The organism is Pseudomonas sp. GW821-FHT09E12 (genome assembly GCF_059416085.1).
Genome location: NZ_JBWKOM010000002.1, coordinates 179,703 through 235,951, shown reverse-complemented (window position 1 = coordinate 235,951; position 56,249 = coordinate 179,703). Strand labels below are relative to the sequence as shown.

The following is a 56,249-nucleotide window of genomic DNA, read 5'->3' as shown; positions in this document are numbered from 1 at the left end:
GATGGCCTCTTCCTCTGAAGAGAAGCGATACAAGGCGGCAACCGGCCCGAAGATTTCCTCACGGGCCATGCGCATTGAGGCATCCACTTCTGCCAGGACCGTCGGTTCAAAGAACGTGCCGCCCAGCGAGTGCCGGCTGCCGCCCAGCAACAGGCGCGCATTCCCGGCCACGGCATCGCCGATCAAGGCGTCGAGCTTATGCACGGCACGTCCGTCGATCAGAGGGCCGACCTGCGTGCCTGGGTCCAGGCCATCGCCCACCTTCAGCGCTTTCACCGCGTCAATCAAACGCTCGAGGAATTCATCGTAAATGCCCGCATGCACCAGAACGCGGTTGGCACTGGTACACATCTGCCCGGCGTTGCGAAACTTGACCGCGACCAGGGATTTCACGGCGGCGTCCAGGTCCGCGTCCTCGAAGACGATAAAAGGTGCGTTGCCTCCCAGTTCCAGCGACAGCTTCTTGATGGACGGGGCACATTGCGCGATCAGCATGCGCCCCACCTGGGTAGACCCGGTGAAGCTGATCTTTCTTACCGTGTCGCTCGCGCACAGCACGTCGCCAATCTCCTGCGGATCCCCGGTAATCACCGAGAAGACCCCTGCCGGCAAGCCAGCCTCTTCTGCCAGGGCAGCCAAGGCCAATGCCGACAACGGTGTCTGCTCCGCGGGCTTGAGAATCAGGGTGCAGCCCGCCGCCAGCGCGGGGGCGACTTTGCGAGCGATCATCGATGAAGGGAAATTCCACGGGGTGATCGCCGCACACACGCCCACCGGTTCGCGAAAAACCAGGTAGTGCTGGTCCTCCGAAGGCGACGGCAGCACCTGCCCCTCGATACGACGCGCCTCCTCGGCGAACCAGCGCAGATAGGCCACCGTGGAGCCCACTTCACCACGCGCCTCGGCCAGCGGCTTGCCCTGCTCCGCCGTCAGGATGCGGGCCAGCTCTTCAGTGTGCGACTCAACCAGCTCGGCCCATTGGAACAACAGCCTGGCCCGCTCCTTGGCGGGCTGCATCTTCCAGCTCTGCTGGGCCAGCCTGGCTCGCTCAATGGCATCCAGGGTCTGCGCAGCGCCCACACGGGGCACCGAGCCAATCGCCTGGCCGGTAGCCGGATTGGTCACGCTGAACGTTCGCTTGTCTGGCGCCTCGATCCAGTGACCCGCAACGAAACACTGATCCTTGATGAGCTCACAGGGTAGAGATTGCATTTTTGGCTACCTGGATAATTGGATACATTAATACATGAATCCATATAAGCACCTTTATTTAAATCCGGCAATTCCAAAAAACGACAGGACATACCCCTGGGCGACACGTTTTGATGAACGTGGCGAGGCGTTGCAATTGATCTGAATGGGGAAAGGCCGTGGCGCCCGCTGCCTGGAGCGTTGAACCACTGCGACGGGCTAAAGCGGATGTTCGGCTCGGCCGCTCAAGGAGCGCCCTCGATGAACTCGATAAGGATGGGACTTGGCGTTGCGTCGCGCGCAATCACAGGCACAGCGATGCAACGGCTGTAGCGCCTGCGCCATCGGTAAGAATTGCCCATCACACGAGGCACGCCCTCTCCCAGGCGGGAGAGGACGTGCGCACCTCAAGCGTGGTGAATGTCCCGATCCTTGGTTTCCGGCAGGAACAAGGTGCCCAGGATCGCCGTCATCACCGCGATGACGATCGGGTACCAGAGCCCGTAGTAGATGTCCCCGGTGGCCGCCACCATGGCAAACGCCACCGTCGGCAGGAAGCCGCCGAACCAGCCGTTGCCGATGTGATACGGCAGCGACATCGAGGTGTAGCGGATGCGCGCCGGGAACAGCTCCACCAGCCAGGCGGCGATCGGGCCGTAGACCATGGTCACGTAGATCACCAGCAGGGTCAGCAATGCCAGCACCGCCGGATAGTTGGTCTTGGCCGGATCGGCCTTCTCGGGGTAGCCGGCGTCCTTGAGGGCGCTGCCCAGGGTGGCGACGAAGGCATCGTTCTGCGCCTTGAAGTCAGCGGCCGGCATGCCGGTGCCTTCGAAGCTCGCCAGCACCTTGTCGCCGATCCGGATCTGCGCCACGGCGCCCGGCTCGGCCTTCTCGTTCGCATAAGGGATGGCTTTCTTCGCCAGCACGCTCTTGGCCAGGTCGCAGGAACTGGTGAATTTGGCCTTGCCCACTGGGTCGAACTGGAACGAGCACTGGGCGGGATCGGCGATCACCGTGACCGGGTTGCGCGCCTGGGCGCTGAAGACGTCGGGGTTACCGTATTGGGTCAGCGCATGGAAGATCGGAAAGTAGGTCAGCGCCGCGAGGACGCAGCCGGCCATGATGATGCCCTTGCGCCCGATGCGGTCCGACAGGCTGCCGAACAGGATGAAGAACGGCGTGCCGATCAGCAGCGAGCCGGCGATCAGCAGGTTGGCGGTCTGCGGGTCGATCTTGAGCGTCTGCAGCAGGAAGAACAGCGCGTAGAACTGCCCGGTGTACCAGACCACCGCCTGGCCGGCGGTGCCACCGAGCAGTGCCATGATCACGATCTTGAGGTTGTCCCAGCGGGCGAAGGACTCGGTCAGCGGCGCCTTGGATGACTTGCCTTCGGCCTTCATCTTCTGGAACACCGGCGACTCGCTCAGTTGCAGGCGGATGTACACCGAGACGATCAGCAGCAGGATCGACAGCAGGAAAGGAATCCGCCAGCCCCAGGCCTCGAAGGCTTCGGTGCCGAGGATCGTGCGGCAGGCGAGGATCACCAGCAGCGACAGGAACAGGCCCAGGGTCGCCGTGGTCTGGATCCACGACGTGAAGTAGCCGCGCTTGCCCTTGGGGGCATGCTCGGCCACATAGGTCGCCGCGCCGCCATACTCGCCGCCCAGCGCCAGGCCTTGCAGCAGGCGCAGGCTGATCAGGATGATCGGCGCTGCCACACCGATGGTCGTATAGCTGGGCAGCAGGCCGACCACGGCGGTGGAGACCCCCATGATCACGATGGTGATGAGGAAGGTGTGCTTGCGCCCGATCATGTCGCCCAGGCGGCCGAACACGATCGCGCCGAACGGCCGCACGGCAAAGCCCGCGGCGAATGCCAGGAGGGCGAAGATGAAGGAGGTGGTTTCGTTGACGCCAGCAAAGAAGTGCTTGGCGATGATTGCGGCTAACGAGCCGTAGAGGTAGAAGTCGTACCACTCGAATACGGTGCCCAGGGAGGAGGCGAAAATGACCTTGCGCTCCTCCCGGGTGATCCCGCGGTTGGGCGTGCTGCCCGTGGTTGTACTGTCGATTGCCGGCATGAGGGTTCTCCGTCTTGTTCTTGTTATAGGCCGGAGTGCCTTACTACCCTTGCCGCACCCAGGCCCTGGGCTGATGTCATCGAACTGAAGCTCATCGAACTACGGATTGCACAAAGCATGGAAACAGGCTGACGGCCTCGCATCGCTGCCAGGTTTCCCTGAAGCATAATCAGCTTCGTGCAGATATCCACTCGCCCGCCGTCTGGCGGCCCTCATGCCACGCCGCCGTCAACCATCACTGCCGTCGATCATTCAAATCATGAAAGCGGATTTTTCATTTTCCACCGATGCCTTCAGAATGGCGCCACCTTCAATACCGTCGGACAAGTACGTCATGAATATCAATTTTGCGGTCGCCTGCATGATCGTGGTTTCCTTTGCCATCGCCCTGTTCCACACCTGATCGGCAGCCCCGCTCGACATAGCCCCCGGCCATCGGCACGGGTGCCAGCCACTGACTTGCCGCGTTCCCCACGCGGCATTTGTGTTTAAAATGCCCGCCCTTTTCCGCTGCTGGCCCCTGCGATGAACTCCGACGCCCTTTCCACCCTGCACCATCACCTGCTGACAGCCCTGGCGTCCGCTCCCGCGGAAACCCGGCGCCTGTTCCATGGCCGCGGGCGTTGCTGGCCGGGGCTGGAGCAAGTGACCGTGGACTGGCTGCAGGGCGTGGTGCTGGTGGCGCTGTTCAAGGAGCCGGAGCCGCAGCAGCTGGAGGCGCTCAAGCAGTTGCTGCTGGCACTCAGCACCTCGCCGCAGTGGCAGGCCTGTGGCGCCCATACCCTGCTGCTGCAACACCGTTATCAGCTGCAAAGCCCGGTGGACTGGCTGGTGGGCGAACCTATCGATGAATGGACCCTGGTCGAGGAAGGCCTGCGCTATCGAGTGGACCTGGGCCAGAAGCAGAACAACGGCCTGTTTCTCGACATGCGCTACGGCCGCAACTGGGTGCGCGCCAATGCCCGGGGCAAGCGCGTGCTGAACCTGTTCGCCTACACCTGCGGCTTCTCGGTGGCGGCCATCGAAGGCGGCGCGACCCATGTGGTCAACCTCGACATGTCGCGCGCGGCCCTGAGCCGTGGCCGCGACAACCACCGGCTCAACGGCCACGACCTGAGCCGGGTGAGCTTTCTCGGCCACGACCTGTTCAAGTCCTGGAGCAAGGTAAAAAGTGGCGGGCCCTACGACCTGGTGATCATCGACCCGCCGTCCTTCCAGAAAGGCAGCTTCCTGCTGACCAAGGACTACGCCCGGGTGCTGCGGCGCCTGCCGGAATTGCTCACGGCCGACGGCTGCGTGCTGGCCTGCATGAACGACCCGGCCGTCGGCTCGGACTTCCTGATCGACGGCGTCACCCGCGAAGCCCCGGGCCTGCGCTTCGAGCAACGCCTGGACAACCCGCCGGAGTTTCCCGATAGCGATATCAAGAGCGGCTTGAAGGCGCTGGTATTCCGCCGGGGCGAATAAGCCCGGCATCCCTCGCCCGGCCCCTCAGCAACAGACTCCACCGCCCTCGGCCTGAGCCCCGATAGCCTAGAGGTCACTCCAGCCCCAGGCCGCGCCGGCCGATGGCGTTCAGCTCCTCGGGGCCGAACCGGCCCTGCCAGGTGCTTTCATAGTCTTCCCGGGGAAAGTCCGGCGGCGATACGCCCCGCTCGAAGGCGCCATACACCGCCTTGGCGTAAGCCTGGTTTTTCGCACACATGGGCGCCGCCGGCACGTACATCACATTGCCCCAGCCCTGCTGGTTTTCCACAGCGGCCACGCTGTGGATCAGGTCGCAATGCCACCACACCGAATCGCCGGCGCGCACCTCGGGGATCGGCCGCAAGGCCTGCATCAACAGCGGGTGCCATTGCCGGGAAACCGGTAACACCTGGCCCGGCGCCACGCCGCACAATTCATCTTCCGGCACGTCGTCGAGCAACGGGCGCAACAGCAGGTAGGCCATGGCCTTGGGAATCGGCACGCAGTGCAGCACGCCCTGGTCGGCGCGCATGTCCGACAGCGCGGTCCAGCCCTGGAAGGTCCTGAACACCGAGCACGTCACCGTGTCGCGGTAAGCGTACTCGTCGACCTCGGTGCGATGCGCCGCGTCCCAGGGGTCGTAGGCCGCGAAGTCATTGCGGTAGAGGCTGTCGAAGACCTTCAGGTAGGCCGGGTGCAGCCAGCGCTCCAGGGCGCCGGAATCGGTGTGCGGGCCCAGGCCTCTGGAACAGGTGCCCGGCGGCCGGCGCCGGACCCGGTCGGGGTACAGCGCATTCACCTGCGGGTCGAACCATTGCCGGCCCTGGGACTCGCTCTTCCACAGCCGATTGAGAAAGACCTGCACCCGGGCCATGCGCTCGTGCTGGCGCAACTGCATCTGCGCCCGCGACCAGTAGATCGGCAAGATCTGCGGCCGCGAGGCCTCCAGGTTGCCGAAGAAACGGTCGACCGGGCCGCGGTAGATCCGCTTGAAATCATTGCGCGCCAGATAGCCCAGCAGATCCTGGTCCCAGGCGCTGACGGTGTCCCGGGCGAAATGCCCGCGCACCACCACGCAGCCGCGCCGGTGGATCGCCGCCCGCTGTTCGGCGCTGACCCGGCCGGCGGCGATCTGCGCATAGTCCAGCTGCGGCCAGGCCTGGCCGCCCTGGGCATCGATCGAGGCGATCTCCTGCTCGATAAAGGCGCTGACCTCGGCGAACAGCGACTGCACGTCGCCGATCCGCGCACGCAGGGCGCGCTTCATCCGCACTATGTGCTCACGGTAGTTGTCGGGCAGGGTCTGGCAGTGGAAGGCAGCGTAAGGATTCATGGTCATGGCCTGTGTCGTTCGGGTCGGGAGAAGCGCGAGCATGGCGCCGCGCTGTTGCCATGAAACCCCAGGGCCCTGGCCGCAGGCAGTGGGGTTTGGCGCGTCGACCGATATGATTATGGCGTTTCCAGCGCCGCTGGCAGCAGGATGCTGTCACTGGAAATGCGCGCGGTGGCGCTGGCGGAAAGCCGAAGGGGTCATGCCCTGCCGGGCCTTGAACTGGCGATTGAACAGGGCCAGCGAGCCATAGCCCACGGCCTCGGCAACCTGGGTCACCGGGGTCTGCGGCCCTTGCACCAGCAGCGCGCAGGCACGGCCGATGCGCAGGCGGGCGATGTACTCCAGGGGCGTCGCCCGGGTATGGCGGCGGAACATCCGGTGAAACGCCGAGACGCTGACACAGGCCATCCGCGCCAGATCAGCAATGCTCAACGCTTGGCAGTAATGCGCATGAATATGCTCCAGCACCCGCTGCAGACGCCCGTCCTCAAGCACCGCCGGGCCGGCGGCGGCCGGCAGGATCATCTCGGCGCCACGGTCGCGACTCAGGCGCGTCAACAAGGCCAGCAACGACACCAGGCGCGTCGGCTCGTCCTGGGCGACCATGGCCTCGATCAGCGGGCGCGACTCCCGCGCCGCCTCGCCGCTGAACTGCACGGCCCCCCGGGCCGCGGCCAGCAGGGGGCGCAGGCCGGCCATTTCCGCAAACAGCTCGACCAGGGCAGTCGCCCAGGCTTCGGAAAACCAGATCACCAGGGCGATATGGGGCTGGCGCGGGTCGATCCGCTGCTGCGAACTCCAGCTGTGGGGCACGTTCGGCCCCACCAGCACCAGGTCGCAATCGTCATAGGCACGCACATCGCCGCTGATATAGCGCTGCCCGCGACTGTTGAGAGTCAGGGTCAGTTCGTATTCGGGGTGGTGGTGCCATTCGAAGGGAATTTCCTCGGCCAGGCGCCGATCGAGCATCGACCAGGAGGCGGTGGCCGTGGTGGGGATCTGCTCGAAGCTCGGTTTCATAGCGACACGCTGTCCTGTTGGCGAAGCTCATGGCCAGGGAAAATACGCTGAAGCGGCGCCGCCGTCACACCAGCGCCTGCACCACTTCGATGCCCAGGCGCCGGTAATCCTCGATGCTGCCCGAGGCCAGGTGCTGCTCGGTGATCAGCGTATGCAGGCGATTGCACGGCGCCACGACGAAGGGCTCCACCGCGCCGAGCTTGTCGGCGGTGGTCACTGCGATGACCTGAGAGGCGCTGTCGAGCAAGGCCTGTTTCACCGGCACCTCGTCGAAGTGCTGCGAGGTGATGCCGACCTCCGGGTGAATCGCGCACACCCCGGTGAACAGCAGGTCGGCGCGGATGCCCTGGATCAGGCGTACCGCTTCATGGCCGCCGGAAGACAGGGTCGCCGGGTTGAGCCAGCCGCCGGCGAGAATCACCTGGCTGCGCGGGTATTCGGCCAGGGCGACGGCGATCAGCGGCGAAGCGGTGACCGCGGTGATGCCGATATCGGCAGGTAGCGACTGGGCGATCAGCAGCGTGGTCGAGCCCGAGTCGAACATCACGATCTGCCCTTCCTGCACCCGCTGCGCGCCGAGCCTGGCCAGGTGGCGCTTGACCTCGCTGCTTTCGCCCAGGCGGGTGAACACATCCTTGCCGGTGTCCTTGGGCCGTGGCAGCGCGCCGCCGTGCACCCGTTGCAGCAACCCGGCATCGGCCAGCTCCGCCAGGTCGCGGCGGATGGTGTCCTCGGAAACCGCGAAATGCTGGCCCAGCTCGGACGCCATGACCTTGCCGTCGCGTTCGAGCAGCAACAGGATCTTCTGCCGGCGCACATGGGGCAGTTCGGCGATGGAATGCTGGTTTTGCATGGTTATGCCTGTTTTTGCGTGTTTATGCGAGATTAGCCAAGGCTTTGCCCAAACACAACGCCGGCCCTGCGCATTGGCCGCCCGGGCCCAGGCTTGCTTTACTGAGGCAACCGGGGCGAATTCGCCCCGCCCACAAGTCATGGGGCACCCGGACGCCCATGAGTGAGGAGATAACGCGCGATGCAACGTCTCAGTGCCAAAGACTTCGCCCCCGAGCTGCTCGAGCTCTACGACTACTACGCCCACGGCAAGATCAGCCGCCGCGAGTTTCTCGACCGGGCGGCGGCCTTCACCCTGGTCGGGCTCACCGCCAGCGCCACCCTCGCCGCCCTGACGCCGAACTACGCCCTGGCCGAACAGGTGTCGTTCTCCGACCCGGCGATCGTCGCCGAATACATCACCTACCCCTCGCCCAAGGGCCACGAACAGGTCCGGGGTTACCTGGTGCGCCCGGCGAAAACCGAAGGCAAGTTGCCGGCGGTGGTGGTGGCCCATGAAAACCGCGGGCTCAACCCGTACATCGAAGACGTTGCACGGCGCCTGGCCAAGGCCGGCTTCATCGCCCTGGCCCCCGACGGCCTGACCTCCCTCGGCGGCTACCCCGGCAACGACGACAAGGGCCGCGAGCTGCAACTGAAGATCAATCCGGAAAAGCTGATGAACGACTTTTTCGCCGCCGTCCAATGGCTGCTCGAGCACGACGCCAGCACCGGCAAGGTCGGCATCACCGGCTTCTGTTATGGCGGTGGCGTGGCCAATGCCGCGGCCGTGGCCTACCCGGAACTGGCGGCGGCGGTGCCCTTCTACGGGCGCCAGCCGGACAGCGCGGAAGTCGAGCGGATCCAGGCGCCACTGCTGCTGCACTACGCCGAACTGGACACCCGCATCAACGAAGGCTGGCCGGCCTACGAGCAGGCACTGAAAGCCGCGGGCAAGACCTATGAGGCCTACATCTACCCCGGGGTGAACCACGGTTTTCACAACGACTCGACCCCGCGCTACGACGAGGCGGCGGCCACCCTGGCCTGGGACCGGACGCTGGCGTGGTTCCACAAGTACCTGGTCCAGGCCAGCGGCTGACAGCGGTTTGCAGGTGACGGCGCGAGCGCGCCGTCGCTTGTGCTCGGCGGCTCAGCCCTTGTTCAGCAGCGCCGTGGCGATCACCGTGCCCATGGGCGTCGGTTGCGGGTCGTTCTGGTGCGCGACCGCGTTCACCGCCCAATCCTCCAACTGCACCCGGCCCTTCTGGAAGATCATCATGTGGGTCGAACCGCCGAACTCGAAATGCCCGATCTCGGTGCCACGGGTGATGTTCACCGGTGCCGCGCCTTGGTCGACGATGAACGGCGGCTCGATCACGCAGGTCGAGACCTCGACCATGCCGATGCAGATCAGCGCGACATAACCGCAGGTCGGGTGCTCGAAGACAAAGATCGCCCGGGCGGCGACATGCCCCAGGTACGGCTGCGACTCGGTGCCCTCCCAGGTGCCCTCGTCTTCGCCCTGGGCCGGACGCTGGGCGAAATAGGTGCCCGGCTGCACCCAGGAGCGCACCAGCTTGCCATCGAGCGGGGCGTTCCAGCGGTGATAGTGGGTCGCCGACAGGAAGCCCTGGTAAGCCTGCCCACCCTGGAACGGCGCGGCCCACTGCTCCTGGCCGCCGAACAGATCGAGCAGCGAGTAATTGACGTCCTTGATCCAGAACTCGGTCTCGAACGCCACATCGTTTTCGTACTGCCAGGGCGTGGTCTCGCAGCCGATATCGACCTGGGTCAGCGGATTGCCCTGGAACGGCCGCGCGCCGGGCACGAACCGGCGGATGAAAAACGCGTTCCAGGAATCGAAGCCGTAGCCGGGCAGGTTCGGGTCATGCTCCATCTGCGTCCAGACCCCGGCCTCATGGGCCGCCGCGGAGATCCACGAGCCCTCTTTTTCCGGGTCGTTGATGTCCAGCTTGTCGAGGGAAGCGCTGCTCTTGAGGAAGGCGTTCCAGGCATTGAGCACCTTCTTGAACTGCTGGTTGAAGGTCGTGTCATGGAACAGCGCGACACCCGCCTCGGTGCCCATCGACACCGCCAGGAAAGCGTTCATCGGCGTGCCGACCTGGGCCGTGGTGTTAAACGACGAGGAGGTGCTGATGATCTCGTTGAGAATCTCGAAGAAGCTGTCGTAGCCAGCGATCCACAGCGCATCGCCGTCCGTGTCCTTGATCTGCTCCTTGGTCGCCTCGTCCAGGGTCGCCACGTAGGCGTTCGACTGTTCGATCATCGAGTTGACCCACATGCGGTACACGCTGTTGTGGGTGACCCAGGTCTTGAACTCGATGATTTGCGTGCGCATCGGGATCAGGGTGCCGGCCTTTTTCTTCTCGGCGATCAGGTTGCGCAGCGGCACCAGGAACTTGGCCGTGGCCCATACCCGGTTGGGCACCCAGAAGCCCATCTGGATCGGCCCAGCGTTGGCCAGCGTCAGGCGTTCGGCGCCGGTGCTTTCCAGGCGTGCCTGGCGCGACGGCTGTTTGGGGTTGTTGAGCTGTTTGTCGTACTGAGTCATGTCTTTACTCCTTTAAAGAGGCGGCGCCCGGGCTGCGATGGCACGGGCGCGACCAGACCGCGATGAGGTACTGGCCAGCAAACGACTGCTCCAACAGGCGTTCATGTCAGGGGGCGACAAGGGTCTGGTACGGGGTTGAACGACACTCCGTGTCCTTCTCGCAATGCCGGTCCCGGGCAGAATGCAGCGGCCGAACGGCCATCTACAGGCGCGACTTGCCTGGACAAGTAAAGCTGCTCTGGCGGGTTTCTGGGGGGCGCCGGGAAAATTCAGGGCGCAGGCGACAAAGGGTTTTCCAGGATCATTCCTTACAACATTGATATCAAATGGACATCATTCGATAATCCCGCCCCACCAATCCCCTCACGCAAGGAAATGCCGTGAAAAAATCCCTGCTGTTCGTTCCTCTGCTCGCGCTGTTGCTGCAAGGCTGTGGCATGACCATGACGCGCTATGAACCGAGTTACGACAACGTCCAACGACTCAAGCAGAGCCCGCCTCTGCACACGATCAGCGATACACAGGTAACGGCGGCGGCCGGCCAGGGTTCGCTGTCGGTCCGCGCCAATCCGATCCGTTCGCCCAGCGGCAGCATCCCCTTGCATATTCAGGACGCCATCAACGAAGAGCTGCGCCGCGCCGGCCTGCTGGACCCGCAAGCGCAACGGCACCTGCAGGTGCTGGTGCTGAAGAACGAACTGAGCGCCGGAGTGGCCAGCGGTCATGGCGAGCTTGCGGCGCGCTTCACCCTGCTCAAGGGCAGCGAGGTGGCATATGAGTCGACCCAGACCGTGAGCAGCCAATGGAGTAGCAGCTTCTTCGGGCCCATCGCTATCCCCAACGCCGCCAATGCCTACAACCCGCTGGTGCGTGATTTGCTGAAAGCCCTGTACAGCGACCCGCAGTTCATCCAGGCGCTGAAATAAGGACAAAAAAAGAGCCGCTCAAGCGGCTCTTTTTTATTCGGTTCAGACCCGGGGCACGCGGGAATCGAGCGCCGAATATTTCAGGCTGTTGCGCTCGACCATCTGCTTGAGCAGCGCATTGACCTGCCGAGTGAAGGTATCGCTCACCGCTGCCTTCGGGGTATTGCCCATCAGCGGCACGAACCAGATGCCCATCCAGGTATTGATCCCATCATGGTTGCTGGAACTGCTGACAGCCTGGCCCTGCGGGTCCAGCGCCTCGAGGCTCATAGTGTATTGATCGGTTGCCATCGTCGGGATGATGGTGAAGGTGAAGCCGCTGATAAAGGCCATGACCATCTGCCCGCCACCAGGTGGATGGTTGTAGACCTTCAGCCGCAGATTGTAGTCACCCGGTTGCTTCTGGAACTCATCCAGGGTCACGCGACCGAAAAGGCCGGAGTCGCTCAAGATTTTTTGCAGCTGGGGTTTGAGCATGTCGCGCGCCTGCGGCACTTCGACGGCCGAAGCACTTTGAGGCTCGCCCTGATAGAAGTTGAAGCTCACATAGACATTCGGCTTGTTAGCGTAGCTGGACATGGATGGCAGATCCACCGTAGCCACTTCGTCCTTGGTGAAGCTGGCGCAACCGGTCAGCGCGAGCATCAGGGACAGGCCCAGAATCTTTCCAATCTTCATTGCGGTTTCCTTAGGTTGGGTAGCGAAGCGCCTCCATGGCTGGAGTGGCCGCGGCGATTCTAGAGAGTGACGATCAATATCAAAAGGCCATCAGTGAAAAATTCTTCCCGCCAACCGCAATCCCTTGCTGTACCGCACCCGCCACCGGCGCCCACAGCTGACCCAGCATCACCCATCTGCTGAGCAATGATCTTTTGTCAGCCCCGCGCGGCCGAGCGTTAACTCTCGCCCCGCGAAGTCCCTTGACGGACCCCGTCACAAAATCAATAAGAGGGTTGGCCAATGCAAAGCAATGGCGCGTTGCTGTGGGTGTTGTTAGCCGCGATCGTGATGATCGTGGTGCTGATTGTCAGGTTCAGGGTGCATGCCTTTCTGGCGCTGATCGCCGCCTGCGGCCTGGTGGGGATGGGCTCGGGGATGCCCTTGAATGCCATGCTCGAATCGTTCCAGAAGGGCCTGGGCGATACCCTGGGGTTTCTCGCCGCGATCATCGGGCTGGGCAGTATCCTCGGCAAGATGCTCGAAGAGTCCGGAGGTGCCGAACGCATCGCCCGGACCTTGCTCGACACCCTGGGCGAGCGGCGCGCCTCCTGGGTGATGATGCTGGTGGGGTTCATCGCCGGCATCCCGGTGTTCTTCGAGGTCGGCTACATCCTGCTGATTCCGCTGGTGTACGTGGTGGCCAAGGCCACCCGCCTCAACCTGCTGCACCTCGGCGTGCCGCTGGCGGTGTCGCTGATGTGCGTGCACTGCATGCTGCCGCCGCACCCCGCGGCCATGGCCATCACCCACTTGCTGGGGGCCGACGTCGGCAAGGTGATCCTCTACGGCCTGATCGTCGGCCTGCCCACCGCCATCGTCGCCGGGCCGCTGTGGATCCGCCTGGTGGCGCGCAGCCAGGCCGAACCTTGGCAGGCGGCCTTCCTCGAGGAGCGTTGCGAGGCCCGTGGCGAACGAGTGCTGCCGGGCTTCTGGCTGACGTTGCTGACCATCTTGCTGCCGCTGCTGCTGATGATCGGCAAGACCTTCGCCACCGCCCTGCCCGCCGGCTCGACGCTGTCCGGGCTGCTGTCGTTCTTCGGCAACCCGCTGGTGGCGCTGCTGATCGCCGTGGTCTTCGCCTACTGGTCCCTGGGCCTGCGCCGTGGCCTGGGCATGCAGGACCTGCTGGGGCACACCCAGAAAAGCCTGCCGCCGCTGGCCAGCATCCTGCTGATCATCGGTGCCGGCGGCGCCTTCAACGGCATCCTGATCGACAGCGGCGTGGGCAAGGTGCTGGCCGATTCCCTGACCCGGCTGGACATCAACCCCGTAGTCCTGGCCTGGCTGGTGGCGGGCCTGATGCACTTCGCGGTGGGCTCGGCGACCGTGGCCATGATGAGCGCCGCCGCCATCGTGCTGCCGACCCTGGGCGTCGACTCCGGCTACAGCAAGGAGATCATCGTGGTCGCCATCGGCGCCGGGGCCATCGGCTGGACCCACGTCACCGACTCGGCCTTCTGGGTGGTCAAGGAATACCTCGGGGTGTCGCTGGCCGATGCCCTCAAGACCTTCACCAGCGCCACGGTCCTGGCCTCGGTGGTCGCCCTGCTGCTGACCCTGGCCCTCTCTCATTTCGTTTAAACCTTTGCCACAGGAGACTTCCCCATGATCGCAGGCCAGCCACTCGCTACCTGGACCCGCCGCTTCCCGCTGCTCGAAGAGCTGATGGCGTTGCGCGAAACCACCTGGTTCACCGCCACCCGCGCGCCCCTGGCCGATGGCCTCAGCGATCTTGCGCTGAGCGCCGCCGACGTGGCCGACGCCAGCGCCCGCCTTGCGCGTTTCGCCGCGTATTTTCGCGTGGCTTTTCCCGAGACCTTGGCCAACAACGGCATTCTCGAATCGCCGATCCAGCCGCTGCCGGCCTTGCAGGCGGTGCTGTCCAGCCGCTACGGGCAAGCCCTGCCCGGCGCGCTGTGGATCAAGCAGGACAGCCACCTGCCGATCTCCGGGTCGATCAAGGCCCGCGGCGGTATCTACGAGGTGCTCAAGCACGCCGAACGCCTGGCCCTGGAGGCCGGCCTGCTGCGCCCGGACCAGGACTACAGCGTGCTCGACTCGCCCCAGGCCCGGGCGTTCTTCAGCCACTACCGGATCGCCGTCGGCTCCACCGGCAACCTGGGCCTGTCCATCGGCCTGATGGGCGCCCGGCTGGGCTTCCAGGTCACGGTGCACATGTCCGCCGACGCCCGCCAATGGAAGAAGGACAAGCTGCGCGCCCATGGCGTGAACGTCATGGAATACCAGAGCGACTACAGCATCGCCGTGGCCCAGGGGCGCCGGCAGGCCAGCGCCGATCCGGCCTGCCACTTCGTCGATGACGAAAACTCCACCGACCTGTTCCTCGGCTACGCCGTGGCCGCTGAACGCCTGAGCCGGCAACTGCAACAGGCCGGGGTCCGGGTCGATGCCGAGCACCCGCTGTTCGTCTACCTGCCCTGCGGTGTCGGCGGCGGCCCTGGCGGCGTAGCGTTCGGCTTGAAGCTGGCGTTCGGCGACGCCGTTCACTGTATATTTGCCGAGCCCACCCATTCGCCGTGCATGCTGCTTGGGGTACACACCGGGCTGCATGACGAGGTGTCGGTGCAGGACTTCGGCATCGACAACCTCACCGCCGCCGACGGCCTGGCCGTCGGCCGCGCCTCGGGTTTTGTCGGCCGGGCCATGCAGCGGCTGATCGAGGGTTACTACACCGTCAGCGATGACGAACTGCATGCCCTGGTCTGGCTGATGGCCAAGCACCAACAGCTGCACCTGGAGCCCTCGGCGGTGGCTGGTGTCCCAGGCATCGCCCGGGTGCAGGCACAGCGTGACCAGTACCTGCAGCGCAGCGGCCTGAGCGCCGCGGCTTACGCCCGGGCCACCCACCTGGTCTGGGCCACGGGCGGCAGCATGGTCCCGGACACCGAGATGCAGGCCTATCTGGCGCAAGGCGCCCGGGTGCTGCAAGGCTCATAACCGACCGACAGGAGAAGCGCCGGCTTGTACAACCTACCGCCCCGACTGGATGCCAAGCTCAACAGCAGCCAGTTCTCGAACCTGTTCACCTTCCAGGCCGCGGCCCGCCACCTGAGTTTCAGCAAGGCCGCCGATGAGTTGTGCCTGACCGCCAGCGCGGTCAGCCATCGCATCGCCCGGCTGGAGGCGGAGCTGTCGATCCAGCTGTTCCGCCGGCTGACCCGGCGGGTCGAGCTGACCGAGGCCGGCGAACGGATTTTCGCGATCCTCCAGCAAACCCTGGGCGAGCTGTCCGAAGTCCTGGCCCAGCCCGTCGACGCCGACCTGGCCGGGCCGCTGACCCTGTACGCCCACCCGTCCATCGCCCATTCCTGGCTGGTGCCGCGCCTGGCCGAGTTCGGCCAGCGCTTTCCCGGGGTCAGGCTCGACCTGCGCGTAGGCAACGACCGCATTGACTTCCGCACCCGGCAGATCGACCTGGCGCTGTACTACGGCAATGGCGAGTTCCATGGGCTGGCGGCGCACAAGCTGATGCAGGAACGGGTCGCGCCGGTGTGCAGCCCGCAATACGCCGAACGCCATGGATTGACCGGCGCGGTCGAGCAACTGCAGCACTGCACCCTGCTGCATGACTCGCTGGCCTGGGACCACGCCACCTTCGATTCCGAATGGGCGCTGTGGATTCGCCAGCACGGCGGAGGTGTGCCCATGCCGAAACGCGGGGTGACTTTCGATCGCTCGGACCTCTGCGTCACCGCCGCCATCCACCATGCCGGCGTGGCGATCGGGCGCGAGCATCTGGTCAGCGAGGCGATCGGGCAAGGCCGGCTGGTGCTGCCGTTCACCGGGTTTACCCGCAGCGGCGAATACGATTACTACATCGTCCACCCGGCCCTGGAGGCCCTGCCGCGACGAGTCTCGGCCTGTATCGCCTGGTTACGCGAGTGTGCGGCGCAGACGCCGGGAATCTGAAGGCCGGCGCTGGAGGCCGGCTGGGGGGAGATCAGCGGCTGGCGCCGCCGCCCTTCTTGCGCAGCGCCTTCAAGCGCTGGCTCGCCCGCTGCACCGCCGCCATCTTTTCCGGGCGCTTCATGCGCTTCCATTGGCGGATGTCGTCCTTGCTGCGCCCGCAACTCAGGCACAGGTCGCCGCTCAACTGGCAAACGGCGATGCAGGGGTTGTCGATTTCCTTGGCCATGCTTCAGCCTGGCTGCCGGTCGTCGCAGGTGCCGCTAACCATCAATGCTGCATCTTGCTGTGGTCAGGCATATTCAGGGCGCGGGCCTGGGCCTCGACCTTGATCGACTCTTTCTCGCCCTTGGCATTTTCCACCACCAGGGTCAGCGGCACCTTGTCGCCTTCCTTCACCTGGGCCACCAGGTCGATCAGCATCACGTGATAACCGTGGGGGTCCAGGGCCACGGCCTTGCCGGCCGGCAACGCGACGAAGTCCGCCGGGCGCATGCTCATCACATCGTTGTGCATGCTCGACTGGTGAATCTGCACGATCTTGGCCACTGGCGACTCGACGCTGAGCAGCTTGCTGTCGTCGCTGGCGGTCAGGGTCATGAAGGCCCCGGTCGCCTGTTGCCCGGCGACGGTGGCGCGTACCCAGGCGTCGTCGACCTGGGTCTGGGCCGCGGCCTGGCCCGCCAGGCCCAACAGGGACAGGCCGATCAGGATGCGTTTGGCGCGTTGGGCGATAGCGGTTTTATTCAGGGCCGGGTACATCAGCAGACCTCCATGACGGTCAGTAGATCTTCCGCGCACTCTTGCGCGGTAAGCGATTGGGACAAGCCAAGGCGCAACGTGCCCCGGGAGTCGTAGACAAAACTGGTGGCGGTGTGGGACAGGGTGTAGGTCGAACCGCTGGGGATCTTCTCGTAGAACACGTCGAATTCCTTGGCCGTGGCCGCGGTCTGCTCCAGCGTGCCGTACAGCGCGACGAACGACGGGTCGAAGGCCTTGACGTAGGCGTCGAGGACCTCCGGGGTATCCCGCTCGGGGTCCAGGGTGATGAAGATCACCTGCAGGCGGTCGCCGTCGCGGCCCATCAGTTTCTTGGCCTGGGCCGCGCGCGCCAGCGTCGTGGGGCAGATGGCCGGGCACTGGGTGAAACCGAAGAACACCATCGGCATCAGGCCGCTATAGCTTGAGAGCGTCCTGACGTTGCCCTCGGTGTCCTTCAGCTTGAAGGTACGACCCATGATCTTGTCGCTCAGGTCCTTGCCATATTTGTACGACAACTGGCCCCGGGTATCGCAGCCGGCCAGAAGACCGAGACCCAACACCCCCATACCTGCAATCACCTCGCGGCGACTCAACAAAACACTCATTCGTTACCGCCCTTTGAGGAGCCGAAAGTCCAGATGAGCCGCCAGGCGGCCCATCCGTAAAAGCCACGCATGGTAGCAAAACGAGGCGCCCCGCTTCCTGCCAAATGGATGACAGGTTGTGTGCGACCTTGGTCGGGTGCGGCGTTTAGCCGCGCTTGCCAGCGGCGCTCAGCCCAGCCGCGCCAGGCGTTGTTGCCAGTTGCCGCCGTTGATGCGCTGGCATTGTTCTTCGCTGTCGTACCGCACATGGGCCGCCAGCGCCTGCAACTCCACGCCGGCGTCATGCAGCGCCATGGCTGTCAGTTCGAGCATGCGCTCGCCCTGCCCGCAGGCCAGGGCCAGGGCCTTGCTGGCCTGGGTGTCGAATACCCATACCACTCTCAGGCTGGCGGGAAACGCCGCGTAATCGACCACATGGGTCAGCCAGGAGAAACCGACGATTTGTGCCTTGGCGGTTTCGCAGGCGTCGGTGAGGCTGGCGACCAGGCGGCGTTCGAGACGCGCCTGCTCGCGTTTGCTTGATGACATGGAGGCTCCTTGGCTGCCCGGTATTAAGCGCCGGAGCCGTGCAGTCTTGCCGCCAGCGCCCATCAATACAAGCCCCATGGCTGGCTGGCGCGGCTGTAATTCCGTAACATTCGCCGCCTTTCGATAATCCCCCGCAACCCCGGCCGCCCCTGGCCACCCTCTCAGGTAAACCATGAAACCCGCTCGCCTTCGCGCCGACGTCCTGGCCGGACTCACCACCTCTTTCGCCCTGGTGCCCGAGTGCATCGCCTTCGCCCTGGTCGCCCACCTCAACCCGCTGATGGGCCTGTACGGGGCCTTTATCATCTGCACCCTGACCGCGCTGTTCGGCGGCCGCCCGGGGATGATTTCCGGCGCCGCCGGGTCGATGGCGGTGGTGATCGTCGCGCTGGTGGTGCAGCACGGCGTGCAGTACCTGCTGGCCACGGTGCTGCTCGGTGGCCTGGTCATGATCGCCTTCGGCCTGCTGCGCCTGGGCAAACTGGTGCGGATCGTGCCGTATCCGGTGATGCTCGGCTTCGTCAACGGCCTGGCGATCATCATTGCCCTGGCCCAGCTGGAACACTTCAAGGCCGATGAACGCTGGCTCGGCGGCACGCCCCTGTGGCTGATGCTCGGGCTGGTGGCGCTGACCATGGCCATCGTCCATCTGCTGCCACGCTTGAGCCGCGCGGTGCCGCCGGCGCTGGTGGCGATCCTCGGGGTCGGCCTGCTGGTCTACCTGCTGGGCCTGCCGACCCGCACCCTGGGCGACATGGCCCATATCGCCGGCGGCCTGCCGCGCCTGGTGCTGCCGGACATTGCGTGGAACCTGGAGACCCTGGGTATCATCGCCCCCTACGCGTTCCTGATGGCCATGGTTGGCCTGCTGGAAACCCTGCTGACCCTCAACCTCACCGACGAAATCACCGAGAGCCGCAGCTTCCCCGACCGCGAATGCGTGGCCCTGGGCGCGGCCAATATCGCCTCCGGCCTGTTCGGCGGCATGGGCGGTTGCGCGATGATCGGCCAGACCGTGATCAACCTCAGCTCCGGCGGCCGCGGCCGGCTGTCCGGGGTGGTCGCCGGAACGATGATCCTGCTGTTCGTGCTGTTTCTCTCGCCCTTGATCGAGCGCATTCCGCTGGCGGCGCTGGTGGGGGTGATGTTCGTGGTGGCCCAGCAGACCTTCGCCTGGGGCTCGCTGCGGGTGCTGCATAAAGTGCCGCTGAACGACATGCTGGTGATAGTCGCGGTGACCATCATCACCGTGTTCACCGACCTCGCCATCGCGGTGCTGTGCGGCATCGTCATCGCCGCCCTCAACTTCGCCTGGCAGCATTCGCGCGAGCTGTACGCCGACAGCCATGAGGAAGCCGACGGCAGCAAGCTGTACCGGGTCCACGGCACCCTGTTCTTTGCCTCGACCACCTCCTTCCTCAACCACTTCGACCCGGCGGGCGACCCAGCCCAGGTGACCCTCGACTGCCGCCACCTGAGCTTCGTCGACTACTCGGCCATCGCCGCCCTGAAAACCCTGCGCGAACGCTACGGCAAGGCCGGCAAGCACCTGCGGGTGATCCACCTGTCCGAGCGCTGCAAGCAGTTGCTGAAACGCGCGGGCATCCAGCACGGCTGAGCCCTCAAGGTGGAGCCCTGCGCTCCACCTCGCCGACGCCACCGATATCACTGTGATATCATCACCACCTTTCCGGCCAGGGCCCGTGCAGCCCCATCCACCCCGGAAGACCTCATAAAAGAAGGCGCCACGATGCGCCTCCCGCCTGTCTTGCCTGCAAGAACCGACGACGCCCCGGAGCCTTTCCGAGCGCGCGCCGCTTTGCTGCGAACCTGCCGGATGCCGCGCAGGTTGTGCCTTTTGCCGCCACAAGGAACACAGTCATGCTTTTACGATCGATGAACATTTCCCGCCGTGCAGGCCTCAGTTTTGCCCTGATCGCGTTGCTCGCGGTTGCGCTCGGGGCGTTCTCCCTGCTGGAAATGCGGCGCATGAACGAGCAGTCGCTCGAGGTCGACAGGAACTGGCTGCCCTCGATCGTCGCGGCCAACGCCGTGGCCCTGACCAGTACCCAGATCCGTACCCTGACCCTGCGCCTGCTGGTCGTACGCGACAGAACCGAAGTCGAGGCCCTGCTGGACCGGGTCAAGCAACTCGACGAGCAACTGTCGGCCCAGCAACTGGCCTACGAAAAACTCAGTATCGCCCCCGAGGAAAAGGCTGCGTACGCGCGCTACCTGGGGGTCAGGGCGCTGTACCTCAAGGACCAGCAGCGCGTCCTCGACCTGGCGCGCCAGGGGCGCAAGGACGAGGCGATCGCCATCGTCGACGGCGGGCCGTTCCTGACCAATGCCGACGCCATGCTCAAGGAACTGCTGAGCGTGGTCGAGGTGAATACCCACGGCGGCGAAGTGGCCGCCACGCGCAGCAACGAAGTGTTCCACAGCGCGGTCGGGCTGGTGTTGGCGATCCTGGCCATCGTGCTGGTGCTGACCGTCGGCCTGGCCATAGTGCTGACCCGCAGTATCGTGCGGCCGCTGAGCCAGGCCGTGGCAGTCGCCGAAACCATCGCCAGCGGCGACCTGTGCCATGCCATCAGCGTGACCGGCAACGACGAACCGGCACGCCTGCTGCACGCCCTGCAACGCATGCAGAACAGCCTGCGCAGCACCCTGCAGAAGATTGCCGATTCCTCCAGCCAGCTGGCGTCGGCCGCCGAGGAACTGCATGCGGTGACCGAGGATTCCAGCAAGACCCTGCACCAGCAGAGCAACGAGCTGGAACAGGCCGCCACCGCGGTCAACGAAATGACCGCTGCGGTGGAAGAAGTGGCGCGCAACGCCGTCAGCACCTCCGAAGCATCCCGGGAAACCGACGCCACCGCCCACCACGGCCGGCAGCAGGTGCAGCACACCGTCGACTCCATCGGCGACCTGGCCGACGAAGTGACCCGCACCTGCGAGCAGGTCGAGCACCTGGCGGTGGATGTGCGCAATATCGGCCAGGTCCTGGAGGTGATCCGCTCGATCGCCGAGCAGACCAACCTGCTGGCCCTCAACGCGGCCATCGAGGCCGCCCGGGCCGGCGACGCCGGACGCGGTTTCGCCGTGGTCGCCGATGAGGTGCGGGCCCTCGCCCATCGCACCCAGCAGTCGACCCAGGAAATCGAAAGCATGATCAACACCATCGAAGAAGGCACCGAAGGCGCGGTCAGCGCCATGCGCCACAGCAACGAACGCGCCCACCTGACCCTGGAAGCCGCCCGCGCTTCGGGCCTGGCCCTGGACCAGATCACCCAGGCCATCACCTCGATCAACGAACGCAACATGGTGATCGCCAGCGCCAGCGAAGAGCAGGCCCAGGTCGCCCGCGAGGTGGACCGCAACCTGGTGAACATCCGCGACCTGGCGACCCAGACCTCGGCCGGAGCCAACCAGAGCAACGCCGCCAGCCAGGACCTGTCGCGCCTGGCGGTGGAACTCAACGGCTTGGTAACCCAGTTCAAGGTCTGACGGCCAACGGGCTCCCGCGCCTTGCCGCGCGGGGCCTTCAGTAGGCGTATTGAGCAATCACCTTGCGCACCCTTTCCAGTGCCACCCGCAGTTGATCCATATCGACCGAGCCCAGGGCCAGGCGAATCGCGTGGGGCACCGGCGCGGCGCTGACAAAGGGCTCGGCGGTGGACACCGAGACATTCTCCCGCAGCAAGGCCATGGCCACCTGATCGGCACGGACCTCCTCGGGCAGCGGCAGCCAGAGGAAATAGGACGCCGGATGCCCGGTGTACGCCAGGCCGTCCAGCACCTCCCTGGCCAGCGCCTGCCGGGCTTGCGCATCCTGGCGCTTCTCGGTTTCCAGGCGCGCCACGGTGCCGTCGTCGATCCAGTTGCAGACCAGCGCCGTCATCACCCCGGGGGTGTTCCAGGTGGTCGCGCGGATCACCCGTTCGATCAGCGGCACCCAGGCCGGCGGCGCGACGACAAAACCGACCCGCAGTCCGGTGGCGACATTCTTGGAAAAGCCCGACACATACACCGTCAGTTCCGGCGCCAGGGCCGCCAGCGGCGCGGGCGGATCCTCGGCGAGAAAGGCATAGGCGGCGTCTTCGATAATCAGCAGGCGATGCTGGCGGGCTATGTGCACCAGACGCTCGCGCCACGCCAGATCCAGCACCCAACCCATGGGGTTGTGCAGGGTCGGCATGGCGTACACCGCCCGCACCCGTCGGCTGCGACACAGCTGCTCGAAGGCCGCCAGGTCGGGACCGTGCTCGGTCAGGGCAATCGACACCAGCTCCACGCCGTGGGCGTCGGCCACCACCTTGAACCCCGGGTAGGTCAAGGCATCGGTGGCGACCACATCGCCGGGCTTGAGCAGCGCCACCACCGTGGTCGCCAGGCCATGCTGGGCGCCGCTGACGATCGACACCTGCTCGGCCTCTACCCGCAACCCGCAAGAGACCAGATACCGCGCCACCGCGGCCCGCTCGTGGCTGCGACCACTGTGGGGCTGGTAGCGCAGCAGCGCCTCCAGGTCACCGGCGGCCGCCAGTTGGCGCAGGCCGCCGCGCAACACTTCGGCCTGCCCGGGCAACGCCGGATAGTTGAAATTCAGGTCCAGAGTACCCGCCGCAGTGGCCTGCTGGTCGACGCCCTGGCCCGGCGGCAATGCGGTCTCGCGGACAAAGGTGCCGCGCCCGGTTTCGCCACTGATCAGGCCCATGGCCTCCAGCTCGGCATACACCCGCGAAGCGGTCACCAGGGCCAGCCCTTCCCTGGCGGCCAGCTCGCGGTGAGTCGGCAGGCGGGCGCCGGGCGGCAGGGCGCCGCCACGGATATCGGCGGCAAAAGCATCGACCAGTTGTTTGTAGCGGGCACGGGCCATAGCGGAATGTATCCATGACAATATTTTGATTGTATTGCTTAGCGCTCCTAGGATGGGGCCTGAGCAGCCCAGGCGCAATCTCGCCCTGCAGCGCGGCGCTTACCCTTGAACAGAGCTGAGCCCCTGAATGGAACGGACATCCCCCCTGCCACACCCCACCACGCAAAAGGCCGCGAGCGGCTGGCTCAACGGTTTTATCGGCGTGCTGATTTTCAGCGGCTCGCTGCCGGCCACCCGGGTCGCCGTGCTGGAATTCGACCCGCTGTTCCTGACCGTGGCCCGCGCCAGCATCGCCGGGGTCCTGGCCTTGTGCCTGTTGCTGCTGTTCAAGGAAAAACGCCCGAACAGAAACCAGCTGTGGCCCTTGGCGATAGTCGCCCTGGGCGTGGTGGTGGGCTTTCCCCTGCTGACCGCGTTAGCGCTGCAGTACGTGACCTCGGCCCACTCCATCGTCTTCCTGGGCTTGCTGCCACTGGCCACCGCGGTGTTCGGCGTGCTGCGCGGCGGCGAGCGGCCGCGGCCGGTGTTCTGGCTGTTCTCGGTGCTGGGCAGCCTGCTGGTGGTGGGGTTTGCCCTGTCCCAGGGGCTGAGCGCCGCGCCGGCCGGAGACATCCTCATGCTATTGGCGATCCTGGTCTGCGGCCTGGGTTACGCGGAAGGCGCCAAGCTCTCCCGCACCCTGGGCGGCTGGCAGGTGATTTCCTGGGCTTTGGTGCTGGCGCTGCCGGTCATGGCGCTGCTGAGCCTGTTGCGTGCCCCACCTTCGTTTAGCGGCATCACCCTGCCCGCCTGGCTGAGCCTGGGGTACGTCGCGTTGTTCAGCATGCTGATCGGCTTTGTCTTCTGGTATCGCGGGCTGGCCCAGGGAGGGATCGCCGCCGTCGGCCAGTTGCAGTTGCTGCAACCGTTCTTTGGCCTGGCCCTGGCGGCCACCCTGCTGCATGAACAGGTCAGCCTGGGCATGCTGGGAGTGACCGTGGCGGTGATTCTGTGCGTGGCCGGGGCGAGGAAGTTTTCCAAATAGCGGTTCGGCCCGCCTCGGCGAGACTGGGCTGAGCTTTCCCCTCAGACCGGGGAGATGGTCGCTAGCAGACCGATCGCGATGGTCAGTGCCAAGAATCCAAACAAGAAAATCGCCATCTTCGCCATAAAGGCCTCCTGAACAATAGGTTTTCGCCAGCGCGAAAAGCAGAACGCAGCCTCAGGCTCCAGCCGGCGGGCCGGTGCGCCTGAGGGGTGCGTTATTGTCAGGCCAGATCTGATCCCGATACAGACGCAGGTGACGAAGAAAAATACGGATCAGATGGCGGCGGATTCTATCGGCCCATGGACCAAAGGTCCGGGTACATGAGGCAAAGCCGACATGCCTCGACCCAGGATCGCCGGCGCCCACGCCAGCATGGCAGCCCGGGCAACCGGCAATTGCGCGTGCCTTCCCCGGTTATTTGCGCGCCAGCTTGTAGCGCACGCAATCGTCGTAAAAACTCTGCCGCACCGTCGCCGGCTTGGCCCGCGAGGGGCTGTCGTAGGTCTGTTCGGTAATGCCCAGGGCCAGCATGCGCATCCAACCCTTGCTGAACTTGTAGGTCTGCAGCTTCTGCCGCGCGGCATACAGCGAAACGCCCGACAGTTTCAGCTCCTGCGCCCGCGCCGCCGTCCCCGCGCCCCAACTGCACACATACCGGTCATTGGCCGGCAACTCCTTGCCCTCGGCCGCGACAGCCACGCTGACCAAGGCGAACGAGGTCAGCGTCATCCACACATTGCGCATTTTTCGATCTACCTAACCACCTGAAATTAAAGTGATTTTGGCGGTGATTGAGTGACCACGGGGCCAGCATCGGGCCTTATCGGAGAAGGCAATATGCCTCTCTTTTACTGGCCACTTGTTCACTACGGGCGCCAGGCTCGGCAACAACCGCCGGTCCAGGTTCCTGGCGCAGGGTTTCTCGCCCCCTCCGGGCAGAAAATTACCCCTGCAAGCGTCTGGCTGGTATCGTGCGGCCCTGTGAAAACACGCCGCATGACTTGAGGAAATGGACGTTGAGCACTGAAGAAAAACTGACCGGGGATCTGTTCGAAGTCGACAAGCGCCTGGGGCTCAAGCCCGTGGTGGACTTCAACACCTATCTGCGCACGGCCTTCGGCGACGGCAAATGCACCTGCGGTCGTTGTGTCGCCAGCGCGGGCGTCGAGAGCGGTTATGCCTACCAGCACAGCTTCGACTTCGGCGGTAAAGTCACCCACCGCCGCTTCGCCACCACTGCCGGCAGCGACGTGCTGCTGGTGCTGAAGAAGGCCTGGCTGTCCTACACCAAGGCCGAGCTGGAAACCAGCGGCAACCTGGCGCTGGACACCGTCAAGGAATTCGTCGAGCCGCAACTGCACCAGCGCCTGCTGCCCCTGCTGCTGGCCAGCGGGCTGGTCAAGGACATCGACGGCGACCTGCAGATACAGGCACAGGCGGCCTGAGGTTTTCCTTCTCCAACAATAAGAAAGGTAAGACACATGCACCCACTCTCCCTGCAAGACAGCACCGCGCCGGACGGCGTTTGTTTTGGCTGCGGCAGCCGCAACCCCCATGGCCTGCACATCAAGAGCCACTGGCATGAGGATGGGGTGCATGTGATGGCCGAGCACCTGCCGGACAGCCAATACTGCGGCTGGCCCGAGCTTGTATACGGCGGCCTGATCGCCATGCTGGTGGACTGCCACTCGAACTGGACCGCCATGGCCTACCACTACCGCGCTGAAAAACGCGCCCTGGACAGCCAGCCACGAATCAACTGCGTGACCGGCAACCTCGGCATCAAATTCATCAAGCCCACACCGATGGACGTGCCCCTGACCTTGCGCGCCAGGGTCGAAGGTGAAGTCGGGCGCAAGAGCCGGGTGATCTGCGAGGTCTACGCCGGCGATGTGCTGACGGCGATCGGCGACTCGATTTTCGTGCGGGTCGATACCGAACAACTGGCCGCGGCGGCCCACGGCCGGGAAGCCTGAGCCGGATCAGGCTCGCTCACGATCTTGAAACCTTTGGGAACCACGATCCGAAGCAGGTAAAACCAGCTTACAAGGGGGACGCCTAGTTCTTGCTCGCGACGGCGGTTAACGATAACGCGTGTCGAGTGGATGAACGCGGCGCTCTCAAGTCCATCGCGAGCAAGCTCGCTCCTACACCAGCCCCCACTCTCGTCCTTAACTGATCGGCATTAGCCAGAATCGTCCTGCTTGTCAGCCCGTAAAAGTAAAGACTGCCCTTCAGGCCTGGTGGCCATGCTCTGGCCGTCGAGCCTGGGCGACAGCGCCTTGTACACGCCCGAGCAACTCGACGCGCTGAAAGAAGGCCGCACCCGCGTGCGCCTGCATCTCGAACAACGACCCGACGGCACGCTCAAGGGCTATGGCTACAACACGCAAAAGCAGCGTGGCTGGGAAATGGTCCCGGTGGTGCGCTTTGCTGCCGAAGGCCAGCAACAGGTGGCCGACTTCGGCGACGGCGTCACCCTGATCTGGACACCCGCGGTGGACCCGTCCAGCACCTCCGGCATCCCCCCGCTGGAGGCCGCGCCCCAAGCGCCGCACATCTGGATCTTTCCGCCCACCGAACAGGCGGACACCCTCATCGTCAACCCAATCTACCCGCCGGAGTACAAGGACTTCATCCTGGTGTTCCCGCCGGGGTCTGGGGTTCGGCCGCTCTATATCGTGCTGAGCGTGCGCAAGACGCCCGGTACGGTTACGGGTCGGGGGCAGGACGTAGAAGGTCTCTGGCTCGCGGGGGCCGACTCCGGGTTAGGTTCTCCGATACCCACGGAGATTGCTGATCAGTTGCGCGGGAGGGAGTTCAGAAGCTTTGATGCTTTTCGGGAAGCGTTTTGGAGGGCTGTGGCAGCGAATCCAGAACTGAGTGGCCAATTTGTTCCCGACAACATACAACGTATGAAAAATGGCTATGCGCCCAAGGCACGAAGGCAGGACCATATAGGAAAAAAACGCTCCTTTGAGCTCCATCATGTAGATCAGGTTTCAGAAGGCGGCGAGGTATATAACATTGATAATTTGCGAGTAACCACTCCTAAAAATCATATTGATATTCATCGGAGCTAGAGCCGTGCAAAAAACTTTTTCTGATTACACCGAAGCTGAATTCATGAGTTTTATGCAGGAGCTATTCGCCGCAAACAAAGGGGCTCCTGATGAAGTCCTCGACCCGTTACTCGATGAGTTCGAGCGAATCACCGAGCACCCCGCCGGCTCCGATCTGATCTATTACCCCGAACGTGGCGCCGACAGCTCAGCCGAGGGCATTATCAAGACCGTGAAAGAGTGGCGCTCGGCCAACGGTTTTCCGGGTTTCAAGGAACCCTAAATCAATGGCCTTGAGGCGCCATTCCACTAAACCCACCGAAGCTGAATCAAGGACGATATGAGTTTTTTCAACCGTATCGCAGGTCTTTTTGACCGCGCGCCCAAAGAGCAAATTTCTGGCTACTCCCGGTCAGAACTCCAAGCGGTTTTCACCGAACCTCTGCCACACACTCCCGCCCTGCCCCTTCCACTACGCGCGGTTTCTTTGGAAGACACAGGCGTGCCGGCTTATTACTGGACCTTGCTGATCGACGGGAGCGACAGGGATTCTTTCCAGGCACTTATCGAATCCAGCTTCACCCTGACCCACGAGCGCAGCTTCAACGACCTTCCCGTCAGGCAGTATGAAAACGCCCAAAACCACCAGCGCCTGATTTGCTTTACATCCACCCGGGAATTCAACGCCGTCACGGTGCGCCTGGTAACCAACAGCACTGACTTTCTCGAAGCCATTCAGCGCCAGCGTTTCGCCGTTCCGCCGCCCTGGATAGCCTTCGAGGGTTACGACCCTGCATGGTGGGGAACGCAGTTGCAAGGTGCCCAGGGTTACTACAACGACCAGTACTTCCTGCCGTTTTTTACCGGTTTGAGTAAGGCAGAGAAGCTGGCTTATTACGCCCGCTACACTGCCAGCCAAGCGTGGGCTGCCAGCCTGATGTCAATCGGTGATGAATGAGAGGAGCTGATGCCGCAGGCCGCGACCTCCTCCCCCCAACCACCTGGCCCGCTTGCCGAAAAGCGCAAGACTTCGCGCTGAAAAACCGGATAATGGCCGCCATTTCGTTTTGCTCGTTATTCGGTGTGCCCCATGGAAATCAAGGTCAACTTTCTCGACAACCTCCGACTTGAAGCCAAGTTCGATGACTTCACGGTGGTGGCCGATCAACCCATCCGCTACAAGGGCGATGGCTCGGCACCGGGTCCGTTCGACTATTTCCTGGCGTCATCGGCGTTGTGCGCGGCGTACTTCGTGAAGTTGTACTGCGACACCCGCAATATCCCCACCGATAACATTCGCCTGTCGCAGAACAACATTGTCGATCCGGAAAACCGCTACAACCAGATCTTCAAGATCCAGGTCGAGTTGCCGGCGGATATCTCCGACAAGGACCGCCAGGGCATCCTGCGCTCCATCGACCGTTGCACCGTCAAGAAAGTGGTACAGGCCGGGCCTGAGTTTGTGATCGAGGAGGTGGAAAACCTCGACGCCGATGCCCAGGCCCTGTTGATGCCGAGCGCCGAGGCGCACACCACCTACATCGCCGGCAAGGATCTGCCGCTGGAACAGACCATCGCCAACATGTCCGGCATCCTGGCGGGCCTGGGCATGAAGATCGAGATCGCTTCGTGGCGCAATATCGTGCCCAACGTCTGGTCGCTGCATGTCCGCGACGCGCAGTCGCCGATGTGCTTCACCAACGGCAAGGGCGCGAGCAAGGAAGGCGCCCTGGCCTCGGCCCTGGGCGAGTTCATCGAGCGCCTGAACTGCAACTTCTTCTACAACGATCAGTTCTGGGGCGAGGAGATCGCCAACGCGCCGTTCGTGCATTACCCGGACGAGCGCTGGTTCCAGCCAGGCCCCAACGACGAGCTGCCGAGCGAAATCCTCGATGCGTACTGCCTGAAGGTCTACAACCGCGAAGGCGAGCTGCGCGGTTCGCACCTGTTCGACACCAACTCCGGCAATGAAGAGCGCGGCATTGTTTCGCTGCCGTTCGTGCGCCAGTCGGATGGCGAAGTGGTGTATTTCCCGTCGAACCTGATCGAAAACCTCTACCTGAGCAACGGCATGAGCGCCGGCAACACCCTGGCTGAAGCCCAGGTGCAGTGCCTGTCGGAGATCTTCGAGCGCGCCGTCAAACGCGAAATCATCGAAGGCGAATTCGCCCTGCCGGATGTACCGGCAGAAGTCTTGGCCAAATACCCGGGGATTCTCGCCGGCATCCAGGGCCTGGAAGCCCAGGGCTTTCCGGTGCTGGTCAAGGATGCGTCCCTGGGCGGTGAGTTTCCGGTGATGTGCGTGACCTTGATGAACCCGCGTACCGGTGGCGTATTTGCCTCGTTCGGCGCGCACCCAAGCCTGGAAGTGGCGCTGGAGCGCAGCCTCACCGAGCTGCTGCAAGGCCGCAGTTTCGAGGGTTTGAACGATCTGCCGCCGCCGACGTTCGAAGGTCAGGCAGTCACCGAGCCGAACAACTTCGTCGAGCACTTCATCGACTCCAGCGGCGTGGTGTCGTGGCGCTTCTTCAGCGCCCAGTCGGATTACCAATTCGTCGAGTGGGACTTCTCCGGCCAGGGTGAAGACTCCAATGCCCAGGAAGCCGCGACCTTGTTCGGCATTCTCGAAGGCATGGGCAAGGAGTCCTACATGGCCGTGTACGAGCACCTCGGCGCCACCGCCTGCCGCATCCTGGTGCCGGACTACTCGGAAATCTACCCGGTGGAAGACCTGATCTGGGACAACACCAACAAGGCACTGTTCTTCCGCTCCGACATCCTCAACCTGCACAGCCTCAACGAGGAAGAATTGCAGGCGTTGCTCGAGCGCCTGATAGAAAGCGAACTGGACGACTACACCGATATCACCACCCTGATCGGCATCGAGTTCGACGACAACACCGCCTGGGGTCAACTGACCATCCTGGAGTTGAAGCTGCTGATCTTCATGGCCTTGCAACAATATGAAGAAGCCAAGGAATGCGTGGAGATGTTCCTGCAGTACAACGACAACACCGCCGAGCGTGGCCTGTTTTACCAGGCGATGAATGCGGTGCTGGAGATGGAGCTCGACGAAGATCTGGACCTGGCGGATTACGAAGCCAATTTCCGTCGCATGTTCGGCAACGAGCGGATGGATGCGGTGATTGGCTCGGTGAATGGCGATGTGCGCTTCTATGGCCTGACACCGACCAGCATGAAGCTGGAAGGGATCGACCGCCACCTGCGGCTGATCGACAGCTACAAGAAGCTGCACGCGGCGCGGGCCAGGGTGACGGCGCTGTCCAGCTGATGGCCAGGCCGGGGAACAGCGCCCGCCGTTGAATCGACAGGCGCTGGCCCCACAGGCATAGGAAATGGCCCGGGCGATCAGCGGGCCAACCCGCCGGACCCACGCCGCTGCCGGCTCGAACCAGCTACTTCTCAGCGACCCTCCAACCCCTTCCCTGCTAGCCCCCGGCGACACCTTCCTCCCCCGGCGCCGTATTGCCGGCAATGGCAGCCCCGAGGAAGTACAGCATCCCGCCCGCGATGATGAACAGCATCAGCATGTAGAAGATGTATTGGGGCGGCTGCACCGCCAAGACCGCCCCGCACAATACCGGCCCCAATGCCGCGCCCAGGTTGTTCAGGTTCTGCGCCCCGTAATACATGCCCCGCAAATGGCTGGGGGCGATGTTGTCGATGAACATGTATTCGGCGGGAAACACGATAATCTCGCCGAGCGTGAAAATGACCATGGCGCCGACCCAGAACACCAGGGTGGTCGACAGGGCGAAGCCCGCCAGCCCCAGGACAAACATAACCAGCCCGCCCGCGAGCCACAGGCTCAAGTGTTGCTGGGAGATTTTTCTGCCGATGAGGTATTGCAGGCTGATCACCGTCAGGGCATTGGTGGCCACGATGCTGCTGATAATCCGGTAGGCAGTTTCAGCTGTGGTGGTCACCACCAGGTACTGCGAGAGGTAGGCACTGAACTGGCCGAAGACCACGGCGCTGAGCAGCCCGCCCAGGGTAAAGCACACCAGCCGGCGATCGCTCAGCAACAGCTTGCCCACGGCCAGGAACGGCGCGCGGGGCTGGCTTGGCTCAACGCCCGCCAAGCCCCTGTCGCCCCACACGAAGTAGATAAACAAGAACCCTGCGCCCAGCCCCGCGGACAACAGAAAAGGCAGGCTGATATCCAGCCCGGCCAGCCCCGCGCCGAGAAAGGGGCCGACGGCATAACCGATATTGGTCAACGTGTATTTGATCGAAAACACTTCGCCCCGGCCAGCGGCGGGAAGCAGGCTGCCAAAGCCCGATTTCACGGCGATATCAATGACTGCGTAGGCCAGGTTGATCGACACCAGGCACAGGTAGAACAGCCAGAGATCGCGCGCGACAAAGGTGCCGAGGAAACCCGCGGTGAACACACCACTGCAGACCAGGATCAGCCTGTAGCTGGACATCCGGTCCACCAGGAACCCGCCATACAGGCTCAACAGCGAGCCAATGATCAGCGTGCTGCCGATGACCAGGCCGACATCGGCGATGCTCAAGTGGAAGTGGCCCGATAAGTAAATGACCAGATAAGGCAGGGTGATCGCGCGAGCGAGGGTCAGGATCAGGGACGCTGAAAGCAGCAGGTTTACCGTGGTCGGATAGTTTCTTAGCGTGGCCAGCATCCTTGCCTCATCGTTATCGCCATTATTTTTGTCGGGTTCGCGCTGTGGCAATCGCAGGAAAGCCGGCGCGGATCAAGCATACTGCTGAACCCAGTTCTCATTGCTGATGGTTTTTACCGGGTGCGTGGAGCCAGATTCACGAATAAGGAATGTCTATGTTTTCCTCCGAACGCTTGAAGGGCATCGATGTATTTGTCTGCGTGGCCGAGTCTGGCAGCTTCACGGCCGCCGCCGAGAAAATGCACCTGACAGGCTCCGCCGTCAGTAAAAGCATCGCACGCCTGGAGGGCCGGCTGGGCACTCGCCTGCTGCATCGGACCACGCGACGCGTGACGCTGACCGACGCGGGGATGACCTTCTATCGCACCTGCACCGGCGTGCTGGCCGACCTGGAAGACGCCGAGTTTGCACTGAAGGCCGAAGCCAACGAGGCCCGCGGCAGTGTTCGCATCGACCTGCCAGGGGCTTTTGGCCGCGCCCAGGTGCTGCCGATCCTGCTGCGCCTTGCCCAGGATCATCCGGCGCTGACTCCGCATATTTCCTTCTCCGACGGTTTCGTCGACCCGTTCAAGGAAGGCGTGGACATCGTTGTGCGTATTGGCGGCGCGGATGCCGGGCCCGATACGCTGGGGCAGCGTTGCCTGGCCCGCGAGCGACACATCTTCTGTACCTCCCCCGCCTACCTGGCCAGGCAGGGCGTCCCGCTGACCGAAAGCGATTTGCAACAGCATCAGTGCATCGCCTATGGCTGGGTGGACGGAAGAATCAATCCCTGGAGCTTCGCCGACGACCAGGGCGCCACGACGCGCCGGCAGGTCGCCGCCCAGCTTGTGGTGGGCAATGGCGAAGGCATCGTGATGGCGGCCATGGCCGGTTGCGGTATTGCGCAGTTGCCGTCCTGGCTCATCCAGCGGCAGCTGGACGAAGGGACCTTGGTGGAGGTGCTTGCCCATCGGGCAAGCGAGGGAATGCCGATCAACCTGGCCTGGGTCAAAAGTCGTGAAACGCTGCCCAAGGTCAGGGTCCTGCTGGAGGCCCTGGTCACAGGGCTGACGCCGATAGATGACGGCGACCTGACCGCCAGCCCTGCCCGCTGACAGGCAAGGATCGGCCAGCACCTGCCGCCGGCCGATAGCCCCGCCCTGCCCTCAGAACTTCGTCAGCACCCCCACCCGCAGCGTCCGCCCCGGCGCCGGCATGAAGCTCTGCGCCAGCGGGTCCAGGTAGTAGCGATCGGTCAGGTTCTGCAGCGAAACGTTGAGGTGGGTGTGCTCCTTCAACTTGTAGTTGAGGAACAGATCGAACAGCGCCACCTCACGGTAGACCAGCTGCGGCGTGGTCGCACCGGTCTGCCAGTTCTCGTCGGCCTTGACCGTCGGCCCGGAGCTGTAGGTGGCGCGCCCGCCGACGGTCAGGGACTGGTCAAAAAAGCGCAGGCCCGAGGTCAGGTTCGCCGAGAACCGTGGCGGGTTCTGGGTGTTGGAGTACGAGCCCATGAAGCTGCCCGGCGTGCAGTCCGGCGTGTTGCTCAAGTCCCGATAGCGATTGCTGCTGGCCCGCAGCCGCGCGGCGAAGGCCGAGTCGCAGGTTTCGGTCTTCAGGTAGTAGGTGGACGAAAAGTCCGCGAACACCCGGCCCGCGTCGTAGTGCGACTGCAGCTCCAGGCCGCTGGTCTTGAAGCTGTCGGTGTTGCTGAAGCGCATCTGCCCCATCAGGCCCGGGCTCGGGTCGTAGTAGCGGGTGATGTAGTGCTTGATGCTGTTGTTGAAGTAGGCAATCTTGAGCGCCGCCGAGTCGTTGTCCAGCAGCAGGCCCTTGTGCAGCGTGCTGGCGCCGATTTCCCAGCTGCTGGAACGTTCGGGTTTCAGGCCTTTGCCCGGTGTGGTCTGCAACACGCCCTGGCTGGTTTCGAACAGCGAGGGCATGCGCAGCCCCTGGGTATAGGACGCATAGACGAAGGTGTCTGGCAGCACCTCGACATTGATGCCGAAGGCCGGTGCAAAGGCGCCGCCGCTGTTGCTCTGCTTGCCGGAATAGTCATAACCGCTGACCACCTCGCCCACCTGCGACGGATAGACCGTCGAGTCGGTCGCGCCGAAGTCGTTGTAGCGAATGCCCTCGAACGGAAAGTTGGTGTTGTTGAAGACAATGCCATTGTTCCGGCGCGGGTCCGTGGCGTCGGTGTACTGCCCGTTCGAGTCCGGGAACCACAGCATGTTGCCGGAGGTGTCCGCGTTCGAGACCCGCAGGTACCTCAAGTCACGCTCCTCCCAGCGCGCCGTCGCTTGGGCGACGTGGTCCTTGCTGCGGTAATAGGTATAACGACCGCCGCCCCACAGGGTCAGGCTGTCGACCGGCTGGTATTCCAGCTTGCCGTTCAGGCTGAACTCCTGCCGTTCTCCTTCGCGCAGCATGCGGTTGGCGTTGATGTCGTGCTGGGTGGTGACCACGCCCTTTTGCGGGCGCAAGTCCTCGACCTGGAACGAGCCGCCCAGGTCCAGCTTGAAATCGCCATAGTCGCTCTGCAAATGCGAGGTGTTGGCCAGGTCGCCGCCGATGCGGCGGTCGGCCTGCCTGCTCCATTTGCGGTCCGAGCGATAGGCTTGCGAAGCCGGGGCCGCCACCGAGGTCAGCTGGCTGGTTTGCGCGTCGGTCATCCATAGGCTGGCCGTCAGGTCCACCAGCGGATTGCCGTCCGGCAGGTAGTGGTAGCGCGCGGTGTAGGTGTCGATCTTGGTATGGCCCAGGGGGTACTGGTAGATGCCGCCGGTGCCGAAACGGAAAATGTCCGACGGCATGATTTCGCCGATACGCCCGTCGTAGCGGCGGTAACCGAGGTCGAAAGTGTGACCGTCCGCCGGGCGCAGGGTGGTCTTGAGTAAGAAGGACTCAGTCTCCGAAGAGGAGTTCAGCACCTCCTCGCCGGCGTTATAGGTGGTGGCCACACTCGTCTCTTCGTCGCCGTAACGGTCATAGGTGCGATAGCGGTCCTGGCCCTTCTTGCCGGCGAAATAGTTGCCCTGGTTGCGGTGGGCGTAGGCCGCCACCACGTCGAAAAACTCATGGCTATAGGCGAACGCGGCACTGCCAGACTCGGCCTTCGAACCGAACAGGCCGCCACGGCTGCGGTGCGGTTCCGAGTACAGGTCCTCGGTCGAGGAGTGGCCGTCGCGGGAGGCGGGAGCGACGCCGTTGTTCCACAGGTCGCCCTTCAAGCGCAGGCCGATGTTCTTGCCGTCCTGCAGGATGTCGTCGACGCCGAGGGTGCGCATCTTCACCGTGCCGCCGATGGCGCTGGAGGTCAGGCTCGGGCCCTTGTCGATGGCGATGTCGCTGATCAGGTCCGGGTCGATGTAGCTGCGTTGCTGGGTGCCGGCGTACCCGCGATAGACATCCAGCGCCTGTTGCGAGCCATCCACCGTCACCGCCACCCGGCTCTGGCCCTGGATGCCGCGGATGTTCACATCCAGGCCGCCGCCGTTGCGGCTGTCGCCGACCTGCACCCCAGGCTGGCCCTTGAGCATGTCGCCGACCGAGATCACGCCAAAGCGCTGCATGTCCTCACCGGAGATATACACCGAGGATCGCGGCGCCGAGTACACCTCCTTCTGCTCCAGGTCTTCGCCGACGACTTTCTGCGACGGCAGCACCATATCCCCGCCCGCCCGATACAACTCGAAGCTGCCGTCAACCTGGCGCTGATAGCCCAGGCCGGTTCCCGCCAGCAACCGCGCCAGGCCCGCCTCGGTGCTGAAATCGCCTTGCAGGCCCTGGCTGCGCTTGCCTTCTGTCAGCGTGGCGCTGCCCGCCATATTGATGCCTGCCTGCACACCGAAACGCGACAGCGCCTGGTCCAGCGGGCCGGCGTCGATGCTGTAGTGCTGGCGCTCGCCAGCCGCGAACACGGCCGCGCCGCACAGCGGTTGCAGGCTGAGGAAAAGCAGGCCAAAGGTGCGGGCACACAAGGCTCGGGCGGGGAAGATCATGCAAGGCTCCTAGGGGTTGGCACCCACCTGTCCCGGTGGGTCATACCTGAAGGCCAAGCCAGATCGAAAAAACTGCGCCCCGGGGAAAAAATATTTTCAGGCCGGCACCACAGTCACCCAATAACGGGTTCGTCGCTCGATGCGCACCGGCAGCGTATTGGCCACCAGCGCCAGCGCGGCATCGGTGTCGTCCAGCTGAAAACTGCCGGTCACGCGCAAGGCCGCGACCGCTTCGCTGCAACGCAAAAAGCCCGGGCGGTAACGCGAGAGTTCAGCCAGCAAGGTATCCAAGCGCATGCGTTCGGCCGGCAAGATGCCGCGCAGCCAGGCCTGGGCCATAAACGGATCAACGCGGCTCGGCGCCGCGACGCCCTGGCGGTCGATCCGGGTTTGCCAACCGGCCTGCAGCGGCACTGGTAGCCAATGGCGCCGCGCACTGACCTGCACCAGGCCGCGCAGCACCGTCACCTGGGTGCCCTGGCGGTCATGGCGCACCAACAGATTGGCGCCGCGGCCGTACAGCACCGCGTCCGGGGTCAGCAGTTGCAGCGACGCCGATTCCGCCGGCGTATCCAGCGCCAGCTCGCCCTCGACCAACTGCACACTGCGCCGCTGCGCGGTCAGCTCCAGGTTCACGGCGCTGGCGGTGTTCAGCCACAGCGAGCCACCGTCCGCCAGGGCCCAGCGCCGACGCTCGCCGATACTGGTGCGGTAAGTCGCCAGGGCCGAACGCACCAGGATGGAATCCGCCCCTTGCCAGGCAACCCCGCCGAACAGTCCCAGGGCGAGCAGACACTTGAGCACCTGCCGACGCCGCTGCGGATCGGCCCCGGCCGACTCCAGTGCCCGCCGCGCCGTGGCATCGGCCAACAGATTGGCCCCGGGCTGCAGCATCAGCGGCAAGCTGCTGACCCGCTGCCAGGCGTATTCATGCTCGGCGCTCGCCTGCCGCCACTGCTGCAAGGCCTGATGCTCGACATCGCTCATCAGCCCGGACTGCGCGCGGACCATCCAGTCGATGGCGCTGTCCCGCACCCGCGGATCAACCACGGCGCCACTCATTCAAAACGGCTCGCGTAACAGACACTGAACGCCTTGCCCATGGCCCGCTGCACCTGGGCCACGCTCAGGTTCAACCGCGCGGCGATCTGCGGGTAGGTCAAGCCGTCGAGCTGGGACAAGAAGAAAATCTGCCGCACCCGCGACGACAACCCCACCAGCAGCGAATCCAACTGCAACAGGGTTTCGATCATCAAATGCCGCTCTTCCGGCGAAGGCTCCTCGGCCACCGGCCGCGCCGCCAGCGCTTCCAGGTAAGCCCGCTCGATCGCCTGGCGCCGCCAGCGATTGATCAGCAAGCCATTGGCAATGGTCGCGAGAAACGCCATGGGCTGGCGCAGCTCGCGCACATCCTCTTGCGAGCGCATCACGCGGACAAAGGTGTCGTGGGCCAGGTCCTCGGCATCGGCACCGTGCCCCAGCCGCCGATGCAACCAGCCGCGAAGCCAGCCGTGATGGTTCGCATACAACCGGGCGACGGGCGAGGCAAAGCTGTCGTCGTGCATGTCAGATCCGCATTAATGATAATGCTTCTCATTTTAGAGTTTGGCGACAGGCGTTGTACAGCACCGAGGAAATGGCTCGGGTTTTAGCAGAGCCCTGAAATGCCCTCGGCATAGCACATTTGCCCTATATGCCCCCCTCCAACGCCATGCTGAAATAAATCCCCCTATTGAGTCAGATTTAACAGGGGCCGGCTGTGCCAGATTCCCTGACTCCACGTTTTCTGACGTGCCCCGTTGAGGATCGCTGATAACCAGGGCGAAACACTATTAAGGAAGATATGCCATGAACAAAAACTACCTCTTTGCCCCCGCGTTACTGCTTCTGGCGGCTACCTTGGCCGGTTGCTCGACCAACCCCAATGTCTTGCAAATACACAAAGTCACCGCGGAAACCATTGGCCTGGCCTCCACCGACGAACTCACCATGGGCCCCGTCACCAAAGGCAAGGAAGACTTCCTCGGCGGCTCGGAACTGACCTTCAAAGCCACCACCGCCAAGGGCCGCGTCTTCAACTGCTCGACCTTCATGACCCCGGGGATCCTGCTCGATCCGCCGAAGTATTCACGGCTTACTTGTACGAACTGAGCGGGTGGCAGCGGCTTGAAGCAAAAGGCCCCGCCTTGTCGGGGCCTTTTTGTTTTGAGCGAGCAGTAGATTGCCAGGGTTTCACGTAGCCTGATCTCGGAACCAATTGCGCGGCGACAACCCCGCCAGCCGCGCCGCCAGGGCCTCCATATAAGCCCGCTCGGCTCCCCCTCTATAGCGTCTCTTAGTACGTAACAAATCGAGGCGATCAGAAGCTTGGCACCGACATAAACAAGCAGGCGTTGATGCTATGATTTGACGGCTAATGGAGGGTTATTCGATGAGCAAAACCGCCGTTTCTGGCGTTGCCAGTGAAGTTCGCAAGCTTGCCAAGGCTCACAAGGTCACCACTGAGCCTGACAGCATGAGTCGCATGGCTGCCACCATCACCCGCCTTGCCGGTGACTCGGTCGAGCTGGATAGCATTGAGCGATTACTGGTCAATCTCAAAAAGAAAGGCGTACTGAGCAAGAGCCAAACCCTTGCATTTCAGGAGCGCTATCTCCAGGAAAAAAGGCAGGCCAAAAAGAAACTTAGCGCATGAGTTTCGATCCTTTCGGTGATTTCGAAACGGCCGGCTATCTTCGAAATCATCAACGCCTCAAAGACCCTGTCGAAGTCAAATAATCTGAGCACTTTGTCTTCGAACTGAGTATCGAAGAAGCGCTTTCACACTTGGCTCGAAAGAGGCGACCTGACTACAAAGCCATCCTTAAGGTTCACAAGATCCTGTTTGGCGGGTTTTATCCTTGGGCGGGCAAAGATCGAAATGAGCTAGTCCCGCATCTCGCCATATTCAAAGGCGCATACAACGACCCGCACAGCACCATTTTCGAGCGCCCTGACTTCATCAAGAGGTCCGTCGACTATGCGCTCAAGCTGGCGGCAGACAAGAAAAAGTTCCAAGAAAGACCAGGAGAGGTCATGGGCCAGTTGGCATTCGCCCACCCCTTCCTGGATGGCAACGGACGCACCCTCCTACTGGTTTTCATGGAACTCTGCTACCGGGCCAGATTTGCGATCAATTGGTCCAGAACGAACAAAGATGACTACCTGCGAGCACTGAGCGACGAAATTCGAGCGCCTTTCCAAGGGCACCTCGACAACTACCTGAAACCTTTCGTAACTGCCATAACAAGCCGTGACGAGTGGCCACAGATGATCGGTGGCATTCGCGGCCTGGGTGGACTCGACAAAGAAGACATTACCTACGAGAGCCTGGATAACCCGGAAGTCCAGCAGCTCTACAAAACCTATCGGACCCAGCTTCAAGACGCCCCGGCGGTGCCGGGGGCTGATGACTGAACCCGTTGCCCTCAAAACAATTCCGCTCTTCTCTCCTCCGCCTCATGGGTGCTTGCAAAAGCGTTCAGTGAGTCACGCAGCGTCCGAAGGTCACTCTTTGCAACCCTTCGAGGCCGCGGAAAACATCGTGTTACAGACCGTCTAGACTCCAGTATTCCAGGGCCGAAGGTTCCTGGCCCCCAATGGCAGTCATTCCCACCGAGTCGACCCGAGAACACAAAATCATGTGTGAATCATGTGATTCAAACTCCGCCGCAAACACCCACGATCGTCGTCGTTTTCTTCGCTTCGCCGGACTGGGGGCAGGCGCCCTGCTGATAGCCGGCGTACTGCCAGACAGGCTGGTCCATGCCGCCGAAAAAACCGCCGCGCCGCCCAAACCACAAAACGCCATCAGCCCCGACCAGGCACTGCAAAGGCTGATCGAAGGTAATGAGCGTTATGTCAGCGGAAACTCAAAGACCCACGATTTCAAGGACGAGCGCGAAGCCCTGGTTTCCGGGCAGAACCCGTTCGTGGCGGTACTCAGTTGCTCCGACTCGCGGATCGCCCCCGAATACGCTTTCGACACAGCCCGAGGCGATCTTTTCGCCATACGCGTTGCGGGCAACTTCGTAACCGGCGAAGGCCTGGCCAGCCTCGAATATGCCGTCGCGGTACTCGGCGCCCCACTTATTCTCGTACTGGGCCATGAGAGCTGCGGCGCCATCGAGGCCGGTATAAAAGCCGTAAAAGACCACGCCGTTTTTCCTGGGCATATCCAGAAACTGACCGATGCACTCAAACCCTCTATCGAGAAAGTGCTCAAGCAACCCGGGGTTCTTATGGAAAATGCCACGGCGCAAAACATCAAGGACTCGGTCGACAGCCTTAAACAGGCCACGCCACTGCTCACCGATGCGCTCGACAAAGGCAGGCTGAAAATCGTAGGCGGCATCTACCGCCTGGCCACCGGCAAAGTCGAGTTGATTGCCTGAACCGGACAGTGCGCATCGCCTACCGATAAGCCGAGAAAGAGCCCCGCGCGCCGGCTGGGCTCTGCTGGTTTTCGCCGCCTGGATAAACGACCGGGCTTGCGCTGCCCGGCCGTTGGTTGTCGAGATTAAGCGTTCAGCACCTGAGACTTATCGCCCAGGGTGCGCAACAGATCACAGCCATCGCTAAGCAGCAGGCCGATGGCAGAACGGATCTGGGCAACATCTTGAGCGCCGGAAGCACAGTCGAGGATTTCCAGCAGATTGCGGGCAGCGCCGATACGTTGCTGGGCGCAGGTGTAGAGATCGGAGAGCGAGGCGTTGGCGTCCAGGTAGAGGACGGGATGGTCGGTGTCGTTGCGGGTGAGTGGAACGAGGTTGCAAATTTCTGTGCGGGTCATTGGTGAATCTCCATGAGTATTTAAGCCCTGCCCCACCCCGCAACCAAGCAGGGAGTCAGTTGATGAATGAGGCGCTATGCACATAGTTTTTGGCCCGCGATGACCAGTCATCAGTCAGCAATGACGTGCTGAACTATAGAAGCGGTATTCGCTTGAGGACAGTTTTTAGGTGGAAGATTGTTCGGTTTATCGTTTCAAAAATATGCCGTGATCAGCTTGTGAATGGCTACTTTCGGCCAAAATCGATCATTCGAAGACGCCTATGAATCCAAGAGCGATTAATTTTGTTAAAAAAACACCAAGACTACACCTGAGACGAAAGTGGAGACATAGGCCTGGTCATCGTTTCTGGTAGCTGCAGTCGGAAAAATCATCATAGGCATTCAAGAAATCTTCTTTTCATGTTATTCATAAAACTGCACCCATTGGTGTGCGGAAGCTGAACTAGTAAAATACGGAATAGATAAAAACCACGTAGGGACGGATTTATGATACCAATTTATGAGCAGGGGTCTGGCAACGGTATTGGCCATAGCGTTAAAACTTTTTTAGCCGAATTTGAAAAAATCGCTATTAATCATGTCGAAAAAGGCAGAGCGAAGTCTATCGCTTTCATTTTTTATGACTTTCAGGATCGCGATTTTAAGAGAGTTTTAAAAAGTGAAGGGGTGTTTACTCAGCTGGATAGACTTTCTGGGAAAGACCTAAGTATTTTCTATTTGCACTCAGGAAATGATCAGGTGCTTTCAAGTTTTAATTCTGTATTGCTCGCTGCCTTAGGCGCTGAAGCGGCTCGCAAACCGTGCGTTGTATTCTGTAAGGCGACTCAGGAAGGGCTTTCTGATATTTCTGTTGCTAATTTAGACAGCGCAGATTTGATTCATGGCTTTCATGAGCTCTACGGGGTGATTGAGTCGTTTTTAAATAGTCAGACTCCAGAAGTAAAGGCAATTGGCTGGGTTGCAAGTGGTGCAAAATTTCTATCGCTGGAAGTGGTTAAGGAGTTAATTAAGGCACTTATTAAAGCTGGTATGTTTTAATTTTTTGGTCTGCGCTGGTTACCGTATGCGGCTTAATTTGACGTGTTTGTTCAGTTGCTTCGACCCTTAGCTTCATAGGCCTCCTTATCGACTTTTTGATTGGGGCTAGCCACTCGTGAGCTTCCGCTCTGGCCGACTCCAGCCTGTCAACACCGGCAGGGGTCGGCCAGAAGCAGACTCTCACTAGACACTGCCTACTAGCCGAAAGATATGAGGTAGTGAATACTCCTCGAACTTATCCTTGATGATATAATTACGCAGACTTAGATTTAATTGAGGTTTGAGATGGAAGATTTTCCGCTAATTTTTGGCGTGGTAATGGGTGTGGCCCCAGCATTCCTTATACTTACGCTGGTTAAAGGGCATGAGCCTTGGAGACTCACCTCGCTTTTAACAGGCATCATCTTGATTGTTGAGGCCACTTTAGTTTTAGGTATGATGACGGAATTTTCTTCGATATTTAGCTTTCTTAAAGACAGAGGGACAATGACAGAAGAAATGATTGAGCACGCCCAACGTAATAATTCACTGTGGACCGTAATGTTCCCAGCTATAGTTGGGGCAATCGGCGCGAACTATATAACCGCTTGGTTTCAGTCTAAGAAGCCATAGGCCAATCACTACATTAGCGACCAACTCTATGGATTGTGCATTCAATCGGCAGCATCAGACCGCAATCGACCCGCAGGCAATGATCCCGGCTTCACGCTAACGCAGCTCTGCTGCGACCTATCACATTAAGTTTTAGCGATTGAGAATTGTAACTAAGGATTATTTGTGGACAAGTCAAAATCTGGGACAAATGCCCTACTCTAAGATTTGAAATACCATAATTGAGGCGATGAGTTCGGCACCGTACTTCTGAATCACGGCACTATAAAATGTTGGTTCCACATGCTTCGCGAATGCCAGCCGCCCTTTGAGTGCATAGATATCTTCACCAGACAATTCGCCAAGTGAATACTTATGAATCAATGACCTGAAGTATCTTTTCCTCTCCCGACCTAGCGATACTTTGTTGTCATTTGTCAGCACAAGCCCAGTGATATGACGGTTATTTCCTTTTGATGAAAAAACAGTCTTGTCTGAATTTATTCTTAAAGTTGGGTAAGCGAGCTCGGCGCAGATCTTATTAACTATATCGAGAAGCCCAAACAACACGCCTTGAGTATTAGTAGTAAATGTAAGATCATCCGCATACCGAGTATATCTAACACCTATGCGAGCACATTCATCGAAAACCTTACAGTCAAATTCATACATCAAGGTGTTCGATATAAAAGGTGATGATGGTGCCCCAATACTAAGTCTGTGCAAAGGATCTTTCTTTCTAGCCCAGAAAAAGATCTTTTTTACTGCATATGCATCTTCTCGAGAAACACTTCCTCTATGTCTCTTTATGTGCGAAATAAGGTCGCTCGGGCTTATAGAAGGGAAAAAGTCTGAAAAATCCATTTTTAAAAGATATTTGCTATCTAGGTGCGCGGTAGCATTCTCCTTGATACTTACTCCATCTCTATATGCTGTGGCGCAATCATGGACAGGAAGCCCTTTCAAGTAGCTATCGAGAACCATGCGCTGCATCACTTTTAGCACCTCTGTAGGCTGCGCAATAATTCTTACCCCTCGACCGCTCCTTTTAGGGATTGTATATACCTTATATCGATAAGGCGCCGTATTCACAAAGGTTACTAATTCCGCTGTGCTAATCAGTAGCTTGCTTGCCAGCTCTTCTAAAATCAGCATCAATCCGCCCCCGCTGGTAAGATGACTGGCTCGGGAGCAGCTTTAGCATAGGCCGACTGAATAACATGCATTCTTTTTGTCTCGCCATCATTAGTTGCATAATACTGCTGGGCTGCAAGCTTCACCTTAGTCGGTTCAAATTTACCCGCAAACTCCACCATAACTACATCGAGAGTAACATAATAATACTCGACATGCCCTCGCTTTGAACTGTCAATCAAGTTGAACTTACCGAGAAGAAAAAGAAGCCTTTTGAGCTTATCTCTTGAAATATTAATATCGATAGCCTGAAGATAAGCTTCAATCTCCATGAACTTTAAAGCCCTGAAAACTTTCACAACCTCATAGATTACAAAGGCGATATGTCCCTCATTATCTATATTGAACGCCTCTGAACCATCTCGATTTGATATCGCACCTAAAATATCCTCTCTCATTTCTTTCAATGAGGTAGAAAGGCTTCCTGCCAGATCATCGTTATCCCATGGATATGAGCAGACGCTACTTTCCTTTACGCCTTGTAGATATCTTAACGGCCCAAGCCTTATGAAGGAGCTTTCCTCATAATGATCCTGTCTTACAAAAACTAGTATTTTATTTTTGAGCGCTTTGTTTTTCACGAACAGCCCCAGCTCAGCTAGCGCACCTGGACTTTCGAGAATTATAACTATCAGGGACGATATGTGAGCAATGTCACTCTCAAAGGCCAAGAGATCTTTATAAACAGCATCATGAATCCAGTCTTTAAAGTCTTCAGCAAGAGTAATACTGTCCGCGAGATGACATTGGGCTTTATGCAAATACTCAACAAGCGCCCCTCTAACAGAGATCGGCGCAGGCGATTTAATGTCGACCTGGCCGCCGCAGAGAAAAAGGATTGGATGAGTCAGGACGATACGGGAATTTTCGAGAGAAATATGCGCTAGCGACTCGAGCCTTTTATCGTCGAACTTCAAAGTCACTTTAGTCAACCCTAGTCCATGGCATTTGTTTGCGTCTCCAGGAGGTTCTCTTTACCAAGATATAGCGGCGAAGGCTCGCGTGGGCTTTGCGAGGAGTGCGAGGTACGAGTGCGACGAGTGAAGCCCACGCGAGCCTTCGTCGCAACTAATACCGTTCAATAAATTAGAGTCTGGCTATACACCGGACTAGAGCTCGAAAGCTCCTAAAACGCGTAAAGAGGACGCCATCTTATTAGGGCACGAGCTTTTGTCAAGCCTACTTTTCGGGTGATCCGTAGGCCTGTTCAATCAGCCTTGACGAGGTTCTAAGCACATTTTCCAGCGGGCGGCACGCTCTACAGCCCGTTCCGGACTCAAACGCAGAAACATGTCCATAACGTCTGCAGCGCCTTGGCACATATCCTCCGACTCACGTCCTCAGATTGCCTAACAGGTATGGTCGCAAACGGTCGCTCATGAACGTCTGCTATTGGCCGATTCTGTTGAAAAAGTCGGTCTGCCCAAACTGCCTGATCATTGACTGGTGAAAACGCCTTTTTTGCACGCTGCTACGTGAAATCCGAGTCCGGGAAGCCCTGCCAAAAGTAAAGATTTCAATCTCGGACGCGTACTTTTCTGATGCGCAAACCATGGCCGACTTTTTCAACAGAATCGGCCGGCAGCGAACGCTCCTCAACCAATCAGATATCTACATTACTCATCAGCATTCAAGAACCGAGAAATAGCTCAAGAGTGCCCCGTAAATCACAGCAGTGATGAGGGTAAGCAGCTATCAATAGCCGTTCAAGATTAAGAGAGTGCTTCAGAAGTTCGCCGGCGTATTCGCACTAATAATCTCCGCCTCATCCTGTCCAATATTCCGAAACTTATGCGGCAGCGTAGTCGGAAAATAATACCCATCCCCTGGGTTCAACACGCTCACCTGCCCGTCCACCGTCAGTTCCACGGTGCCACGGGTGACGAGGCCGCACTCCTCCCCTTCCGCATGCACGATCGGCTCGTCGCCGGAGCTGGCGCCCGGTGCGTATTGTTCGCGCAGGAAGCGCATCTGGCGGGTTGGCAGGGCGGCGCCGATCAGCAGCAGGCGGGCGCCGTCGCGGCCGAGGTCGGGTTGTTCGTTGGCGCGGAAGACGTATTGGTGTTCGCGCGGGGGCTGGTCGAAGGTGAAGAAGTCGGCCAGGGACATGGGGATGCCTTCGAGCAGCTTTTTCAGGGAGCTGACGGAGGGGCTGACGCGGTTCTGTTCGATCAGGGAGATGGTGGCGTTGGTCACGCCGCTGCGCCGGGCCAGCTCGCGCTGGGACAGTTTGTAGCTTTCGCGAACGAGTTTGAGTCGGGTGCCCGTGTCCATAACAGCCTTATGCGAGAGGAACTTAAGGGTATTCGGCGCTTGGGTCGCGATTGTCGCGATTTGGGTGCCTCTGGAGCCTGAAAGGCGGCTATTTAAACATGTTTGACGGCGCTGCTGTAAGGGCTGGCGATGAGGGGTTTACGGGGATTTTACGGTGGGTTTGCGGGCCTTGGGAGGTCCTGCGGACCTCGGCGCAGCCTCGCTGGGGCTCGGCAGCGGCTACAGGTCGGCGTTGAGCCGAGGTTGGCCCGGTGCTGAGGCCGTCTGGGGTCTGTAGCCGCTGTCGAGCGTTAGCGAGGCTGCGTACGACCTGGGCGGCATTCCGACGCAGCGGGCGCCAAACCTGGAGACGCGGAGTGTCTGGCGCTCCGCGTTATCGTTCATCGCGAGCAAGCTGCGCTCCTACAAGAGCAGGAACGCGGGGCGCCATGCCCATGTGCCCTGTCGCTTAGATACCGAAGCGGTCGCGCAGCGCGTAGTACGCCGCGCCCATGGCGGTCAGCGGGGCCTGGAAGGTGCGGCCGCCGATCATCGGCATGTGCGGCAGCGAGGCGAAGGCGTCGAAGCGTTCGGCGTCGCCGCGGATCATTTCGGCGATCAGTTTGCCGGCCAGGTGCGAGCAGGTGACGCCGTGGCCGCTGTAGCCCTGCATGTAGTAGGCGTTCTTTTCGATGCGGCCGAATTGCGGCATTCGCGACATGGTCAGCAGGAAGTTGCCGGTCCAGCGGTAATCGATCTTCACGTCCTTGAGCTGGGGGAAGGTCTTGAGGATCTTCGGCCGGATCAGTTGCTCGATGTCGTTCGGCTCGCGGGCGCCGTAGACCACGCCGCCGCCGTACAGCAGGCGGTTGTCGGCGGTGAGGCGGTAGTAGTCCAGCAGGTAGTTGCAGTCTTCGACGCAGTAGTTGTTGCGGATCAGGCTGCGGGCCATTTGTGCAGGCAGCGGTTCGGTGACCACGATCTGCGAACCGCACGGCATGCTCTTGCGGGTCACCCGTGGGTCGAGGTCCTGCTGCAGGTAGGCGTTGCCGGCGATCAACAGGTACTTGGCGCGCACCACGCCCTTGGCGGTGCGCACGATATTCGGTTCGCCGTAGGTGATTTCCAGCGCCGCCGACTGCTCGAAGATCTTGCCGCCCAGGCCGATGATGGCGCTGGCTTCGCCCAGGGCCAGGTTCAGCGGGTGAATGTGCCCGCCCTGCATGTCCAGCAGGCCGCCGACGTAGGCGTCGGAACCGACTTCCTGGGCGATCTGCGCCTGGTCCAGCAGCTTCAGGTTGTTATTGCCGTAGCGCTCCCAGCTGGCCTTCTGTTCGGCCAGGCCCTTGAGCTGCTTCTTGTTCATGGCGGCGAAGATCCCGCCCGGGCGGTAGTCGCACTGGATGTCGTAATGCTGGATGCGCTGGCGAATGATGTCGGCGCCTTCGAAGATCATGCTGCCCAGCACTTCGGCGCTTTTCTCGCCGTAGCGCGACTCGATCACGTCGACGTCGCGGCTGTAGGAGTTGACCAGTTGCCCGCCGTTGCGCCCGCTGGCACCGAAGCCGACCTTGGCCGCTTCGAGCACGGTGACGCTGTAGCCCGCCTCGGCGAGGAACAGCGCCGAGGACAGGCCGGTGTAGCCGGCGCCGATCACGCAGACGTCGCACTCGACCATTTCTTCCAATACAGGAAAGTCGGCGGTCTGGTTGCGGGTCGCGGCGTAGTAGCTGTTTACGTAGGTTTGCATCATGAAGTTCCCCAGCAGGTGCGGGTCGTAGCCCGCCCCGCCGTTGTTATAGGTAGTCGTCTTAACGACAACTGTCTGCGCGTCGATCAGGCTGCGTTAAAAACAGGCTCGGAATGCTCATGTAGGCCCCTACAGTCGAACGCGACCCCGGCCGTTCCTCGCCTGTTTTTGCCTTGCCTGATCGCCGCTCGACGAGTTTTCGTAAAGCGCCTAGAGCTTGATCCAGGTCGCTTTCAGCTCGGTGTACTTGTCGAAGGCATGCAGCGATTTGTCGCGACCATTGCCCGACTGTTTGAAGCCGCCGAACGGCGCGGTCATGTCGCCGCCGTCGTACTGGTTGACCCACACGCTGCCGGCGCGCAGGCCACGGGCGAAGCGGTGGGCGCGGCTGAGGTTGCTGGTCCAGACCCCGGCGGCGAGGCCGAAAATGCTGTCGTTGGCGATCGTCAGCGCCTCTTCCTCGGTGTCGAAGCTGATCACCGACAGCACCGGGCCGAAGATCTCTTCGCGGGCGATGGTCATGGCGTTGGTCACGCCGTCGAAGATGGTCGGCTCGACATACAGGCCGCCAGTGCTTTCCAACGTCTGCGCGCCGCCCGCCAGCAGCTGGCCGCCCTGCTCCTTGCCGATGCCGATGTAGCGCAGCACGTTGTCCAACTGACGCTGATCCACCAGCGCGCCGACGCGGGTCGCAGGGTCCAGGGCATGCCCGGGTTTCCAGGCCTTGAGGGCCTCCACGAGCAGCGGAATGAATTGCTCGCGAATCGAGCGCTCCACCAACAGGCGCGAACCGGCGGTGCAGACTTCGCCCTGGTTGAAAGCAATGGCGCTGGCCGCCGCTTCTGCCGCGGCGCGCAGGTCCGGCGCGTCGGCGAATACCACGTTGGGGCTCTTGCCGCCCGCCTCCAGCCACACGCGCTTCATGTTGCTCTGCCCGGAATACACCAGCAGTTGCTTGCCCACCGCGGTGGAGCCGGTGAACGCCAGCACGTCCACGTCCATATGCAGGGCCAGGGCCTTGCCCACGGTGTGGCCGTAGCCCGGCAGCACGTTGAACACGCCCTTGGGAATGCCGGCATCCAGCGCCAGCTGGGCGATGCGGATCGCGGTCAGCGGCGACTTTTCCGAAGGCTTGAGGATGAACGAGTTGCCCGCCGCCAGGGCCGGGGCGAATTTCCAGCTGGCCATGATCAGCGGGAAGTTCCACGGCACGATGGCCGCCACCACGCCGGAGGCTTCGCGAGTCACCAGGCCCAGTTGATCGTGGGGCGTGGCCGCGACTTCGTCGTAGATCTTGTCGATAGCCTCGGCGCTCCAGCGGATCGCGTTGGCGGTGGCCGGCACGTCGATGCTCAGGGCATCGCCGATGGGCTTGCCCATGTCCAGGGTTTCCAGGAGCGCCAGTTCTTCCTGGTGCTCGAGAATCAAATCGGCGAAGCGAATCAGCACGCGCTTGCGCTCGGCCGGGGCCTTGCGCGACCACACGCCGGACTCGAACGCCTGGCGTGCCACCTGCACCGCCCGGTTGGCGTCGGCCTCGTCGGTGCTGGCAACGTTGGCCAAAAAGCGCCCGTCCACCGGGCTGATGCACTCGAAGGTGGCCGCGCTGGCGGCGTGGCAATACTGGCCGTCGATAAAGGCGCGCCCTTCGAGGGTCAAGGACTGGAAGCGCTGCTCCCAGTCGCTGCGGGATTTAGTCATGGCAAATACTCAACGCAGGATAAGGAACGGCCATCAGACCGTGTGCAGGTACCAGTTGTATTCGAGGTCGGAGATCGAGTTTTCGAACTCGGCCAGCTCGCTTTCCTTACAGGCGACGAACACGTCGATGTACATCGGGTCGATGTACTTGGCCATCACCTCGCTGTCGTCGAGCACGCGCAGGGCGTCGCGCAGGTTGCTCGGCAGGCTCTGCTCGTTCTGCTCGTAGGAGTTGCCTTCCACCGGCGCGCCGGGCTCGATCTTGTTGGTCAGGCCGTGGTGAATACCGGCCAGTACCGAAGCCATCAGCAGATAGGGGTTGGCGTCGGCGCCGGCGACACGGTGTTCGATGCGTACGGCATCGGAAGAACCGGTCGGCACGCGCACGGCCACGGTACGGTTGTCGATGCCCCAGCTCGGCGAGTTCGGCACGTAGAACTGCGCGCCGAAACGGCGGTAGGAGTTGACGTTCGGGCAGAGGAACGCCATCTGCGCCGGCAGGGTTTCCAGCACGCCGCCGATGGCGTGGCGCAGGGCGTCGTTGGTTTCCGGGTCGTCGCTGGCGAAGATGTTGTTGCCTTGCTTGTCGAGAATCGAGATGTGTACGTGCAGGCCGTTGCCGGCCTGGCCCGGGTACGGCTTGGCCATGAAGGTGGTGTCCATCTCATGGTCGTAGGCGATGTTTTTCACCAGGCGCTTGAGCAGCACCGCGTAGTCGCAGGCTTTGATCGGATCGGAGACGTGGTGCAGGTTGACTTCGAACTGCGCCGGGGCGCTTTCCTTGACGATGGCGTCGGCGGGGATGCCCTGCTCTTTCGCGCCTTCGAGGATGTCTTGCAGGCAGTCGACATATTCGTCGAGGTCGTCGATCAGGTAGACCTGGGTCGACTGCGGACGCTTGCCGGAAATCGGCGAACGTGGCGACTGCGGGCGACCGTTCACGTTGTCCTGGTCGATCAGGTAGAACTCCAGCTCGAAGGCGGCGCAGATGGTCAGGCCCAGCTCGTCGAACTTGGCAACGACTTGGCGCAGCACTTCGCGCGGGTCGGCGAAGAACGGCTGGCCTTCGATCTCGTGCATGGTCATCAGCAGTTGCGCGGTCGGGCGCTTCTGCCAGGGCTCGACGCTGAGGGTGCCGGGGATCGGGTAGCAGATGCGGTCGGCGTCGCCGATGTCCAGGCCCAGGCCGGTGCTTTCCACGGTGGAGCCGTTGATGTCCAGGGCGAACAGCGAGGCCGGCAGGTTGATGCCCTTCTCGTACACCTTGTGCAGGGCGGTACGTTCGATGCGCTTGCCGCGCACCACGCCGTTCATGTCTGCAATCAGCAGGTCGACGTAGAGGATCTCGGGATGGTTCTTCAGGAAGGCGTTGGCTTCGTTGAGCTGAACGGCACGCAGTGGGACCGACATGATGCACCTATGTGTTAATTATTATGTTCAAAGCGGTTTCGTGGCAGCAGTCAATCCGAAAGGAAAAGTGAAGTCAATAGCGAACACAGGGCCCACAGCGTTAAATATTTTGCCCTATATGGCCGCACAAGCAGGCAATAGGCGCACAGATACCGAATATCCGACGAGCTGCGTTTAGAATTTTTTACACGGAAGTTGTTAATTAAAATCAACGAGGATAAGCTCTGGAAAAACTCGTTCCAGCGTGAATTTCGAGGTGATAAAAATGGCATTCAAGCCATTGATCGGCGTTACTGCGTGCGTCAAAGAGATCGGGCTGCACCCCTACCACGTCAGCGGCGACAAGTACTTGCGTGCTGTCAGCAGCGCGGCCGAGGGCCTGCCCCTGATCATTCCTTCCCTGGCGGACCTCATCGATACCGAGGCTCTGTTGCAGAACCTGGACGGCCTGCTGTTCACCGGCTCGCCGTCGAATGTGGAGCCCTTCCACTATCAGGGCCCGGACAGCGAACCGGGCACCGCCCACGATCCCCAGCGCGATGCCACCACCCTGCCCCTGCTGCGCGCGGCGATTGCCGCCGGCGTGCCGGTGCTGGGCATCTGCCGCGGCTTCCAGGAAATGAACGTGGCCTTCGGCGGCAGCCTGCACCAGAAGGTGCATGAGTTGCCGGGCTACCTCGATCACCGCGAAGCCGACCACCCGGACCTGGCCGTGCAATACGCCCCCGCCCATGCCGTCAGGGTGCAAGCGGGCGGCGTGTTCCAGGCCCTGGACCTGCCCCAGGAATTCCAGGTCAACTCGATCCACAGCCAGGGCATCGACCGCCTGGCCCCCGGCCTGCGCGCCGAGGCGCTGGCACCGGACGGGCTGATCGAAGCCGTGTCGGTGCAACACAGCACGGCCTTTGCCCTGGGCGTGCAGTGGCATCCGGAATGGCAGGTGCTATCGAACCCGGTCTACCTGCGGATCTTCCAGGCCTTCGGCGATGCCTGCCGGCAACGGGCGGCGCAGCGCAACGGCCACTGATCAAAAGCGTCACCCACGAAATTGACTGCCACGCCCCCGGCCGGCGGCGGTGCGCCTTTGTGCGCCCGCCCCGGGCCGTGGGGCGGTTCAAGCCACACCCAGCACTACGAGAACTTGCTTTTAACAACAAGAACCAGCGTCAGGCCGCCAGGACGGCAGCGCCGAATAAACCCGCCACCGCGGGTTTGTCATCCATCTATTAAGCCGGGCCGCTTTGGCCCGACGACTGACATCTGTTGGGAGTTCCACATGGCAAACGCCTCCAGCACGTACAGAAAGGCTCTGGAAGGTCACCCGCAACCGCAGAAGGTGCTAGTGAGAGTCGACCGCGTGACCAAGAAGTTCGATGAAACCGTGGCCGTGGACGATGTGTCCCTGGACATTCACCAGGGCGAGATCTTCGCCCTGCTCGGTGGCTCGGGTTCCGGCAAGTCCACCCTGCTGCGCATGCTGGCGGGCTTCGAGCGGCCGACGGAGGGGCGTATCTACCTGGACGGCGTGGACATCACCGACATGTCGCCCTACGAGCGGCCGATCAACATGATGTTCCAGTCCTACGCGCTGTTCCCGCACATGACCGTGGCGCAGAACATCGCCTTCGGCCTCAAGCAGGACCGCCTGCCGGCCAGCGAGATCGACGCGCGGGTGGAAGAGATGCTGCGCCTGGTGCACATGACCCAGTACGCCAGGCGCAAGCCGCACCAGTTGTCCGGCGGCCAGCGCCAGCGCGTGGCCCTGGCCCGCTCCCTGGCCAAGCGGCCGAAGCTGCTGCTGCTCGACGAACCCATGGGCGCCCTGGATAAAAAGCTGCGCTCGCAGATGCAGCTGGAACTGGTGGAGATCATCGAGCGCGTCGGCGTGACCTGCGTGATGGTGACCCACGACCAGGAAGAGGCCATGACCATGGCCCAGCGCATCGCCATCATGCACCTGGGCTGGATCGCCCAGATCGGCAGCCCGATCGACATCTACGAAGCCCCGGTCAGCCGCATGGTCTGCGAATTCATCGGCAACGTGAACGCCTTCGACGGCACCGTCATCGAAGACCTGGAAGGCCACGCGGTGATCCACTGCCCGGAGCTGGAACAGCAGATCTACGTCGGCCACGGCGTCAGCACCTCGGTGCAGGACAAGTCGGTGACCTACGCCATCCGCCCGGAAAAGATGCTGGTCAGCACCAACCAACCCGAGCACCGCTACAACTGGTCCCGGGGCAAGGTGCATGACATCGCCTACCTCGGCGGGCATTCGGTGTTCTACGTCGAGCTGCCCGGCGGCAAGATCGTCCAGTCATTCATGGCCAACGCCGAACGCCGCGGCGCGCGGCCGACCTGGGACGACCAGGTGTACGTCTGGTGGGAAGACGACAGCGGCGTGGTACTGCGCGCATGAATACCTCCAGCATGACTCTCAATCAGCGTTTGTCCCGTGTGCTGCCCAGCGGTCGCAAGCTGGTGATCGGCATTCCATTCCTCTGGCTGTTCCTGTTCTTCATGCTGCCGTTTTTCCTGGTGATGAAGATCAGCTTCTCGGAAGCGGCCCTGGCCATTCCGCCCTACTCGGAGATCTACAGCTTCGCCGAACAGAAATTCCAGCTGCTGCTCAACGTCGGCAACTACGCGCTGCTGGTGGGTGACGAGCTGTACATCTCAGCCTACCTCGGCTCGCTGAAAGTCGCCCTGCTCAGCACCCTGATGTGTCTGGTGATCGGCTTCCCCATGGCCTACGCGATCACCAAGGCCAGCAAGGAAACCCAGAACGTCTTGCTGCTGCTGATCATGATGCCGACCTGGACCGCGATCCTGATCCGCGTCTATGCCTGGATGGGCATCCTCAGCAACAACGGTTTGCTCAACGGTTTCCTGATGTGGAGCGGCCTGACCTCGGAGCCGATCGAGATCCTCAACACCAACACCGCGGTCTATATCGGGGTGGTGTACGCGTATTTGCCGTTCATGGTGCTGCCGCTGTACGCCAACCTGGTCAAGCACGACCAGAGCCTGCTGGAAGCGGCGTCGGACCTGGGTTCGAGCAACTTCAACAACTTCTGGAAAATCACCGTGCCCCTGGCCAAGAACGGCATCATTGCCGGTTGCATGCTGGTGTTCATTCCAGTGGTCGGCGAGTTCGTGATTCCCGAGCTGCTGGGCGGCCCGGAGACCCTGATGATCGGCCGCGTGCTGTGGCAGGAGTTCTTCAACAACCGTGACTGGCCGGTGGCCTCCGCCCTGGCGGTGGTGATGCTGGCGATCCTGATTATTCCGATCCTGCTGTTCAACCGCAGCCAGGCCAAAGAGATGGAGGGACGGGCATGAAACGTTGCGGATTTTCCAGCCTGATGCTGGTGCTCGGCCTGGTGTTCATTTACCTGCCGATGCTGATCCTGGTGATCTACTCGTTCAACGCCTCCAAGCTGGTGACGGTCTGGGGCGGCTGGTCGGTGAAGTGGTACGTCGGCCTGCTGGATAACCAGCAGTTGATGGGCTCGGTGGTGCGCTCCCTGGAAATCGCCTGCTACACCGCGATCGCCGCGGTGGCCTTGGGCACCCTGGCGGCCTTTGTGCTGACCCGGGTCACCCGCTTCAAGGGCCGCACCCTGTTCGGTGGCCTGGTCACCGCGCCGCTGGTGATGCCGGAGGTGATCACCGGCCTGTCGCTGTTGCTGCTGTTCGTGGCCATGGCGCAGATGATCGGCTGGCCGCAGGAACGCGGCATCGTCACCATCTGGATCGCCCACACCACGTTCTGCGCCGCCTATGTGGCCGTGGTAGTCTCCGCGCGCTTGCGTGAGCTGGACCTGTCCATCGAAGAGGCGGCCATGGACCTGGGGGCGCGGCCGTGGAAGGTGTTCTTCCTGATCACCATCCCGATGATCGCCCCGTCGCTGGCGGCCGGCGGCATGATGTCCTTCGCCCTGTCCCTGGACGATCTGGTGCTGGCGAGCTTCGTCTCCGGCCCGGGTTCCACCACCTTGCCGATGGAAGTGTTCTCGGCGGTGCGCCTCGGGGTGAAACCGGAAATCAACGCGGTGGCCAGCCTGATCTTGCTGGCGGTGTCGCTGGTGACCTTCCTGGTCTGGTACTTCGGCCGACGCGCCGAAGCGGCCCGCAAGCGGGCGATCCAGGAAGCCATGGACTACACCGCCAACGAATCCTGGCAGCCAGCGGCCGCCAGCAAACCTGCTGCACCAGCGCCTGCGACGGCCTAGGCCATCGCGTTCACGACACACGCCGGCGCCTGGATCGCCAGCAAGCTCGCTCCTACAGACATGCACCGTCCCTGTAGGAGCCAGCTCGCTGGCGATGGCGCCCACCCTGACACACCGCATTGCGAATGCAGCAATTCTGCACAATAAGAAATGGAGTTGTAGTGATGAAAATGCTTGGCAGGACACTGTTCGCCAAAACCATGCTGACCCTGTCCTTGATGGGCACGATGGTGACCGGCGCTCAAGCCAGCGACAAGGAGCTGCGTGTCTACAACTGGTCGGACTATATCGCCCCGGACACCCTGAAGAAGTTCGAGGCCGAGACCGGTATCCATGTCATCTACGATGTCTTCGACAGCAACGAAACCCTGGAAGCGCGCCTGCTCACCGGCAAGTCCGGCTATGACATCGTGGTCCCGTCCAACAGCTTTATGGCCAAGCAGATCAAGGCCGGGGTCTACCAGGCACTGGACAAGTCGCGGCTGCCGAACTGGAAGAACCTCAACCCGGTGCTGCTGCAGAACGTCGCCGCCAGCGACCCGGACAACGCCCACGCCTTCCCGTACATGTGGGGCTCGATCGGCATCGGCTACAACCCGGACAAGGTCAAGGCGGTGCTCGGTAGCGACGCGCCGACCAACTCCTGGGACCTGCTGTTCAAGCCGGAGAACGCCGAGAAGCTCAAGGCTTGCGGCATCAGCTTCCTCGACTCGCCGACGGAAATGCTCCCCGCCGCCCTGCACTACCTGGGCTACCCGGTGACCAGCAAGGACAAGGCGCAGATCCTCGAGGCCGAGGCGCTGTTCATGAAGATCCGTCCTTCGGTGACCTACTTCCATTCCTCCAAGTACATCTCCGACCTGGCCAACGGCAATATCTGCGTGGCCGTGGGTTACTCCGGCGACGTGCTGCAGGCCCGCTCGCGCGCCGAAGAGGCCGGCAACAAGGAAAAGGTCGCCTTCAGCATTCCCAAGGAAGGCGCCGGCAGCTTCTACGACATGATGGCCATGCCCAAGGACGCGGCCAACGTCGACAACGCCTACCTGTTCATGAACTTCCTGATGCGCCCGGACATCATCGCCGAGGTCACCAACAGCCTCGGCTACAGCAACGCCAACGCCGCCGCCACGCCGCTGGTGGACGAAGCCATCCGCAACGACCCGGCCTCGTACCCGCCGCAGGCCGTGCTCGCCACCCTGTACGCGGTGCCCGATCAGCCGATCGCCATCCAGCGCGTGATGAACCGCGGCTGGACGCGGATCAAGCTCGGCAAATGACACCCTCCGCGCCCGCCATCGCGGCGGGCGCCGCTGCCCTCTTCCGTTCAGTCGCGCCTTACCACCGCGACACCCCTGCGAACGGGCTCGCCTGGCTCCCTCGGTTCAGGTGACTCCTTGGCGCCCTCCTCGGGCGCCTTTTTTGCTTTTAGCCCCCACACAAAACCCTGTAGCCGCTGCCGCAGGCTGCGATCGGCCCGAAGGGACGCAACGATCTCAAGACCCATGAAGGCCCTGCGGGCCTTATCGCAGCCTCGCAAGCTCGGCAGCGCCTACAGGATCGGAGCCTGGCTTCGTGTAGCCGCTGCCGCAGGCTGCGATCGGCCCGAAGGGACGCAACGATCTCAAGACCCATGAAGGCCCTGCGGGCCTTT

The 56,249-nt window shown here is 61.9% G+C and carries 50 protein-coding genes and 3 pseudogenes (1 of these 53 only partly in view); 29 read left to right on the top strand and 24 right to left on the bottom strand.

Annotated elements, in window-relative coordinates:
* Both AC07PQ_RS06170 and AC07PQ_RS06165 read right to left on the bottom strand, forming a co-directional pair.
* Nucleotides 1–1,212 carry the 5' portion of an NAD-dependent succinate-semialdehyde dehydrogenase gene (locus AC07PQ_RS06170; RefSeq protein WP_007924910.1) on the bottom strand. The gene continues 237 nt to the left of window position 1, outside the view, so the window shows 1,212 of its 1,449 coding nt (coding positions 1–1,212); its start codon is at nucleotides 1,210–1,212; the stop codon falls past the left edge of the window.
* Nucleotides 1,213–1,598: 386 nt separating this feature from the next.
* Nucleotides 1,599–3,275: an MFS transporter gene (locus AC07PQ_RS06165; RefSeq protein WP_007924909.1), complete on the bottom strand. Its 1,677-nt coding sequence runs from the start codon at nucleotides 3,273–3,275 to the stop codon at nucleotides 1,599–1,601.
* Nucleotides 3,276–3,489: 214 nt separating this feature from the next.
* Between AC07PQ_RS06165 and AC07PQ_RS06160 the strand changes: the two genes are divergently transcribed.
* Entirely contained in the window at nucleotides 3,490–3,678 is a 189-nt protein-coding gene (locus tag AC07PQ_RS06160; RefSeq protein WP_493185119.1) for a hypothetical protein, read from the top strand.
* A gap of 122 nt (nucleotides 3,679–3,800) precedes the next feature.
* The gene (locus AC07PQ_RS06155) at nucleotides 3,801–4,742 is read left to right on the top strand and encodes a class I SAM-dependent methyltransferase (protein ID WP_493185120.1); all 942 of its coding nucleotides are present in this window, start codon (nucleotides 3,801–3,803) and stop codon (nucleotides 4,740–4,742) included.
* Nucleotides 4,743–4,815: 73 nt separating this feature from the next.
* Here the strand turns inward: AC07PQ_RS06155 and AC07PQ_RS06150 are convergent, their stop codons facing one another.
* From AC07PQ_RS06150 to AC07PQ_RS06140, 3 genes are all read right to left on the bottom strand, one after another.
* Complete coding sequence (locus AC07PQ_RS06150; protein ID WP_493185323.1) at nucleotides 4,816–6,075, bottom strand: DUF1479 domain-containing protein; 1,260 nt, start codon at nucleotides 6,073–6,075, stop codon at nucleotides 4,816–4,818.
* A gap of 153 nt (nucleotides 6,076–6,228) precedes the next feature.
* Nucleotides 6,229–7,095 (bottom strand): helix-turn-helix domain-containing protein, encoded by an 867-nt coding sequence (locus tag AC07PQ_RS06145; protein WP_493185121.1) that lies wholly within the window; start codon nucleotides 7,093–7,095, stop codon nucleotides 6,229–6,231.
* 64 nt (nucleotides 7,096–7,159) lie between these two features.
* Nucleotides 7,160–7,948, bottom strand: a complete 789-nt coding sequence (locus tag AC07PQ_RS06140; RefSeq protein WP_493185122.1) for a DeoR/GlpR family DNA-binding transcription regulator — start codon at nucleotides 7,946–7,948, stop codon at nucleotides 7,160–7,162.
* A 180-nt stretch (nucleotides 7,949–8,128) separates the two neighbouring features.
* Between AC07PQ_RS06140 and yghX the strand changes: the two genes are divergently transcribed.
* The gene (gene yghX / locus AC07PQ_RS06135; protein ID WP_493185123.1) at nucleotides 8,129–9,028 is read left to right on the top strand and encodes a YghX family hydrolase; all 900 of its coding nucleotides are present in this window, start codon (nucleotides 8,129–8,131) and stop codon (nucleotides 9,026–9,028) included.
* Between the two features lie 51 nt (nucleotides 9,029–9,079).
* Here the strand turns inward: yghX and AC07PQ_RS06130 are convergent, their stop codons facing one another.
* Complete coding sequence (locus tag AC07PQ_RS06130) at nucleotides 9,080–10,501, bottom strand: phophatidylserine decarboxylase associated domain-containing protein (RefSeq protein WP_493185124.1); 1,422 nt, start codon at nucleotides 10,499–10,501, stop codon at nucleotides 9,080–9,082.
* A 380-nt stretch (nucleotides 10,502–10,881) separates the two neighbouring features.
* Here AC07PQ_RS06130 and AC07PQ_RS06125 point away from each other — a divergent pair, with 380 nt between their 5' ends.
* On the top strand, nucleotides 10,882–11,427 hold the full coding sequence (locus AC07PQ_RS06125; protein WP_007924898.1) for a hypothetical protein: 546 nt from the start codon (nucleotides 10,882–10,884) through the stop codon (nucleotides 11,425–11,427).
* Between the two features lie 42 nt (nucleotides 11,428–11,469).
* Here the strand turns inward: AC07PQ_RS06125 and AC07PQ_RS06120 are convergent, their stop codons facing one another.
* Nucleotides 11,470–12,105 carry a hypothetical protein gene (locus tag AC07PQ_RS06120; RefSeq protein WP_007924896.1) on the bottom strand — a complete coding sequence of 212 codons (636 nt, stop codon included), beginning with the start codon at nucleotides 12,103–12,105 and terminating at the stop codon, nucleotides 11,470–11,472.
* Nucleotides 12,106–12,387: 282 nt separating this feature from the next.
* Here AC07PQ_RS06120 and AC07PQ_RS06115 point away from each other — a divergent pair, with 282 nt between their 5' ends.
* The 3 genes from AC07PQ_RS06115 to dsdC are packed head-to-tail and all read left to right on the top strand — an operon-like array spanning nucleotide 12,388 to nucleotide 16,077.
* Nucleotides 12,388–13,728 (top strand): GntT/GntP/DsdX family permease, encoded by a 1,341-nt coding sequence (locus tag AC07PQ_RS06115; RefSeq protein WP_493185125.1) that lies wholly within the window; start codon nucleotides 12,388–12,390, stop codon nucleotides 13,726–13,728.
* 24 nt (nucleotides 13,729–13,752) lie between these two features.
* Nucleotides 13,753–15,105 carry a D-serine ammonia-lyase gene (gene dsdA, locus AC07PQ_RS06110; protein WP_493185126.1) on the top strand — a complete coding sequence of 451 codons (1,353 nt, stop codon included), beginning with the start codon at nucleotides 13,753–13,755 and terminating at the stop codon, nucleotides 15,103–15,105.
* A gap of 24 nt (nucleotides 15,106–15,129) precedes the next feature.
* Nucleotides 15,130–16,077 (top strand): DNA-binding transcriptional regulator DsdC, encoded by a 948-nt coding sequence (gene dsdC / locus AC07PQ_RS06105; protein ID WP_493185127.1) that lies wholly within the window; start codon nucleotides 15,130–15,132, stop codon nucleotides 16,075–16,077.
* Nucleotides 16,078–16,108: 31 nt separating this feature from the next.
* Here dsdC and AC07PQ_RS06100 read toward each other — a convergent pair whose 3' ends face one another.
* The 4 genes from AC07PQ_RS06100 to AC07PQ_RS06085 all read right to left on the bottom strand — a co-directional run bounded on the left by AC07PQ_RS06100 (nucleotide 16,109) and on the right by AC07PQ_RS06085 (nucleotide 17,969).
* On the bottom strand, nucleotides 16,109–16,303 hold the full coding sequence (locus tag AC07PQ_RS06100; protein WP_007924891.1) for a DUF1289 domain-containing protein: 195 nt from the start codon (nucleotides 16,301–16,303) through the stop codon (nucleotides 16,109–16,111).
* Nucleotides 16,304–16,344: 41 nt separating this feature from the next.
* On the bottom strand, nucleotides 16,345–16,836 hold the full coding sequence (locus tag AC07PQ_RS06095) for a copper chaperone PCu(A)C (RefSeq protein ID WP_007924890.1): 492 nt from the start codon (nucleotides 16,834–16,836) through the stop codon (nucleotides 16,345–16,347).
* Complete coding sequence (locus AC07PQ_RS06090; protein ID WP_007924889.1) at nucleotides 16,836–17,441, bottom strand: SCO family protein; 606 nt, start codon at nucleotides 17,439–17,441, stop codon at nucleotides 16,836–16,838. The genes AC07PQ_RS06095 and AC07PQ_RS06090 overlap by 1 nt, the downstream gene beginning before the upstream one ends.
* Nucleotides 17,442–17,609: 168 nt before the next feature.
* Entirely contained in the window at nucleotides 17,610–17,969 is a 360-nt protein-coding gene (locus AC07PQ_RS06085; RefSeq protein WP_493185128.1) for a hypothetical protein, read from the bottom strand.
* 172 nt (nucleotides 17,970–18,141) lie between these two features.
* On the opposite strand from AC07PQ_RS06085, the gene AC07PQ_RS06080 reads away from it, so the two are divergent.
* From AC07PQ_RS06080 to AC07PQ_RS06070, 3 genes and pseudogenes are all read left to right on the top strand, one after another.
* Entirely contained in the window at nucleotides 18,142–19,587 is a 1,446-nt protein-coding gene (locus tag AC07PQ_RS06080) for a SulP family inorganic anion transporter (protein WP_493185129.1), read from the top strand.
* A gap of 263 nt (nucleotides 19,588–19,850) precedes the next feature.
* Nucleotides 19,851–20,621, top strand: a pseudogene (locus tag AC07PQ_RS06075) (MCP four helix bundle domain-containing protein); the annotation flags it as partial.
* Nucleotides 20,616–21,479 (top strand): methyl-accepting chemotaxis protein, encoded by an 864-nt coding sequence (locus tag AC07PQ_RS06070; RefSeq protein ID WP_370686802.1) that lies wholly within the window; start codon nucleotides 20,616–20,618, stop codon nucleotides 21,477–21,479. The pseudogene AC07PQ_RS06075 and the gene AC07PQ_RS06070, both read left to right, overlap by 6 nt.
* A gap of 37 nt (nucleotides 21,480–21,516) precedes the next feature.
* Here the strand turns inward: AC07PQ_RS06070 and AC07PQ_RS06065 are convergent, their stop codons facing one another.
* Complete coding sequence (locus AC07PQ_RS06065; protein ID WP_493185130.1) at nucleotides 21,517–22,851, bottom strand: aminotransferase-like domain-containing protein; 1,335 nt, start codon at nucleotides 22,849–22,851, stop codon at nucleotides 21,517–21,519.
* 127 nt (nucleotides 22,852–22,978) lie between these two features.
* Between AC07PQ_RS06065 and AC07PQ_RS06060 the strand changes: the two genes are divergently transcribed.
* On the top strand, nucleotides 22,979–23,875 hold the full coding sequence (locus AC07PQ_RS06060) for a DMT family transporter (protein ID WP_062825382.1): 897 nt from the start codon (nucleotides 22,979–22,981) through the stop codon (nucleotides 23,873–23,875).
* 417 nt (nucleotides 23,876–24,292) lie between these two features.
* Here the strand turns inward: AC07PQ_RS06060 and AC07PQ_RS06055 are convergent, their stop codons facing one another.
* The gene (locus tag AC07PQ_RS06055) at nucleotides 24,293–24,622 is read right to left on the bottom strand and encodes a hypothetical protein (protein ID WP_007924875.1); all 330 of its coding nucleotides are present in this window, start codon (nucleotides 24,620–24,622) and stop codon (nucleotides 24,293–24,295) included.
* A gap of 272 nt (nucleotides 24,623–24,894) precedes the next feature.
* Here AC07PQ_RS06055 and AC07PQ_RS06050 point away from each other — a divergent pair, with 272 nt between their 5' ends.
* The 6 genes and pseudogenes from AC07PQ_RS06050 (at nucleotide 24,895) to AC07PQ_RS06025 (ending at nucleotide 30,232) form a co-directional block, all read left to right on the top strand.
* On the top strand, nucleotides 24,895–25,323 hold the full coding sequence (locus AC07PQ_RS06050; RefSeq protein WP_087088203.1) for a hypothetical protein: 429 nt from the start codon (nucleotides 24,895–24,897) through the stop codon (nucleotides 25,321–25,323).
* Nucleotides 25,324–25,359: 36 nt separating this feature from the next.
* On the top strand, nucleotides 25,360–25,854 hold the full coding sequence (locus tag AC07PQ_RS06045; protein WP_493185131.1) for a PaaI family thioesterase: 495 nt from the start codon (nucleotides 25,360–25,362) through the stop codon (nucleotides 25,852–25,854).
* Nucleotides 25,855–26,112: 258 nt separating this feature from the next.
* Nucleotides 26,113–26,961: pseudogene (locus tag AC07PQ_RS06040) on the top strand (pyocin-S2/colicin E7-DNase domain-containing protein); the annotation flags it as partial.
* A gap of 4 nt (nucleotides 26,962–26,965) precedes the next feature.
* Nucleotides 26,966–27,223: a bacteriocin immunity protein gene (locus AC07PQ_RS06035; protein WP_087088209.1), complete on the top strand. Its 258-nt coding sequence runs from the start codon at nucleotides 26,966–26,968 to the stop codon at nucleotides 27,221–27,223.
* 57 nt (nucleotides 27,224–27,280) lie between these two features.
* Entirely contained in the window at nucleotides 27,281–27,898 is a 618-nt protein-coding gene (locus tag AC07PQ_RS06030) for a hypothetical protein (protein WP_493185132.1), read from the top strand.
* A gap of 132 nt (nucleotides 27,899–28,030) precedes the next feature.
* The gene (locus AC07PQ_RS06025) at nucleotides 28,031–30,232 is read left to right on the top strand and encodes an OsmC domain/YcaO domain-containing protein (protein ID WP_493185133.1); all 2,202 of its coding nucleotides are present in this window, start codon (nucleotides 28,031–28,033) and stop codon (nucleotides 30,230–30,232) included.
* 157 nt (nucleotides 30,233–30,389) lie between these two features.
* Here AC07PQ_RS06025 and AC07PQ_RS06020 read toward each other — a convergent pair whose 3' ends face one another.
* Nucleotides 30,390–31,607 (bottom strand): MFS transporter, encoded by a 1,218-nt coding sequence (locus tag AC07PQ_RS06020; protein WP_493185134.1) that lies wholly within the window; start codon nucleotides 31,605–31,607, stop codon nucleotides 30,390–30,392.
* Nucleotides 31,608–31,762: 155 nt separating this feature from the next.
* On the opposite strand from AC07PQ_RS06020, the gene AC07PQ_RS06015 reads away from it, so the two are divergent.
* On the top strand, nucleotides 31,763–32,704 hold the full coding sequence (locus tag AC07PQ_RS06015) for a LysR family transcriptional regulator (RefSeq protein ID WP_493185324.1): 942 nt from the start codon (nucleotides 31,763–31,765) through the stop codon (nucleotides 32,702–32,704).
* 51 nt (nucleotides 32,705–32,755) lie between these two features.
* Here AC07PQ_RS06015 and AC07PQ_RS06010 read toward each other — a convergent pair whose 3' ends face one another.
* The 3 genes from AC07PQ_RS06010 to AC07PQ_RS06000 all read right to left on the bottom strand — a co-directional run bounded on the left by AC07PQ_RS06010 (nucleotide 32,756) and on the right by AC07PQ_RS06000 (nucleotide 37,158).
* Entirely contained in the window at nucleotides 32,756–35,593 is a 2,838-nt protein-coding gene (locus AC07PQ_RS06010) for a TonB-dependent receptor (RefSeq protein WP_493185135.1), read from the bottom strand.
* A 96-nt stretch (nucleotides 35,594–35,689) separates the two neighbouring features.
* A complete protein-coding gene (locus tag AC07PQ_RS06005) occupies nucleotides 35,690–36,655 on the bottom strand; it encodes a FecR domain-containing protein (protein WP_493185136.1) in 966 nt (321 codons plus the stop codon).
* Entirely contained in the window at nucleotides 36,652–37,158 is a 507-nt protein-coding gene (locus AC07PQ_RS06000) for a sigma-70 family RNA polymerase sigma factor (RefSeq protein WP_493185137.1), read from the bottom strand. The genes AC07PQ_RS06005 and AC07PQ_RS06000 overlap by 4 nt, the downstream gene beginning before the upstream one ends.
* Nucleotides 37,159–37,441: 283 nt before the next feature.
* Between AC07PQ_RS06000 and AC07PQ_RS05995 the strand changes: the two genes are divergently transcribed.
* From AC07PQ_RS05995 to AC07PQ_RS05980, 4 genes and pseudogenes are all read left to right on the top strand, one after another.
* Nucleotides 37,442–37,744, top strand: coding sequence for a hypothetical protein (locus AC07PQ_RS05995; RefSeq protein WP_053260562.1), 303 nt, complete (start codon nucleotides 37,442–37,444; stop codon nucleotides 37,742–37,744).
* 280 nt (nucleotides 37,745–38,024) lie between these two features.
* Nucleotides 38,025–38,288 (top strand): hypothetical protein, encoded by a 264-nt coding sequence (locus tag AC07PQ_RS05990; RefSeq protein WP_007922928.1) that lies wholly within the window; start codon nucleotides 38,025–38,027, stop codon nucleotides 38,286–38,288.
* Nucleotides 38,285–39,049, top strand: a pseudogene (locus AC07PQ_RS05985) (Fic/DOC family protein). The gene AC07PQ_RS05990 and the pseudogene AC07PQ_RS05985 overlap by 4 nt, the downstream one beginning before the upstream one ends.
* A 224-nt stretch (nucleotides 39,050–39,273) precedes the next feature.
* Nucleotides 39,274–40,026, top strand: coding sequence for a carbonic anhydrase (locus AC07PQ_RS05980; protein ID WP_457276086.1), 753 nt, complete (start codon nucleotides 39,274–39,276; stop codon nucleotides 40,024–40,026).
* A gap of 125 nt (nucleotides 40,027–40,151) precedes the next feature.
* On the opposite strand, the gene AC07PQ_RS05975 is transcribed toward AC07PQ_RS05980, so the two are convergent.
* Entirely contained in the window at nucleotides 40,152–40,424 is a 273-nt protein-coding gene (locus tag AC07PQ_RS05975) for a hypothetical protein (protein ID WP_493185138.1), read from the bottom strand.
* A gap of 488 nt (nucleotides 40,425–40,912) precedes the next feature.
* On the opposite strand from AC07PQ_RS05975, the gene AC07PQ_RS05970 reads away from it, so the two are divergent.
* Nucleotides 40,913–41,464, top strand: a complete 552-nt coding sequence (locus AC07PQ_RS05970) for a hypothetical protein (RefSeq protein ID WP_146021813.1) — start codon at nucleotides 40,913–40,915, stop codon at nucleotides 41,462–41,464.
* A 285-nt stretch (nucleotides 41,465–41,749) separates the two neighbouring features.
* Nucleotides 41,750–42,076: a hypothetical protein gene (locus tag AC07PQ_RS05965; protein ID WP_493185139.1), complete on the top strand. Its 327-nt coding sequence runs from the start codon at nucleotides 41,750–41,752 to the stop codon at nucleotides 42,074–42,076.
* 195 nt (nucleotides 42,077–42,271) lie between these two features.
* Here the strand turns inward: AC07PQ_RS05965 and AC07PQ_RS05960 are convergent, their stop codons facing one another.
* The 6 genes from AC07PQ_RS05960 to AC07PQ_RS05935 form a co-directional block, all read right to left on the bottom strand.
* The gene (locus tag AC07PQ_RS05960) at nucleotides 42,272–43,210 is read right to left on the bottom strand and encodes a retron St85 family RNA-directed DNA polymerase (protein WP_101337468.1); all 939 of its coding nucleotides are present in this window, start codon (nucleotides 43,208–43,210) and stop codon (nucleotides 42,272–42,274) included.
* Nucleotides 43,210–44,172 (bottom strand): retron St85 family effector protein, encoded by a 963-nt coding sequence (locus AC07PQ_RS05955; protein ID WP_256593483.1) that lies wholly within the window; start codon nucleotides 44,170–44,172, stop codon nucleotides 43,210–43,212. The genes AC07PQ_RS05960 and AC07PQ_RS05955 overlap by 1 nt, the downstream gene beginning before the upstream one ends.
* Nucleotides 44,173–44,974: 802 nt before the next feature.
* Complete coding sequence (locus AC07PQ_RS05950) at nucleotides 44,975–45,523, bottom strand: cupin domain-containing protein (protein WP_007922919.1); 549 nt, start codon at nucleotides 45,521–45,523, stop codon at nucleotides 44,975–44,977.
* A gap of 448 nt (nucleotides 45,524–45,971) precedes the next feature.
* Nucleotides 45,972–47,255: an NAD(P)/FAD-dependent oxidoreductase gene (locus AC07PQ_RS05945; protein ID WP_493185140.1), complete on the bottom strand. Its 1,284-nt coding sequence runs from the start codon at nucleotides 47,253–47,255 to the stop codon at nucleotides 45,972–45,974.
* Nucleotides 47,256–47,462: 207 nt separating this feature from the next.
* The gene (locus AC07PQ_RS05940) at nucleotides 47,463–48,953 is read right to left on the bottom strand and encodes an aldehyde dehydrogenase (RefSeq protein WP_493185141.1); all 1,491 of its coding nucleotides are present in this window, start codon (nucleotides 48,951–48,953) and stop codon (nucleotides 47,463–47,465) included.
* Nucleotides 48,954–48,986: 33 nt separating this feature from the next.
* Nucleotides 48,987–50,363: a glutamine synthetase family protein gene (locus AC07PQ_RS05935; RefSeq protein WP_123412141.1), complete on the bottom strand. Its 1,377-nt coding sequence runs from the start codon at nucleotides 50,361–50,363 to the stop codon at nucleotides 48,987–48,989.
* A 265-nt stretch (nucleotides 50,364–50,628) separates the two neighbouring features.
* On the opposite strand from AC07PQ_RS05935, the gene AC07PQ_RS05930 reads away from it, so the two are divergent.
* The 5 genes from AC07PQ_RS05930 to AC07PQ_RS05910 all read left to right on the top strand — a co-directional run bounded on the left by AC07PQ_RS05930 (nucleotide 50,629) and on the right by AC07PQ_RS05910 (nucleotide 55,875).
* A complete protein-coding gene (locus AC07PQ_RS05930; RefSeq protein ID WP_493185142.1) occupies nucleotides 50,629–51,390 on the top strand; it encodes a gamma-glutamyl-gamma-aminobutyrate hydrolase family protein in 762 nt (253 codons plus the stop codon).
* Nucleotides 51,391–51,639: 249 nt separating this feature from the next.
* Nucleotides 51,640–52,782 (top strand): ABC transporter ATP-binding protein, encoded by a 1,143-nt coding sequence (locus tag AC07PQ_RS05925; RefSeq protein WP_493185143.1) that lies wholly within the window; start codon nucleotides 51,640–51,642, stop codon nucleotides 52,780–52,782.
* A 41-nt stretch (nucleotides 52,783–52,823) separates the two neighbouring features.
* On the top strand, nucleotides 52,824–53,705 hold the full coding sequence (locus AC07PQ_RS05920; RefSeq protein WP_162235127.1) for an ABC transporter permease subunit: 882 nt from the start codon (nucleotides 52,824–52,826) through the stop codon (nucleotides 53,703–53,705).
* Nucleotides 53,702–54,598: an ABC transporter permease subunit gene (locus AC07PQ_RS05915; RefSeq protein WP_101337461.1), complete on the top strand. Its 897-nt coding sequence runs from the start codon at nucleotides 53,702–53,704 to the stop codon at nucleotides 54,596–54,598. Before AC07PQ_RS05920 ends, AC07PQ_RS05915 begins: the two co-directional genes overlap by 4 nt.
* Before the next feature lie 164 nt (nucleotides 54,599–54,762).
* Nucleotides 54,763–55,875, top strand: coding sequence for a polyamine ABC transporter substrate-binding protein (locus tag AC07PQ_RS05910; protein ID WP_101337460.1), 1,113 nt, complete (start codon nucleotides 54,763–54,765; stop codon nucleotides 55,873–55,875).
* Nucleotides 55,876–56,249 lie beyond the last annotated feature (374 nt).

Coding starts and splice junctions, on each gene's coding strand:
- AC07PQ_RS06045 (WP_493185131.1), top strand. CDS start 25,360: ATGCACCCACTCTCCCTGCAAGACAGCACCGCGCCGGACGGCGTTTGT.
- AC07PQ_RS06095 (WP_007924890.1), bottom strand. CDS start 16,836: ATGTACCCGGCCCTGAATAAAACCGCTATCGCCCAACGCGCCAAACGC.
- AC07PQ_RS05980 (WP_457276086.1), top strand. CDS start 39,274: ATGTGTGAATCATGTGATTCAAACTCCGCCGCAAACACCCACGATCGT.
- AC07PQ_RS06005 (WP_493185136.1), bottom strand. CDS start 36,655: ATGAGTGGCGCCGTGGTTGATCCGCGGGTGCGGGACAGCGCCATCGAC.
- AC07PQ_RS05945 (WP_493185140.1), bottom strand. CDS start 47,255: ATGATGCAAACCTACGTAAACAGCTACTACGCCGCGACCCGCAACCAG.
- AC07PQ_RS06155 (WP_493185120.1), top strand. CDS start 3,801: ATGAACTCCGACGCCCTTTCCACCCTGCACCATCACCTGCTGACAGCC.
- AC07PQ_RS05940 (WP_493185141.1), bottom strand. CDS start 48,953: ATGACTAAATCCCGCAGCGACTGGGAGCAGCGCTTCCAGTCCTTGACC.
- AC07PQ_RS05990 (WP_007922928.1), top strand. CDS start 38,025: ATGAGCAAAACCGCCGTTTCTGGCGTTGCCAGTGAAGTTCGCAAGCTT.
- dsdA (WP_493185126.1), top strand. CDS start 13,753: ATGATCGCAGGCCAGCCACTCGCTACCTGGACCCGCCGCTTCCCGCTG.
- AC07PQ_RS06025 (WP_493185133.1), top strand. CDS start 28,031: ATGGAAATCAAGGTCAACTTTCTCGACAACCTCCGACTTGAAGCCAAG.
- AC07PQ_RS05925 (WP_493185143.1), top strand. CDS start 51,640: ATGGCAAACGCCTCCAGCACGTACAGAAAGGCTCTGGAAGGTCACCCG.
- AC07PQ_RS06020 (WP_493185134.1), bottom strand. CDS start 31,607: ATGCTGGCCACGCTAAGAAACTATCCGACCACGGTAAACCTGCTGCTT.
- AC07PQ_RS06140 (WP_493185122.1), bottom strand. CDS start 7,948: ATGCAAAACCAGCATTCCATCGCCGAACTGCCCCATGTGCGCCGGCAG.
- AC07PQ_RS05975 (WP_493185138.1), bottom strand. CDS start 40,424: ATGACCCGCACAGAAATTTGCAACCTCGTTCCACTCACCCGCAACGAC.
- AC07PQ_RS06115 (WP_493185125.1), top strand. CDS start 12,388: ATGCAAAGCAATGGCGCGTTGCTGTGGGTGTTGTTAGCCGCGATCGTG.
- AC07PQ_RS06130 (WP_493185124.1), bottom strand. CDS start 10,501: ATGACTCAGTACGACAAACAGCTCAACAACCCCAAACAGCCGTCGCGC.
- AC07PQ_RS06150 (WP_493185323.1), bottom strand. CDS start 6,075: ATGAATCCTTACGCTGCCTTCCACTGCCAGACCCTGCCCGACAACTAC.
- AC07PQ_RS06015 (WP_493185324.1), top strand. CDS start 31,763: ATGTTTTCCTCCGAACGCTTGAAGGGCATCGATGTATTTGTCTGCGTG.
- AC07PQ_RS05915 (WP_101337461.1), top strand. CDS start 53,702: ATGAAACGTTGCGGATTTTCCAGCCTGATGCTGGTGCTCGGCCTGGTG.
- AC07PQ_RS06060 (WP_062825382.1), top strand. CDS start 22,979: ATGGAACGGACATCCCCCCTGCCACACCCCACCACGCAAAAGGCCGCG.
- AC07PQ_RS06030 (WP_493185132.1), top strand. CDS start 27,281: ATGAGTTTTTTCAACCGTATCGCAGGTCTTTTTGACCGCGCGCCCAAA.
- AC07PQ_RS06000 (WP_493185137.1), bottom strand. CDS start 37,158: ATGCACGACGACAGCTTTGCCTCGCCCGTCGCCCGGTTGTATGCGAAC.
- AC07PQ_RS05910 (WP_101337460.1), top strand. CDS start 54,763: ATGAAAATGCTTGGCAGGACACTGTTCGCCAAAACCATGCTGACCCTG.
- AC07PQ_RS05930 (WP_493185142.1), top strand. CDS start 50,629: ATGGCATTCAAGCCATTGATCGGCGTTACTGCGTGCGTCAAAGAGATC.
- AC07PQ_RS06055 (WP_007924875.1), bottom strand. CDS start 24,622: ATGCGCAATGTGTGGATGACGCTGACCTCGTTCGCCTTGGTCAGCGTG.
- AC07PQ_RS06120 (WP_007924896.1), bottom strand. CDS start 12,105: ATGAAGATTGGAAAGATTCTGGGCCTGTCCCTGATGCTCGCGCTGACC.
- AC07PQ_RS06165 (WP_007924909.1), bottom strand. CDS start 3,275: ATGCCGGCAATCGACAGTACAACCACGGGCAGCACGCCCAACCGCGGG.
- AC07PQ_RS06065 (WP_493185130.1), bottom strand. CDS start 22,851: ATGGCCCGTGCCCGCTACAAACAACTGGTCGATGCTTTTGCCGCCGAT.
- AC07PQ_RS06160 (WP_493185119.1), top strand. CDS start 3,490: ATGCCACGCCGCCGTCAACCATCACTGCCGTCGATCATTCAAATCATG.
- AC07PQ_RS06090 (WP_007924889.1), bottom strand. CDS start 17,441: ATGAGTGTTTTGTTGAGTCGCCGCGAGGTGATTGCAGGTATGGGGGTG.
- AC07PQ_RS05995 (WP_053260562.1), top strand. CDS start 37,442: ATGAACAAAAACTACCTCTTTGCCCCCGCGTTACTGCTTCTGGCGGCT.
- AC07PQ_RS06100 (WP_007924891.1), bottom strand. CDS start 16,303: ATGGCCAAGGAAATCGACAACCCCTGCATCGCCGTTTGCCAGTTGAGC.
- AC07PQ_RS06145 (WP_493185121.1), bottom strand. CDS start 7,095: ATGAAACCGAGCTTCGAGCAGATCCCCACCACGGCCACCGCCTCCTGG.
- AC07PQ_RS06080 (WP_493185129.1), top strand. CDS start 18,142: ATGAAACCCGCTCGCCTTCGCGCCGACGTCCTGGCCGGACTCACCACC.
- AC07PQ_RS05970 (WP_146021813.1), top strand. CDS start 40,913: ATGATACCAATTTATGAGCAGGGGTCTGGCAACGGTATTGGCCATAGC.
- AC07PQ_RS05960 (WP_101337468.1), bottom strand. CDS start 43,210: ATGCTGATTTTAGAAGAGCTGGCAAGCAAGCTACTGATTAGCACAGCG.
- AC07PQ_RS06070 (WP_370686802.1), top strand. CDS start 20,616: ATGCAGAACAGCCTGCGCAGCACCCTGCAGAAGATTGCCGATTCCTCC.
- AC07PQ_RS05935 (WP_123412141.1), bottom strand. CDS start 50,363: ATGTCGGTCCCACTGCGTGCCGTTCAGCTCAACGAAGCCAACGCCTTC.
- AC07PQ_RS06085 (WP_493185128.1), bottom strand. CDS start 17,969: ATGTCATCAAGCAAACGCGAGCAGGCGCGTCTCGAACGCCGCCTGGTC.
- AC07PQ_RS05965 (WP_493185139.1), top strand. CDS start 41,750: ATGGAAGATTTTCCGCTAATTTTTGGCGTGGTAATGGGTGTGGCCCCA.
- yghX (WP_493185123.1), top strand. CDS start 8,129: ATGCAACGTCTCAGTGCCAAAGACTTCGCCCCCGAGCTGCTCGAGCTC.
- AC07PQ_RS06010 (WP_493185135.1), bottom strand. CDS start 35,593: ATGATCTTCCCCGCCCGAGCCTTGTGTGCCCGCACCTTTGGCCTGCTT.
- AC07PQ_RS05950 (WP_007922919.1), bottom strand. CDS start 45,523: ATGGACACGGGCACCCGACTCAAACTCGTTCGCGAAAGCTACAAACTG.